Source organism: Azohydromonas lata (assembly GCF_034427735.1).
GTDB classification, from domain to species: domain Bacteria; phylum Pseudomonadota; class Gammaproteobacteria; order Burkholderiales; family Burkholderiaceae_C; genus Azohydromonas; species Azohydromonas lata.
Genome location: NZ_JAXOJX010000040.1, coordinates 1 through 55796, shown reverse-complemented (window position 1 = coordinate 55796; position 55796 = coordinate 1). Strand labels below are relative to the sequence as shown.

Annotated in this window: 51 protein-coding genes and 1 tRNA gene (1 of these 52 running past the window's edge); 9 read left to right on the top strand and 43 right to left on the bottom strand. The window is 68.5% G+C overall.

Annotation, left to right across the window (positions count from 1 at the left end):
* Positions 1–955, bottom strand: partial view of an LTA synthase family protein gene (locus SM757_RS21835; RefSeq protein WP_322467016.1) — the beginning only. 986 nt of this gene lie to the left of the window's left edge; 955 of the gene's 1941 nt are visible here — the first part of the coding sequence; it begins with the start codon at positions 953–955; its stop codon lies beyond the left edge, outside the window.
* A 173-nt stretch (positions 956–1128) separates the two neighbouring features.
* Here SM757_RS21835 and SM757_RS21830 point away from each other — a divergent pair, with 173 nt between their 5' ends.
* Complete coding sequence (locus SM757_RS21830; RefSeq protein WP_322467015.1) at positions 1129–2817, top strand: phosphoethanolamine transferase; 1689 nt, start codon at positions 1129–1131, stop codon at positions 2815–2817.
* A 115-nt stretch (positions 2818–2932) separates the two neighbouring features.
* Here the strand turns inward: SM757_RS21830 and SM757_RS21825 are convergent, their stop codons facing one another.
* The 7 genes from SM757_RS21825 to ppsA form a co-directional block, all read right to left on the bottom strand.
* Positions 2933–4138, bottom strand: a complete 1206-nt coding sequence (locus SM757_RS21825) for a PA0069 family radical SAM protein (protein ID WP_322467014.1) — start codon at positions 4136–4138, stop codon at positions 2933–2935.
* 99 nt (positions 4139–4237) lie between these two features.
* Positions 4238–5647, bottom strand: coding sequence for a replicative DNA helicase (gene dnaB, locus SM757_RS21820; protein ID WP_066335149.1), 1410 nt, complete (start codon positions 5645–5647; stop codon positions 4238–4240).
* Positions 5648–5867: 220 nt separating this feature from the next.
* On the bottom strand, positions 5868–6320 hold the full coding sequence (gene rplI / locus SM757_RS21815; RefSeq protein WP_066335152.1) for a 50S ribosomal protein L9: 453 nt from the start codon (positions 6318–6320) through the stop codon (positions 5868–5870).
* 15 nt (positions 6321–6335) lie between these two features.
* Positions 6336–6626, bottom strand: coding sequence for a 30S ribosomal protein S18 (rpsR, locus tag SM757_RS21810; protein ID WP_066335155.1), 291 nt, complete (start codon positions 6624–6626; stop codon positions 6336–6338).
* Between the two features lie 63 nt (positions 6627–6689).
* Positions 6690–7022: a primosomal replication protein N gene (gene priB, locus SM757_RS21805; RefSeq protein WP_238455744.1), complete on the bottom strand. Its 333-nt coding sequence runs from the start codon at positions 7020–7022 to the stop codon at positions 6690–6692.
* The gene (gene rpsF, locus SM757_RS21800) at positions 7022–7384 is read right to left on the bottom strand and encodes a 30S ribosomal protein S6 (RefSeq protein ID WP_066335157.1); all 363 of its coding nucleotides are present in this window, start codon (positions 7382–7384) and stop codon (positions 7022–7024) included. The genes priB and rpsF overlap by 1 nt, the downstream gene beginning before the upstream one ends.
* Positions 7385–7613: 229 nt before the next feature.
* Positions 7614–10010: a phosphoenolpyruvate synthase gene (gene ppsA / locus SM757_RS21795; protein WP_066335160.1), complete on the bottom strand. Its 2397-nt coding sequence runs from the start codon at positions 10008–10010 to the stop codon at positions 7614–7616.
* Positions 10011–10228: 218 nt separating this feature from the next.
* Here ppsA and ppsR point away from each other — a divergent pair, with 218 nt between their 5' ends.
* From ppsR to SM757_RS21770, 5 genes are all read left to right on the top strand, one after another.
* Positions 10229–11050, top strand: coding sequence for a posphoenolpyruvate synthetase regulatory kinase/phosphorylase PpsR (gene ppsR, locus SM757_RS21790; protein ID WP_066335162.1), 822 nt, complete (start codon positions 10229–10231; stop codon positions 11048–11050).
* A 455-nt stretch (positions 11051–11505) separates the two neighbouring features.
* On the top strand, positions 11506–12420 hold the full coding sequence (locus SM757_RS21785; protein WP_322467013.1) for a hypothetical protein: 915 nt from the start codon (positions 11506–11508) through the stop codon (positions 12418–12420).
* Between the two features lie 79 nt (positions 12421–12499).
* Positions 12500–13828, top strand: coding sequence for an NAD(P)/FAD-dependent oxidoreductase (locus tag SM757_RS21780; RefSeq protein WP_322467012.1), 1329 nt, complete (start codon positions 12500–12502; stop codon positions 13826–13828).
* A 31-nt stretch (positions 13829–13859) separates the two neighbouring features.
* The gene (locus tag SM757_RS21775; RefSeq protein ID WP_322467011.1) at positions 13860–14768 is read left to right on the top strand and encodes a GHMP family kinase ATP-binding protein; all 909 of its coding nucleotides are present in this window, start codon (positions 13860–13862) and stop codon (positions 14766–14768) included.
* Positions 14758–15858 carry a pyridoxal phosphate-dependent aminotransferase gene (locus SM757_RS21770; RefSeq protein ID WP_322467010.1) on the top strand — a complete coding sequence of 367 codons (1101 nt, stop codon included), beginning with the start codon at positions 14758–14760 and terminating at the stop codon, positions 15856–15858. The genes SM757_RS21775 and SM757_RS21770 overlap by 11 nt, the downstream gene beginning before the upstream one ends.
* Positions 15859–15878: 20 nt before the next feature.
* On the opposite strand, the gene SM757_RS21765 is transcribed toward SM757_RS21770, so the two are convergent.
* Entirely contained in the window at positions 15879–16538 is a 660-nt protein-coding gene (locus SM757_RS21765) for a TetR/AcrR family transcriptional regulator (protein WP_322467009.1), read from the bottom strand.
* Positions 16539–16658: 120 nt separating this feature from the next.
* On the opposite strand from SM757_RS21765, the gene SM757_RS21760 reads away from it, so the two are divergent.
* Entirely contained in the window at positions 16659–17408 is a 750-nt protein-coding gene (locus tag SM757_RS21760) for an SDR family oxidoreductase (protein ID WP_322467008.1), read from the top strand.
* Positions 17409–17462: 54 nt separating this feature from the next.
* On the opposite strand, the gene SM757_RS21755 is transcribed toward SM757_RS21760, so the two are convergent.
* The 16 genes from SM757_RS21755 to rpsB form a co-directional block, all read right to left on the bottom strand.
* Entirely contained in the window at positions 17463–18239 is a 777-nt protein-coding gene (locus SM757_RS21755) for a TrmH family RNA methyltransferase (protein ID WP_322467007.1), read from the bottom strand.
* Positions 18236–18880, bottom strand: coding sequence for a ribonuclease HII (gene rnhB / locus SM757_RS21750; RefSeq protein WP_322467006.1), 645 nt, complete (start codon positions 18878–18880; stop codon positions 18236–18238). The genes SM757_RS21755 and rnhB overlap by 4 nt, the downstream gene beginning before the upstream one ends.
* Positions 18849–20003, bottom strand: coding sequence for a lipid-A-disaccharide synthase (gene lpxB, locus SM757_RS21745; RefSeq protein ID WP_322467005.1), 1155 nt, complete (start codon positions 20001–20003; stop codon positions 18849–18851). The genes rnhB and lpxB overlap by 32 nt, the downstream gene beginning before the upstream one ends.
* A gap of 8 nt (positions 20004–20011) precedes the next feature.
* Entirely contained in the window at positions 20012–20803 is a 792-nt protein-coding gene (gene lpxA, locus SM757_RS21740) for an acyl-ACP--UDP-N-acetylglucosamine O-acyltransferase (RefSeq protein WP_322467004.1), read from the bottom strand.
* Positions 20804–20814: 11 nt separating this feature from the next.
* The gene (gene fabZ, locus SM757_RS21735; protein ID WP_066335185.1) at positions 20815–21255 is read right to left on the bottom strand and encodes a 3-hydroxyacyl-ACP dehydratase FabZ; all 441 of its coding nucleotides are present in this window, start codon (positions 21253–21255) and stop codon (positions 20815–20817) included.
* Positions 21252–22277: a UDP-3-O-(3-hydroxymyristoyl)glucosamine N-acyltransferase gene (lpxD, locus tag SM757_RS21730; RefSeq protein ID WP_322467003.1), complete on the bottom strand. Its 1026-nt coding sequence runs from the start codon at positions 22275–22277 to the stop codon at positions 21252–21254. Before lpxD ends, fabZ begins: the two co-directional genes overlap by 4 nt.
* Before the next feature lie 103 nt (positions 22278–22380).
* Positions 22381–22884, bottom strand: a complete 504-nt coding sequence (locus SM757_RS21725) for an OmpH family outer membrane protein (protein WP_084267388.1) — start codon at positions 22882–22884, stop codon at positions 22381–22383.
* Between the two features lie 5 nt (positions 22885–22889).
* Complete coding sequence (gene bamA, locus SM757_RS21720) at positions 22890–25193, bottom strand: outer membrane protein assembly factor BamA (protein WP_322467002.1); 2304 nt, start codon at positions 25191–25193, stop codon at positions 22890–22892.
* 15 nt (positions 25194–25208) lie between these two features.
* On the bottom strand, positions 25209–26567 hold the full coding sequence (gene rseP, locus SM757_RS21715) for an RIP metalloprotease RseP (protein ID WP_322467001.1): 1359 nt from the start codon (positions 26565–26567) through the stop codon (positions 25209–25211).
* A complete protein-coding gene (gene ispC / locus SM757_RS21710) occupies positions 26564–27757 on the bottom strand; it encodes a 1-deoxy-D-xylulose-5-phosphate reductoisomerase (RefSeq protein ID WP_322467000.1) in 1194 nt (397 codons plus the stop codon). The genes rseP and ispC overlap by 4 nt, the downstream gene beginning before the upstream one ends.
* 57 nt (positions 27758–27814) lie before the next feature.
* Complete coding sequence (locus tag SM757_RS21705; RefSeq protein WP_066335200.1) at positions 27815–28639, bottom strand: phosphatidate cytidylyltransferase; 825 nt, start codon at positions 28637–28639, stop codon at positions 27815–27817.
* Positions 28640–28649: 10 nt separating this feature from the next.
* A complete protein-coding gene (gene uppS / locus SM757_RS21700; protein ID WP_066335203.1) occupies positions 28650–29399 on the bottom strand; it encodes a polyprenyl diphosphate synthase in 750 nt (249 codons plus the stop codon).
* Between the two features lie 29 nt (positions 29400–29428).
* Positions 29429–29989 carry a ribosome recycling factor gene (gene frr, locus SM757_RS21695; RefSeq protein WP_066335205.1) on the bottom strand — a complete coding sequence of 187 codons (561 nt, stop codon included), beginning with the start codon at positions 29987–29989 and terminating at the stop codon, positions 29429–29431.
* Between the two features lie 12 nt (positions 29990–30001).
* Positions 30002–30712: a UMP kinase gene (gene pyrH / locus SM757_RS21690; RefSeq protein WP_066335208.1), complete on the bottom strand. Its 711-nt coding sequence runs from the start codon at positions 30710–30712 to the stop codon at positions 30002–30004.
* 109 nt (positions 30713–30821) lie between these two features.
* Complete coding sequence (gene tsf / locus SM757_RS21685) at positions 30822–31718, bottom strand: translation elongation factor Ts (RefSeq protein WP_322466999.1); 897 nt, start codon at positions 31716–31718, stop codon at positions 30822–30824.
* A 78-nt stretch (positions 31719–31796) separates the two neighbouring features.
* Positions 31797–32543 carry a 30S ribosomal protein S2 gene (gene rpsB / locus SM757_RS21680; protein WP_066335215.1) on the bottom strand — a complete coding sequence of 249 codons (747 nt, stop codon included), beginning with the start codon at positions 32541–32543 and terminating at the stop codon, positions 31797–31799.
* Positions 32544–32767: 224 nt separating this feature from the next.
* Between rpsB and SM757_RS21675 the strand changes: the two genes are divergently transcribed.
* Entirely contained in the window at positions 32768–34264 is a 1497-nt protein-coding gene (locus SM757_RS21675; RefSeq protein WP_322466998.1) for an NAD(P)H-hydrate dehydratase, read from the top strand.
* An 80-nt stretch (positions 34265–34344) separates the two neighbouring features.
* Here SM757_RS21675 and rnr read toward each other — a convergent pair whose 3' ends face one another.
* Positions 34345–36759 (bottom strand): ribonuclease R, encoded by a 2415-nt coding sequence (rnr, locus tag SM757_RS21670; protein ID WP_066335222.1) that lies wholly within the window; start codon positions 36757–36759, stop codon positions 34345–34347.
* Positions 36760–36842: 83 nt separating this feature from the next.
* On the opposite strand from rnr, the gene SM757_RS21665 reads away from it, so the two are divergent.
* A tRNA-Leu gene (locus SM757_RS21665) sits at positions 36843–36927 on the top strand.
* A gap of 205 nt (positions 36928–37132) precedes the next feature.
* On the opposite strand, the gene SM757_RS21660 is transcribed toward SM757_RS21665, so the two are convergent.
* The 17 genes from SM757_RS21660 to SM757_RS21580 form a co-directional block, all read right to left on the bottom strand.
* Entirely contained in the window at positions 37133–37654 is a 522-nt protein-coding gene (locus tag SM757_RS21660; protein ID WP_028999182.1) for a phosphoribosyltransferase, read from the bottom strand.
* A 19-nt stretch (positions 37655–37673) separates the two neighbouring features.
* A complete protein-coding gene (locus SM757_RS21655) occupies positions 37674–39008 on the bottom strand; it encodes an adenylosuccinate synthase (protein ID WP_238455745.1) in 1335 nt (444 codons plus the stop codon).
* Between the two features lie 43 nt (positions 39009–39051).
* Entirely contained in the window at positions 39052–40209 is a 1158-nt protein-coding gene (locus tag SM757_RS21650; protein WP_322466997.1) for an ATP phosphoribosyltransferase regulatory subunit, read from the bottom strand.
* A gap of 128 nt (positions 40210–40337) precedes the next feature.
* The gene (gene hflC, locus SM757_RS21645) at positions 40338–41249 is read right to left on the bottom strand and encodes a protease modulator HflC (RefSeq protein ID WP_066335235.1); all 912 of its coding nucleotides are present in this window, start codon (positions 41247–41249) and stop codon (positions 40338–40340) included.
* Positions 41250–41276: 27 nt separating this feature from the next.
* Positions 41277–42479, bottom strand: a complete 1203-nt coding sequence (gene hflK, locus SM757_RS21640; protein WP_322467024.1) for an FtsH protease activity modulator HflK — start codon at positions 42477–42479, stop codon at positions 41277–41279.
* A 95-nt stretch (positions 42480–42574) separates the two neighbouring features.
* Positions 42575–43840 carry a GTPase HflX gene (gene hflX / locus SM757_RS21635; RefSeq protein ID WP_084267385.1) on the bottom strand — a complete coding sequence of 422 codons (1266 nt, stop codon included), beginning with the start codon at positions 43838–43840 and terminating at the stop codon, positions 42575–42577.
* Between the two features lie 55 nt (positions 43841–43895).
* Entirely contained in the window at positions 43896–44138 is a 243-nt protein-coding gene (gene hfq / locus SM757_RS21630; protein WP_028999187.1) for an RNA chaperone Hfq, read from the bottom strand.
* Positions 44139–44229: 91 nt separating this feature from the next.
* Positions 44230–45573: a ribosome biogenesis GTPase Der gene (gene der, locus SM757_RS21625; protein WP_322466996.1), complete on the bottom strand. Its 1344-nt coding sequence runs from the start codon at positions 45571–45573 to the stop codon at positions 44230–44232.
* Between the two features lie 10 nt (positions 45574–45583).
* Entirely contained in the window at positions 45584–46702 is a 1119-nt protein-coding gene (bamB, locus tag SM757_RS21620; protein WP_322466995.1) for an outer membrane protein assembly factor BamB, read from the bottom strand.
* Positions 46699–47382 (bottom strand): YfgM family protein, encoded by a 684-nt coding sequence (locus SM757_RS21615; RefSeq protein WP_066335247.1) that lies wholly within the window; start codon positions 47380–47382, stop codon positions 46699–46701. Before SM757_RS21615 ends, bamB begins: the two co-directional genes overlap by 4 nt.
* Positions 47383–47396: 14 nt before the next feature.
* Positions 47397–48725, bottom strand: coding sequence for a histidine--tRNA ligase (gene hisS, locus SM757_RS21610; protein ID WP_322466994.1), 1329 nt, complete (start codon positions 48723–48725; stop codon positions 47397–47399).
* A gap of 81 nt (positions 48726–48806) precedes the next feature.
* Positions 48807–50084: a flavodoxin-dependent (E)-4-hydroxy-3-methylbut-2-enyl-diphosphate synthase gene (ispG, locus tag SM757_RS21605; RefSeq protein WP_322466993.1), complete on the bottom strand. Its 1278-nt coding sequence runs from the start codon at positions 50082–50084 to the stop codon at positions 48807–48809.
* 11 nt (positions 50085–50095) lie between these two features.
* Positions 50096–50941 carry a helix-turn-helix domain-containing protein gene (locus SM757_RS21600; RefSeq protein ID WP_322466992.1) on the bottom strand — a complete coding sequence of 282 codons (846 nt, stop codon included), beginning with the start codon at positions 50939–50941 and terminating at the stop codon, positions 50096–50098.
* Positions 50934–51713, bottom strand: coding sequence for a type IV pilus biogenesis/stability protein PilW (pilW, locus tag SM757_RS21595; RefSeq protein WP_322466991.1), 780 nt, complete (start codon positions 51711–51713; stop codon positions 50934–50936). The genes SM757_RS21600 and pilW overlap by 8 nt, the downstream gene beginning before the upstream one ends.
* A gap of 40 nt (positions 51714–51753) precedes the next feature.
* Positions 51754–52908, bottom strand: a complete 1155-nt coding sequence (gene rlmN, locus SM757_RS21590) for a 23S rRNA (adenine(2503)-C(2))-methyltransferase RlmN (RefSeq protein ID WP_322466990.1) — start codon at positions 52906–52908, stop codon at positions 51754–51756.
* A gap of 47 nt (positions 52909–52955) precedes the next feature.
* Positions 52956–53381, bottom strand: coding sequence for a nucleoside-diphosphate kinase (ndk, locus tag SM757_RS21585; protein WP_066335263.1), 426 nt, complete (start codon positions 53379–53381; stop codon positions 52956–52958).
* 170 nt (positions 53382–53551) lie between these two features.
* Positions 53552–55796: pseudouridine synthase (locus SM757_RS21580; protein WP_322466989.1), on the bottom strand; the 2245-nt coding region annotated here is incomplete at its 5' end.

Here is a 55796-nt window from a genome sequence, read left to right as displayed (position 1 = left end):
AGAGCAGCCCGTCCTTGGCCAGGCGGTCCAGGTGCGGCGTGAGGCCCTCCTGGTTGCCGAAGCTGCCCAGGAAGCTGGCCGAGAGGCTTTCCACCGACACCAGCACCACGTTGAGCCGCTTCTCCGGCCTCTGGTGTTCCACGTCACGGTCAAACGGGTTGGCGGCCGACGGGCTGCCCAACGTGCGCGACAGCGTGGCGGCGGCCTGCGCGTCCGGCACGGTGCTGTAGAAGCGCTCGTAGTCGATCTCGTTGTGCCAGAAGGCGTGCCAGAAGTCGAAGTAGCCGTTGCCCGCCAGCTCGTTGGCTTGGGCGTCTTCGCTGAACTCCTTGTAGCGTGCGTCCAGGCTGACGTAGGCCAGCACCGGAGCAGCAGCCAGCGCCAGGGCGGCCACGGCGCGGCGGCGCCAGGACAGGGCGAAGTCGCTCCACAGTTGCGGCCGGCTCAGCCGGCGCATCAGCAGCACCCACAGCGTCAGCGCCACCGCGCCCACGGCCGAGAGCAGCAGCGGCATGTTGTAGGACTCGCGGATGTTGCCCAGCACCTCGTTGGTGTAAACGAGGTAATCCACCGCGATGAAGTTGAAGCGCGAGGCGAACTCGTTCCAGAAGGTGAATTCCGACGCGGCGACGAACACCGCCAGCACGCACAGCGGCAGCAGCAACGCCAGCAGCGTCCAGCGCAGCCCGCGCGTGCGCCGTGCCGGCCAGGCCAGCAGCAGCCAGCCCAGCGGCGGCAAGAAGAAGGTGGCCACCCCCAGGTCGAACAAGGCGCCTATGCCCAGGATGGGCAGCAGCCGCCACGGCAGCACCAGCGACCACTGGCCGTTGAAAGCCAGCAGGCCCAGCCGCACCAGGGCGTTGAAGAGCATGAAGCCCAGCACCAGCGGCACCAGGGGTTTCAAGCGCTGAGGAAACCACCGAGTCAGGCCGGCGCCCGCGAAAGCATTGGACATGGGTACTGCAGGGCCCCGCGCTGGAGCCGGCTGGAAAAGAAAAACGGCCGGGCGACTGCCGGGCCGGGCGCAGTGTGGCGGCGGTGTCTGAAGAGCTTCTTAACACCCCGCGTACACGGTCTGGCGGAGCTTGCCGGCGGGTGGATTGAGCCGCTCGCCGACAATCACGGCCGATGAGAAAAGGATTGTCATTTCCAGGCGGCGCCGCGGCGCCCAACGGCGCGTGGACGCCGCAGGCTCTCGTGATCTTGTGCGCATTGTGGTGCGCGGGACCGGGCAACTGGCCATTGTGGCGGCAGCTCATGTCGCTGCCGGAACTGCAGGGCGGACGGCTGCCGCTGCTGGCTTTCAGCATGGCTTTTGGCATTGCCGGGGTGCTGGCCGCGCTGCTGGCGCCGCTGGCGTGGCCACGGCTGGTCAAGCCGCTGCTGAGCTTCGCACTGCTGTGCACCGCGGGAGCGGCGCACTTCATGGGCAGCTACGGCGTGGTGCTGGACACGACCATGATGGTCAACGTGCTGCAGACCGATGCACGCGAGGTGCGCGACCTGCTGGGCCTGCCGCTGCTCTTGAGTTTCACGTTCCTGGCGCTGCTGCCCATGCTGTGGCTGTGGCGGCGCCCGCTGGCCCGCCCGGGGCTGTGGCGCGGTTTAGCCCGCAACATGGCGATGTTCGTGGGTGGGCTGGCGTTGGCGGCGGGCCTGATCTACGCGACCTTCGCCGACTTCTCCTCGCTCATGCGCAACCACACCACGCTGCGCTACATGATCAGCCCCATCAACGGCTGGTACTCGTTCACGCGCGCCCTGGTGGACGAGCGCTCCACCCGCCGCGACGAACCGCCCGCCCCCGCCGGCCGCGATGCCGCGCTCGCCGCCCGCCGCGCCGGCACGCCGCCGCCGCTGCTGGTGCTGGTGGTGGGCGAAACGGCGCGCGCCGACCACTTCTCGCTCAACGGCTACGGCCGGCCGACCAACCCGGGCCTGTCCAAGCTGCCGGTGGTGAGCTTTACCGACGTGACGTCCTGCGGCACCAGCACGGCCGCTTCGCTGCCGTGCATGTTTTCGCTGCTGGGCCGCGAGGGCTTTCAATCGCTGAAGCAACCGCAGGAAAACCTGCTGGACGTGCTGCAGCACGCCGGGCTGGCCGTGCTGTGGCTGGACAACCAGTCCGGCTGCAAGGGCTTGTGCAATCGTGTGCACAACGCCATGGCCAGCGATCTGCCTGCCGGCGCGCCGCCCCTGCCGCCGCAACTTTGCAAGACCGACGGCGAGTGCCTGGACATGGCGCTGCTGCACGGCCTGGACGAGCGCCTGGCGCAATTGCCCGCCGACCAGCGTGAGCGCGGCGTCGTGCTGGTGCTGCACCAGATGGGCAGCCACGGCCCGGCCTACTTCCTGCGCTCGCCGCCAAATGCGAAACCCTTCCAGCCGGAGTGCACCAACACCGCGCTGCAGCACTGCGACCCGCAGGCGCTGGTGAACGCCTACGACAACTCCATCGCCTACACCGACCAGGTGCTCACGGCGCTGACGGGCTGGCTGCAGCAGCGCACCCAGGCCTGGACGCCGGGGCTGCTGTACGTGTCCGACCACGGCGAGTCCTTGGGCGAGAACAACCTGTACCTGCACGGTCTGCCCTACGGCATGGCGCCGCGCGCCCAAAAGCACGTGCCCATGGTCGCCTGGTGGCCACGGGCCACCGAAGCCGCCACGGGCCTGAGCCTGGATTGCCTGCGCCAGCGGCGCGACGAGGCGCTGTCGCACGACCACCTCTCCCACAGCGTGCTGGGCTGGATGCAGGTGCAAACCAGCGCCTACCGCCCCGAGCTGGACATTTTCAAAAGCTGCCGCAAGCCCTGAACGTTGCGGCGGAGCGGGCTTTGCAAGGCCCGCTCCGGATCGGGTGAATCCCTGCCGCACCCTGGCTGGGCCAGCGCTGAAAAGCGCCGCCCTCGCCGCCGCCGGCGGTGTCCGGTCAGAACAGCTCGCCCTGCACGCCCGCCGCCGGCTCCGACACGCCAGCGGCCTGGACCGCCGGCCGGGGTGCAGCAGGCGCCGCAGCGCCGCAAGCGACGGGCACGGGCCGCTGGAACTGCGACAAATCCAGCGCCAGCGGCTGCAGGTTGAGGCCCAGGCGGGCGCAGGCCTTGTGCAGGCGCTGCGACAGCAGCTCGCCCCAGACGCCCTGCCCGCGCATGCGGTGGCCGAAGCGCGAGTCGTTCTCGCGCCCGCCGCGCAGCTCGCGCATGCGCGCCATCACGTGCGCCGCGCGCTGCGGGAAATGCTGGTGCAACCATTGCTGGAACAGCGGGTTCACCTCCCAGGGCAGGCGCAGCGCGATGCTGAAGGCACGGCTGGCGCCGGCGTCGCGCGCGGCCTCCAGGATGCGCTCCAGTTCCGGCTCGTTGAGCAGCGGGATCAGCGGCGAGACGCTCACGCCCACCGGCACGCCCGCGCGCGCCAGCGTTTCCATCGTCCGCAGCCGGCGTGCCGGCGCCGTGGCGCGGGGCTCCATCAGCCGCGCCAGCTTCGCGTCCAGCGTGGTGATGGAGACGTAGACGGCAGCCAGCCGCTGCGCGGCCATGGGGGCGATGAGATCCAGGTCACGCTCTATGCCGGAGGACTTGGTGACGATGCTGAAGGCGTGCCGGTGCTCGGCCAGCACTTCGATCAGGCCGCGCGTGATGCGCAACTGGCGCTCGGCCGGCTGGTAGGCGTCGGTGGCCGAGCCCAGGCTCAGGAGCGACGGTTCGTAGCTTGGGCTGGCGAAGGCCTCGCGCAGCTTTTGCGCCGCGTTGGTCTTGGCGACGATGCGCGTTTCGAAGTCCAACCCCGGCGAGAGGTCCAGATAGCTGTGCGTGGGCCGCGCGAAGCAGTAGATGCAGCCGTGCTCGCAGCCCCGGTAAGGGTTGATGGACAGGTCGAAGGGGATGTCCGGCGAGTCGTTGCCCGCCAGGATGCTGCGCGCCGATTGCTCGATGATTTGCGTGCGCGGCGCGGCGCGCTCCTGCAGCGCGGCCTGCGCCAGCGTCCCCCAGCCATCGTCGAAACCCTCGCGGTCCACCGCCTCGAAGCGCGAGGCGATGTTGCGCGACGCGCCTCTGCCCTTGAAGGGCACGAAGTGCACGGGAGCGACGCCAGGGGCGTGCGCGGCGGCGTCAGGGGGTTGAGCGGTACGCATACTGTATATTTATACAGTTGCCTGCCGCTGCGCAAGCCCCTTGTGGGGGCGGTGGCCGCCCTGCCACGCGAAGTGGCGCCGGGCTGGAGAAGGTTGGCGTTAGCCGTCGTAGGCGCTACCAGGCGCCAGGTTGTCGAACTTGGTCAGCGGCTTCAGGAAGGTCAGCTTCACCGTGCCCACGGGGCCGTTACGCTGCTTGCCGATGATGACCTCGGCCACGCCCGGCTCCTTGGACTCCTTGTTGTAGTACTCGTCGCGGTAGATGAACATGATCACGTCCGCGTCCTGCTCGATGGCGCCGGACTCGCGCAGGTCGCTCATCATGGGCCGCTTGTCGGGGCGCGTTTCCACCGAGCGATTGAGCTGCGACAGCGCGATCACCGGGCAGTGCAGCTCCTTGGCCAGGGCCTTCAGGCCGCGGGAAATCTCGCCGATGACGGTGGCGCGGTTTTCCTCGTTGGCGCCGGAGCCGCTCATGAGTTGCAGGTAGTCGATGACGATGAGGCCCAGCCGCCCGCATTGGCGCGCCTGGCGCCGGGCGCGGGCGCGCAGCTCGGCGGGATTGAGGGCAGGCGTCTCGTCGATGAAGACGCTGGCCTTGCTCAGGCGGTCCACGGTCTCGGTGAGGCGGCTCCACTCGTCGTCGCGCAGTGCGCCGGTGCGCAGGTGCTGCTGGTCGATGCGGCCGAGCGAGCCCACCATGCGCAGCGCCAGTTGCGCGGCGCCCATTTCCATGGAGAACACCACCACGGGCAGGCCTTCGTGCACGGCCACGTGCTCGGCGATGTTCAGGGCGAAGGCCGTCTTGCCCATGGACGGCCGCGCGGCCAGCACGATCAGGTCGCCCGGCTGCAGCCCGGCGGTCATGCGGTCCATGTCGTAGAAGCCGGTGCGCACGCCGGTGACTTCCTCGGCGCCGTTCTCGGCCAGCTCCGTCACGCGGTCGATGAGCTGCATGACCAGGTGGTCCATGCTCTGGAAGCCCGCCTTCTGGCGCGAGCCCTCCTCGCCGATCTTGAAGATCTTGCCCTCGGCCTCGTCCAGGATCTGCGACACGGCGCGGCCCTGGGGATTGAAGGCGTTGGTGGCGATCTCGTCGCTGGCCTCGATGAGCTTGCGCAGGATGGCGCGCTCGCGAACGATTTCGGCGTAGCGGCGCAGGTTGGCGGCGCTGGGCACGCTTTGCGCCAGCGCGTTGAGGTAGGCCAGGCCGCCGCACTCCTCGGCCTTGCCCAGGCTTTGGAGCTGCTCGAAGACGGTGATGACGTCGGCGGGCTTGCTGCCGCTGATGAGGTTGCCGACGGCCGCGTAGATCAGCCGGTGCTCGTAGCGGTAGAAATCGCCCTCGGAGAGCGTGTCGCCGGCGCGGTCCCAGGCGGCGTTGTCCAGCAGCAGGCCGCCGAGCACGCTTTGCTCGGCTTCGATCGAATGGGGCGGGACGCGCAGGCGCGCCACCTCGTCGTCGCGCGGGGCGGAGGAGGCGTCACGGGGGGGGAATACGGCAGGCATCGCGGGATGATACGGCGCGGCCGGGACCGCTTTGGCCGGCGGGGCGGGCGGCGCTGGATACCTGCCAAGCCCTGAAGGATTCGCTTGGCAAGCCCGGCCGGCACCCCACCGGGCGCGGTGCACGGCACATCGGGAAACCCAAAGAAAAAGGCCGGCATGGCCGGCCCTTCGTGGTCCGCGCGGGCATGAAGCCCGCGGCGGCTCGTGCGCTTGAAGGCGCTTATTCCGCTTCGGCGACGACCTTGATGGTCAGCTCGACCACCACGTCGGTGTGGGCGGCCACGTTCACCGGGAACTCGCCGACGGCCTTGAGCGGGCCGTTGGGCAGGCGCACTTGCGACTTGACGATCTCGAAGCCCTTGGCCTTGAGCGCGTCGGCGATGTCGGCGTTGGTCACCGAGCCGAACAAGCGGCCGTCCACGCCCGCCTTCTGGGCGATCTGGACGGTCTGGCCGGCCATGCGCTCGCCCAGGGCTTGGGCGGCGGTCAGCTTCTCGGCGGCGGCCTTTTCGAGCTCGGCGCGGCGGGTGGCGAATTCCTGCAGCGCGGCCTCGGTGGCGCGGCGCGCCTGCTTGGTCGGGATCAGGAAGTTGCGGGCGTAGCCGTCCTTGACTTTGACGACGTCACCCAGGTTGCCCAGGTTGGCGATCTTTTCGAGCAGGATCACTTGCATGGTGCTGCTTCCCTATCAGAGCTTGTGCTGGTCGCTGTACGGCAGCATCGCCAGGAAGCGCGCGCGCTTGATGGCGGTGGTCAGCTGACGCTGGTAGAAGGCGCGCGTGCCGGTCAGGCGGGCCGGCGTGATCTTGCCGTTCTCGCCGACGAAGTCGCGCAGCGTGTCGATGTCCTTGTAGTCGATCTGCTCGACACCGGCGACGGTGAAGCGGCAGAAGCGCTTGCGGCGGAACAGCAGCGATTGCTGGTTGCGCTTGGGCTTGCGGTCCTTGTTCAGGCGACCTTTTCCACGGGGCGGGGCCATAGTGACTCCTTGAATCCAGATTCGAAATTGCGAACAGTTCGGCGCGGCTTGACGGTTGAGGTGTCAGTCCAGCGCCGTGACATGGAAGAGCAGACCGCGTCCACTGCGCCCTGCACTGAGGAAACCGGCGAACTCGCCGCCGTCTCCCAGCGCCAGAGCGCCCACGCGCCGCGTGATCTCCCCTATCGCCACCGCGCGGATCTCCAGCGAGACCCGGCGCGGCTGGCCGTCTTCCAGGACTTGCGACTCGTGCTTGAGTCCCAGGTCCAGGGCCGGCAGCCCGGCGGGGGTGTAGCGCAGGGCACCGCGTTCGACGAGCTGGGCACTGAGCACCAGCCGGTTGACGCCTGCGGCGGCCTGCATCGGCGGCGGCGCGGACGACGCGCCAGCGCTCATCAGGCGGCGCTCTCCTGAGCGGCCTTGCGAGCTTCTTCCTTCTCAACGGCCTTCATCATCACCGACGGGCTCGTTTCAGCCTTGTCCTTGGCGACGGTCAGGTGGCGCAGCACGGCGTCGTTGAAGCGGAAGCCGGTTTCCAGCTCGCCCAGCGTTTCCTTGCTGCACTCGATGTTCAGGCACAGGTAATGCGCCTTGGCCAGCTTCTGGATCAGGTAGGCCAGTTGACGGCGGCCCCAGTCCTCGACGCGGTGCACCTTGCCACCACCGTTGGTGACCAGGGTTTTGTAGCGTTCCAGCATGGCCGGAACCTGTTCGCTCTGATCCGGGTGGATCAGCAGGATGATTTCGTAATGACGCATGAAGACTCCTTGTGGGTTTCCAAAAACGGAAAGCCGCTCCTCTGCGTCTTGAAGAGGAACGGCAAGGCAAGCCCGCGATTATAGCAGTGGAGTGGGGAAAGCCCCAAACCGGGGGTCTCGCGCCTGCAACGGCATGCGTGAAAAAGCCCAAGCAGGCTTGGGCTTTCGAAGGGGATTCACCCGCGGCGGCGCTGCGCGCGCAACCGCCGGGTGAAAGCTCAGCGCCGGATCAGCGCTTGGCCAGGCGCTGCCAGGTCTCGACCACACTGTCGGGGTTGAGCGAGATGGAGACGATGCCCTCGGAGGCCAGCCAGTCGGCGAAGTCCGGGTGGTCGCTGGGGCCCTGGCCGCAGATGCCCACGTACTTGCCGGTGGCGCGGCAGGCAGCGATGGCGCGCGAGATCAGCGCCTTGACGGCGGGGTCGCGCTCGTCGAAGTCGTTGGCCAGCAGCTCCAGGCCGGAGTCGCGGTCCAGGCCCAGCGTGAGCTGCGTCAGGTCGTTGGAGCCGATGGACATGCCGTCGAAGTGCTCCAGGAACTGCTCGGCCAGGATGGCGTTGCTGGGCACCTCGCACATCATGATGAGCTTCAGGCCGTCCTGGCCGCGCTTCAAGCCGCGGTTGGCCAGCATCTCGCCCACCTTCTGCGCCTGCGCCACGGTGCGCACGAACGGCACCATGATCTCGACGTTGGTCAGGCCCATGTCGTTGCGCACGCGCTTGAGCGCCTCGCACTCCATGCCGAAGGCGTCGCTGAAGTCGCCGCTGATGTAGCGGGAGGCGCCGCGGAAGCCCAGCATGGGGTTCTCTTCGTCCGGCTCGTAGCGGGTGCCGCCGATGAGCTTGCGGTACTCGTTGGACTTGAAGTCCGACAGGCGCACGATCACGGGCTTGGGCCAGAAGGCCGCGGCGATGGTGGCCACGCCTTCGGCGAGCTTGTCCACGTAGAAGGCGCGCGGCGAGGCGTGGCCGCGGGCCACGGACTCCACGGCCTTCTTCAGGTCGTCGTCGATGTTGGGATAGTCGAGGATGGCCTTGGGGTGGACGCCGATGTTGTTGTTGATGATGAATTCCAGCCGCGCCAGGCCCACGCCCGCGCTGGGCATCTGGGCGAAGTCGAAGGCGAGCTGCGGGTTGCCCACGTTCATCATGATCTTGATGGGGCAGTACGGCATTTCGCCGCGCTGCACCTCGCTGATCTCGGTTTCCAGCAGGCCGTCGTAGATGAAGCCCGTGTCGCCCTCGGCGCAGGAGACGGTCACCAGGGCGCCGTCGGCCAGCGTCTCGGTGGCGTCGCCGCAGCCCACCACGGCCGGGATGCCCAGCTCGCGCGCGATGATGGCCGCGTGGCAGGTGCGGCCGCCGCGGTTGGTGACGATGGCCGAGGCGCGCTTCATCACCGGCTCCCAGTTGGGGTCGGTCATGTCGGCCACCAGCACGTCGCCGGGCTGCACGCGCTCCATCTCGGCGATGCTGCGCACCAGGCGCACGGGGCCGGTGCCGATCTTCTGGCCGATGGCGCGGCCTTCGGCCAGCACGGTGCCCTTGCCCTTGAGCTTGTAGCGGTGCTCGACCTTGCCTTCGGCCTGGCTCTTCACCGTCTCGGGGCGGGCCTGCAGGATGTAGAGCTGGCCGTCCTCGCCGTCCTTGCCCCACTCGATGTCCATCGGACGGCCGTAGTGCTGCTCGATGATGAGGGCGAACTTGGCCAGCTCCACCACGTCGGCATCGTTCAGCGCGTAGCGGTTGCGCTGCTCAGGCGGCGTGTCCACGGTGCGCACCAGGCGGCCGGTGGCGGCCTTTTCCTCGGGGCTGGCGAACTCCATGCGGATGAGCTTGGAGCCCAGGTTGCGGCGGATGACGGAGAACTTGCCCGCCTTGAGCGCCGGCTTGTGCACGTAGAACTCGTCGGGGTTGACGGCGCCCTGCACCACCGTCTCGCCCAGGCCATAGCTAGCGGTGATGAAGACCACGTCCTTGAAGCCGCTCTCGGTGTCGATGGTGAACATCACGCCGGCGGCACCCAGGTCGGAGCGCACCATGCGCTGCACGCCCGCGGACAAGGCCACGTCGCTGTGGGCGAAGCCCTTGTGCACGCGGTAGCTGATGGCGCGGTCGTTGTAGAGCGAGGCGAACACTTCCTTCATCTTGTGAAGGATGTCGTCGATGCCGCTGACGTTGAGGAAGGTCTCCTGCTGGCCGGCGAAGGAGGCGTCAGGCAGGTCTTCGGCGGTGGCGGAGGAACGCACGGCGAAGCTGGCGCCGGGGTGGCCGGCGGTCAGCCGGGCGAAGTCCTCGCGCACGGCGGCTTCAAAGGCGGGTGGGAACGGGGCGTCCGTCACCCAGCCGCGGATCTCGGCGCCGGCCTCGGTGAGGGCACGCACGTCGTCCACATCCAGGCTGGACAGCCGGGCGTTGATCTTCTCGGTGAGGTCGTTGAACTTCAGGAACTCGCGGAAGGCATGCGCCGTGGTGGCGAAGCCCGTGGGCACGCGCACGCCGGTGGCGGCGAGCTGGCTGATCATTTCGCCCAGCGAGGCGTTCTTGCCGCCGACCGACTCGACGTCGGTCATGCGCAGCTGCTCGAAAGGCAGGACCAGTGCGGTCGCGGCTTGAAGGTTGGACATGGAAAAGCTCCGTGATGATGGGAAACCTGGAGCCCTGCGCGCAGCCGCTGACACGTCACGCGTGTGACAAGTCACGCGTGCCTGATGTGCACTTGTTCTTGGTGTTCTTGAATGGACAGGCCCGGGACGCTGGTGCCGACGGGGCCGCAAGGCGAATGCGCAGGATTCTACGCAAGCGCCACCTATGATCGTGACAACTCCTGCACTTGCTGTAAGTCATGCCCAACAGAACCGTGTTCTTTGTCTCCGATGGCACCGGCATCACCGCCGAGACTTTCGGCAACTCCATCCTGGCGCAGTTCCCGGCCAAGCACCGGCATGTGCGGCGTCCCTTCATAGACAGCGTCGAGAAGGCCACCCACGTGGCCGCGGAGATCGAGGCCACGGCGCAACGCGAAGGCAAGCGGCCCATCATCTTCCTCACGCTGGTCAACGAGGACGTGCGCCGCATCCTCAAGGAGTCGCCGCACGGGCTGGTGCTGGACATGTTCAACACCTTCGTCGAGCCGCTGGAGGCGGAGTTCGGCGTGAAGTCCAACCACCGCGTGGGCCGCTTCTCCGACGTGGCCAAGAGCGAGGAGTACAACGAGCGCATCGAGGCCATCAACTTCTCGCTGGCGCATGACGACGGCCAGTCCGCCCGCAACCTGGAGAGCGCCGACGTGATCCTGGTGGGCGTGAGCCGCAGCGGCAAGACGCCCACCTCGCTCTACCTGGCCATGCAGCACGGCATCAAGGCCGCCAACTACCCGCTCATCCCCGACGACTTCGAGCGCCACCAGATCCCCTCGTCGCTGGCGCCGCACAAGCGCAAGTGCTTCGGCCTGAGCATCGACCCCGAGCGCCTGGCGCAAATCCGCAACGAGCGCCGCCCGGACAGCAAGTACGCCTCGCTGGAGAACTGCCGCTGGGAGGTGCGCCAGGCCGAGCAGATGATGCGCCGCGAAGGCATCAGCTGGCTGAGCTCCACGCACAAGTCCATCGAGGAGATCGCCACCACCATCCTGCGCGACATCCGGCCCGACCGATTGATTTACTGAGGCCAAACCCCTTCCCATACAAAACGGCAGCTCAGGCTGCCGTTTTTATTTTTGTACCGCCCTTCCCCACCGGCGTGCATTTGGCGCAAGGCCAAAAGTCACATTTCCAAAGCCATGACATTCTCCCCGCGACTCGAACGGGGATAAGCCCCATATCGTTCACCGCCGGCATTTTCAAATGAGCGCAGTGATTTACAGGGAGTTCCCTCTCCCCCTTGGCCTTCACCCCTCAGGGGGGTGCATTTAAATTACTCCGCACCTAAAGTGCACATATCGAAGCGCCGGATATAAACCACAGCCCGCCGACAAGGCTGCTCGACGGCGCCGACATAAAACCTTTTTCCCCAACCCCACGGACCGAATATCCAACATTCGGGAAAGGACGCCGTGCACGCAAAATCTTTATTCAGCCCTCATTGCCGAACACATTCTCATAGCCACCCCGGAGTACAAGCATGACCCACACGACGCTTCAATATACCCTGGCCTCGGCCGCCTTCGCCCTGGGCCTGTCGCTGCAAACGCTGCCCGTCCAAGCCCAGGACAACAAGGCCGACCTGGACGACGCCCCCACGGCATCGGCCAGCGGCTCGCCCCTTGGGCCGGCCGTTTATGGCGACAAAATATCGCTGGGCGCCGGCCATATCCGCACCTTCACGCGGCATTACCAGGACGGAACGCCCTATGCCATCGGCGTGCGCTTCCCCGGCGCCACCCTCAAGCAATTGCCCACGGAACCCAACGACGGCCTCAATTGCTGGGACCTCAACGCCGACAACCGGATCGACCTGCACGACGAATGCTCAGGCGGCCACAACCGCAGCCTGTTTTTCGGCAAGAACAACACGCCCTTCCAATGGATTTCCGTGGATTGGGAGCCTCATGGCCATGTACCTGAGGATATTTATGGCGCTCGCCATTTTGATTTCCACTTCTACATGACCGGCTTCGTGGAGCGCAACCAGATTGCGGTCGGCCCCTGCATGCCGGGCACCATCAACTGCGCGCAACACGAGGTCGCGGTTCGCCCCGTGGCACCGCAATACCTGCACCCGGACTTCTTCAACACCAACCTGGCCTTCTCCCGCATGGGCAACCATTGGGCCGACCGCACCAGCCCGGAATTCCACGGCCAGCCCTTCACCCAGACTTTCATATTGGGCTCCTACGATTCGAAAATCACCTTTTACGAGCCCATGGTGAGCCTGGATTACCTGCTGAGCAAGCCCAACCAGTGCCACCCCGTCAAGCAGCCGGCCAAGTTTCAATCGGCGGGTTATTACCCCACCGAATACTGCATACGGCACAACAGCGCCACGGACGTTTATACGGTGTCGCTGCAGAAATTCGTGCGCCGGACCGCCAATTGAGCGCATGCCCTCAACAATAAAAAGCCGACAAAGCGTCAACCATTCCCTCTGACTCATTTTCTACCCCAGGAGCATTATCATGGAACAATTCGATGCCATCGTGATCGGCGCCAGCGTGGCCGGCTCTCCCACCGCCACCTGGCTGGCCCGCAAGGGTTATAAAGTGCTGATGGTGGACAAGGCCACCTTTCCCCGCGACACGAATTCCACGCATTTCGTCTGGCCGCGCGGCGTGTCTTATTTGAACCGCCTAGGCGTGGCCGACAAGATCACGGCCACTACGCCGCACTTCACCAACGTCGAGGTGAATATCGAGGGCATACGCCTGCGCGGCCACGTGCCGCTGGCCGACCTCAAAAAGCGCTTCATGGCCCTGCACGGCAATGACCACGGCGTGGTCGGCTATTACAGCGGCCCGCGCCGTTTCCACCTGGACCAATTGCTGCTCGACAACGCCCAGGAAAATGGCGTGGACGTGCGGCTGCGCACCCACCTGCGCGGCCTGCTCATGGAAAACGGCCGCGTGGTGGGTATTCGCGCCGAAACGGCCGACGGCCAGGAATTGCTGGCCCGTGCCCGCGTGGTGATTGGCGCCGACGGCCGGGTTTCATCGTTCGCTTCCATGGTGGGCGCCCAAACCACTCATGTGCGCGAGAAGTCCACGTTTGCCTACTATGGTTATTTCTCCGGCATCGAGAAACCCGAATTGGTTATCCACAAAAGGGGCCGTTTCGGCACCGCCATATTCCCGACCAATGAAAATAAACACTTGGTCCTGGTTTATGGCCCGACCGCGTGGTGGAGCGATTTCAGTGCCCATCCCGGCGAGAATTTCCAGCGCATCTACCGCTACGTCGCGCCGGAGGTGGCCGAGCTCGTGGCGCGCGCGCAGCGCACGGAGCCCTTCAAGGCCATGGGCCGCATGGTGGCCTACCACCGGGAGAACTGGGGCAACGGCTGGGCGCTGGTGGGCGACGCCGGCAGCTTCAAGGACCAGTGGACGGCCATGGGCATCACCCACGCGCTGCGCGACGCGGAATTGATTTCCCAATATCTCGATGGGTATTTGCAGGGGGAAGTTTCCTGGTCCGACGCCTTGTCCGCCTATGCCGGCGTGCGCATGCAGGACTATGAAAGCTACTGGAATTTCGTCTGCGACGGCGCCGAAATGCAGCCCTATACCGCCGAACAATTGTCCTACTTCAAGGCCGTGTCGGAAAACCAGGACTCGGTGAACAAACTCATAGGCCAGATTGGCGACACGGTGAAATTCGAGGACTCCATTGCCCTCGACGCATCGCAGCTCGAAAACCACGGCACGCACTTCCGCAGCTTTGAAGCGGCCGGACGCCAGAACTTCGACAACCCCTTCAAGCGCGAGCCCAAGGCCGAACCAGCCCTGGCGTGAAATTGCCTGAACCCTCATCAAGGAGCCCACCATGCCTACCGAAGCAGTGCAGCTGGACAGCAAAGTCAAATTTTCCAAATTCCGCGCGCCGGGCACTTGCGGCGAATTCGTTCAGGGACATATCCAGGGACGGGATTTTCTGGTCAATTGCCCCATCGACCTGTACTCCTATGCCGAAGTAGGCACGGCCGACAACGACGGCCTGCACATCGAGCGGGAAAGCGATTATTTCAAGATTCGCGACACGCTCACGCTGGCGGCTTACGAGCTGTTTTTGCCGCTGCGCCATGACATCCAGGTTAACAGCCCTATTCCGCGCGGCAAGGGCATGGCCTCCAGCTCGGCCGACATTGGCGCGGCGCTGAGCGCGTATCTGCACGCATGCGGCCAGCAAGTGTCGCCCCAGATATTCGCCCGGCTGCTGACCGAAGTGGAACCTTCGGACTGCGTGCATTTCGCCGGTATCGCCCATTTGAATCACCTCACGGGCGATTTGCTGGAGAGTTTGCCGCCCCCTTCCGGCATGCGCGCCCTCATCGTGGATTGCGGCGGCGAAATCGACACGCTGTGCTATGACCGGCAACGCGCCCGCGCGGTGTACCGCAATCACGAAGATTGCATCACCGAGGCGCTGAGCCTGTTGAAACAGGGTTTGCATGCCAACGACCCGGCCGTCATCGCCGTGGCCGCCACCATGAGCGCGACGCTGAGCCAGCAAATTCACCGCAAACCCCAACTCGAGGATTTATTGGCTTGCACCACGGAAAAAGGTGCACTGGGGGTCAATTGCGCGCACAGCGGCTCGGTGCTGGGCATTCTTTACCGCGAAGACAGCCGGCTCACGCACGAATTGCTGGACACGGTGCGCCGGGAATTCGGCGATTCACTGTCCATCGTGGGCGACTACAGAATCATTGGCGGAGGCTGCGATGTCTTCTGATGCCGGCATGGCCATTTTCGACACGCGGTTTCACAACCCGTCCATCTTCAGCGTCCGCGCCACGGCGAACGCCAGGGACGTGCTGGATTTCTGCGTACCGGCCAATCCCTATTTTCCGCCACCCGCGCTGGTGGATCGCATCCAGGCCGGCTTGGCCGACACCTTGAAGTACTACCCGGACTACGCTCCGGTGCACCAGGAAAACATCAGCCGCCTGATCGGCCTGCCGGTCGAAAACATCGTCGTGGCCAACGGGGTGACGGAAATCATCACCCAGCTCTGCCTGGCCGCCGAGGCGCCATTGCTCACCGACGTGCCCACCTTCGGCCGCTGGACGGATTTGCCGCTGCAATACGGCATGCCCATTCATTTCCTGGAGCGGCGCAAGGAAAACGGGTTTCGCCTGACGGTGGAAGAGATCGTCGCCAAGGTGAAATCCACCCAGGCCCGCACTTTCATCCTTTGCAATCCCAGCAACCCGACCGGGGCCTGTTCCAGCGAGGCGGATATCGCCCGCCTGCTGGACGAATTGAGCCATCTGGCGCTGGTCGTCATCGATGAATCCTTCATCGATTTCGCCGCCACGCCCTCGGCCGAGCGGCTGGTGCTGCGCCACGACAACGCCATGGTGGTGAAAAGCATGGGCAAGTCCCTGGGCTGGCACGGCATGCGCCTGGGTTATGGCGTGGCCCACACGGCGCTGGCCGAGCGGGTGCGTGCACGCCTGCCTTACTGGAATATCAACGGCTTGGCGGGCCAGGTGCTCAGGGACTTGCAGGACTTCCACGAGGAATACCGCGCGAGCTTCCCCAAGGTCGCCGCGGACAGGCGCTACATGCAGGAGCGCTTGGGAGAAATCAGCACTCTGGTGGTTTATCCCTCGGAGGCGAATTTCATCCTCGTCGAATTGCCGGCCGGGGTTTCCGGCAAGGCGCTGCGCAACGATTTACTGCAGCGCCACGCCATCTTCGTGCGCGAGTGCAGCAACAAGGTGGGCGGCAGCGAAGCCCTGCTGCGCCTGGTGGTGCGCAAGCGGCCGGACGTGGACCGGCTGGTCGCGGCCCTCAAGGACGTGCTCGCCACGGCCTGAGCCCGCCCGCTTCAAGCCACTCAGGTCACGGCAGCCTCGGCAGCGCCGGGGCCGCCGTGCTGTTCGCTGTGAAGCGGCACCGGCGGCCACACCGCCATCGCCGCTTCCACCACCTGCTCCAGCTTGGGCAGGCCCGCGCCGTTGCGCGCTATCACGCTCATGCCCGCCACCGTGGCGATGAAGAAGGCGGCCAGCGCGGCGGCATCCGCCGCGGCGGGCAACTGAGCGTCCGCCTGCGCCTGCGCCAGCCGCTGGCGCAACAAGCCCTCGTTGCCCTGCAGCGCCTGCCGCAAGGCCTGCTCCACCCCCGGCGACATGGCGCTGGTGCCGCAATCGGCCGCGCCGCTGACGATGAAGCAGCCGCCGGGCAGCTGCGGATCGGCAAACAGCGCGGCCAGCGCGCGCAGGAACTCCCACACCGCCTCGCGCCCGTCCGGGTTGGCCAGCATGCGCGCCGCCAGGCCGCTCAGGCGCCGCTCGGCATAGCGGCTCAGCGCCGCCAGGTACAGCCGCTCCTTGTCGCCGAAGGCGGCGTACAGGCTGGGCTTGTTGATGCCCATCTCGGCCGTCAGCTCCGACAGCGAGGCCTTCATGAAGCCCTGGCGCCAGAACACGCGCAGCGCGGCGTCCAGCGCCTGGTCAGCGTCAAAGGAGCGGGGGCGTCCGCGTTCCGTCGCCATGGCGGGTCTCCAAAAGGTTCTTGAAAATTATATTCCGATCGGTACAGTATACCTGTCGGTACAGAAATCCGGCTTCACTGAACGGTTCCGCCCCGCAGGGGCATTCATTTGGAGATCGCCATGGCAAGACTGACGGGCAAGAACGTGCTGATCACCGGCGGCACCAGTGGTATCGGCTTGGCCACGGCCAGGCTGTTCATCCAGGAAGAGGCGCGCGTGGTCATCACCGGGCAGGACGCGCAGCGCGTGGCCGAGGCGGCGCGGCGGCTGGGCCCGCAGGCCATGGGCCTTCGTGCGGACGTGACCTCGCTGTCGGACATGGCCGCCGCCGCGCAGCAGATCAAGGCGGCGCTGGGCGGTCTGGACGTGGTGTTCGCCAACGCCGGCATCGCGTTGCCCAAGACGATCGCCGAGGTGGACGAAGCGCACATCGACAGCCAGCTCGCCGTGAATTTCAAGGGCGTGCTCTACACCATCCAGAAGATGCTGCCGCTGCTGCGCCGGCCAGCCAGCATCGTCATGACCTCCACGGCCATGACGGAGCGCGGCATCGCGGGCATGAGCGTCTACGCCGCGACCAAGGCGGCGGTGCGCTCGCTGGCGCGCTCGCTCTCGGCCGAGCTGCTGGACAAGGGGATTCGCGTGAACGTCGTGAGCCCGGGCCTGACCGAGACGCCCATCTACGGCAAGCTGGGCCTGCCCCAGGCCGCCGTGCAGGAGTGGGCCGGCGCGCTGCTCAAGCAGGTGCCGGCGCACCGGCTGGCGCAGGCCGAGGAGATCGCGCAGGCCGTGCTGTACCTGGCGGGCAACGAGTCGTCCTACGTGACGGGGGCGAATCTGCAGGTGGACGGGGGGATGGCGACGGTGTGAGCGGCGGGGGGCGGCATGGAAAAACGGCGGCTGGGAGCCGCCGTCCGTGACGCATCAGCCCGCCCGCCGCCGCGCCGACTCGTGCAGGCAGATGGCTGCCGCCGCGGCCACGTTGAGCGACTCCTCGCCGCCCGGCTGTGCGATGCGCACGGTCAGCCCGCAGCGCTGCAGCAGCTCTTCGCGCACGCCCTGCCCCTCGTGGCCCATGACCCAGGCGCAGGGCCAGGGCAGCGCCGCCTCGTGCACCGCCTGCGCGGCGTGCGAGCTGGTGGCCACCAGCGGCAATTGCAGGGCGTCCAGGGCGTCCACGTCCACGCCCTCGACCAGCCGCAGGTTGAAATGCGCGCCCATGCCGGCACGCACCACCTTGGGCGACCACAGCGCCACGCTGCCCTTGAGGGCGATCACTTGCGCAAAGCCCAGCGCGGAGGCGCTGCGCAGGATGCTCCCGAGGTTGCCCGCGTCCTGCACGCGGTCCAGCACCACGGCGGCTTGGCCCGCGGCGATGTCCGTCATCGCGGGCGGCACCCACGTGAAGCCGATGCGTGCCGGGGACTCCAGCGCGCTGATGCCGGCGAACAGCGCATCCGGCACCACCACGGCCTTGTCGGCGGCGGCGGCCAGCTCGCGCAGCGCCGGCTGCAGCCAGCCGGACTCGCTCACCACGGCCTGCGCCGGCCGTTGCCCGCGCGCCAGCAGCGCGCGGCAGAGATGGTCGCCTTCCAGCCAGACCAGGCCCAGCTTGCGGTAGGCGGCCGGGTCCTGCGTGAGCTTGCGCAGCTTGACCAGCAGCGGGTTGTCGCGCGAGGTGACGCGTTGCGGCTCGTTCATGCCTCGCCTCCCGCCAGGCGGGCCGCCAGCGCCTCGCGCACGGGGCGGAAGCTGCGGCGGTGCGCGGCGCTGGCGCCATGCTCGCGCAGCGCGGCCAGGTGCGCGGGCGTCGGGTAGCCCTTGTGCACGTCGAAGCCGTAATGCGGCAGCTCGGCATGCATCTCCAGGCACAGCCGGTCGCGGTGCACCTTGGCCAGGATGGAGGCGGCGGAGATGGAGGCCACCAGCGCGTCGCCGCGCACGATGGCCTCGGCCGGGATGCGCAGCGGCGGCAGCCGGTTGCCGTCCACCAGCGCCTTGGCCGGCTTCAGCCTCAAACCCTCCACGGCGCGCTTCATGGCCAGCATGGTGGCGTGCAGGATGTTGAGGCGGTCGATCTCCTCGACGCTGGCCTCGGCGATGCAGAAGCTCAGGGCGTTGGCGCGCACCTCGTCGAAGAGCTGTTCGCGCCGGCGCGCCGTCAGCACCTTGGAGTCGGCCAGGCCCTCGATGGGGTTGGCGTCGTCCAGGATGACGGCGGCGGCGACCACGGGGCCGGCCAGCGGGCCGCGGCCGGCCTCGTCCACGCCGGCCACCAGTCCGGGGACGTCGAAGCACAGCGCCATTTGCTCAGGCCCCAGCCAGCAGTCGTGCGATGACATCGGTGGCGGTGCGCGCCGTGTCGCGGCGCAGCAGGTGATGAAGTTCCATGAATCTTTGTTCCAGCGCTTGCGCGCGCTGCGGGGCGTCGAGCCACTGCAGCACCGCGTCGGCCAGCGCGTTGGGCGTGGCGTCGTGCTGCAGCAGCTCCGGCACCACGAAGTCGCGGCAAAGGATGTTGGGCAGCCCAACCCAGGGCTGGTAGCGCATGCGCTTCATGAGCTGCCAGCTCAGCGGGTGCAGCCGGTAGGCGATGACCATTGGGCGCTTGAACAGCGCGGCCTCCAGCGTGGCGGTGCCGCTGGCGATGAGCGTGGCGTCGCAGGCGGCCAGGGCCTCGTGCGAGCGGCCGTCCAGCAGCTCGACGGGCAGCCCGGCGCCGTGGGCGGCGATGTGCTGGTCCACCAGCGGACGCAGCCCCGGCGCCACCGGCAGGACGAAGCGCAGCGCGGGGCGCGCCGCGTGCAGCCGCCGCACCGCGCCCAGGAAGGCGGGCAGCAGGTTGTTGATCTCGCCGCGGCGGCTGCCGGGCATGACGGCCAGCACGGGCTCGTCGGCCGTGAAGCCCAGCGCCTGGCGCGCGGCGGCGCGCGGCACGTCCAGCGGGATGGCGTCGGCCAGCGGGTGGCCCACGTAGCTGGCCTCAATGCCGTGGCCCTGCAGCAGCTCGGGCTCGAAGGGGAACAGGCACAGCACGTGGTCCGCGCTGCGCCAGAGCTTTTTCACCCGCCCGCCGCGCCAGGCCCAAATGGAGGGGCAGACGAAGTGCACCGTGCGCACGCCGGCCGCCTTGAGCCGCGCTTCCAGGCCCAAGTTGAAGTCCGGCGCGTCCACGCCGATGAAGAGCTGGGGCCGCTCGCGCAGCAGCCGTTCGGCCAGCGCCTCGCGGATGCCGGAGATTTCGCGGTAGTGGCGCAGCGCCTCGGCGTAGCCGTGCACCGCCAGCTTGTCCGAGGGCCACCAGGGCGTGAAACCCTGGGTGGCCATCTTCGGCCCGCCTATGCCCGTGGCCGAGAGCTGCGGCCAGCGCCGGCGCATGCCGCCCAACAGCAGCGATGCGAGGAGGTCACCGGACGCTTCGCCGGCGACCATCGAGAAGCGAGGATCGCCTGCGATGGGTGCCATGGTCGGCTTCAGCGAACGATGCCGCGCTTGGCGCGCTCCAGGAAGTCCAGCATCAGCGCGATGTCGGCGTCTCCCTCGGCGTCCGTGCCGCCGCGCAGCGCCGCGATCTGCGCCTTGGCGGCGTCCATCGTCAGGCCCTCGCGGAAGATGAGCTTGTGCATCTGCTTGACCTGCGCGATGCGCTCGCGGCTGAAGCCGCGGCGGCGCAGGCCCTCGATGTTGAAGCCGCGCGTGGAAGCGGGGTTGCCGTCCACCATCATGAACGGCGGCACGTCCTGCGCCAGCGCGGTGGCGAAGCCGATCATGGCGTGCGCGCCGATCTTGACGAACTGGTGCACGCCGGTGAGGCCGCCGACGATGACCCAGTCGCCCACGTGCACGTGGCCGGCCAGCGTGGCGTTGTTGGCCAGGATGGTCTTGCTGCCCAACTGCACGTCGTGCGCGATGTGCACGTAGGCCATGACCCAGTTGTCGTCGCCCACGCGGGTGATGCCCGTGTCCTGCGCCGTACCGCGGTTGAAGGTGCAGAACTCGCGGATGGTGTTGCCGTCGCCGATGTGCAGCTCGGTGGGCTCGCCGGCGTACTTCTTGTCCTGCGGGGCCGCGCCCAACGAGGCGAACTGGAAAATCTCGTTGTTGCGGCCGATGGTGGTGCGGCCCTCGATCACGCAGTGCGGGCCGACGCGCGTGCCCGCGCCGATGACGACCTCGGGGCCGATGAGCGTGTAGGCGCCGACGCTGACGTCGTCCGCCAGCTCGGCGGCCGGGTCCACCAGCGCGGTGGGGTGGATGAGGGCCATGCGCGGGACGCTCAGGCGACCTTGCGGGTCGTGCACATGATCTGCGCCTCGGCAGCCAGCTCCTCGCCTACCAGGGCGCGCGCGCTGAACTTGGCGATGCCGGCCTTCATGCGCTCCAGCGTCACTTCCAGGCGCAGCTGGTCGCCCGGCTCCACCGGGCGCTTGAAGCGCGCACCGTCGATGCCGACGAAGTAATACACCGTGTTCTCGTCGGGCCCGCTCTCCTCCGAGGAAAAGGCCAGCAGCGCCGAGGCCTGGGCCAGCGCTTCGAGAATGAGTACGCCCGGCATCACGGGGCGGTTCGGGAAATGGCCCGTGAAGTGCGGCTCGTTGATGGTGACGTTCTTGAGCGCCACGATGCGCTTGCCCTTTTCCACCTCCAGCACCCGGTCCACGAGCAGGATGGGGTAGCGGTGGGGCAGCTTCTTGAGAATCTGGTGAATGTCCATCATGAGGTCTTTTTCTCTAGCGCTTTGACGCGCTCGCGCAGGGCGTGCAACTGACGCAACGTGGCTGCGTTTTTCTCCCAGCTCGCATTGTCGTCGAAGGGGAAGGAGCCGCTGTAGCGGCCCGGCTGGCGCACCGAGCGCGTGACCAGCGTGCAGGCCGAGATGTGGACGTGGTCCGCAAGCTCGATGTGGCCCACGAGGCTGGAGGCGCCGGCGATGGTGCAGTGGCGTCCGATGCGCGTGCTGCCGGCGATGGCGACACAGCCGGCGATGGCCGTGTGCGCGCCGATGTGCACGTTGTGAGCGACCTGGATCAGGTTGTCCAGCTTCACGCCGTCCTCGATGACGGTGTCGCCCAGCGCGCCGCGGTCCACGCAGGTGTTGGCGCCGATCTCGACGTCGTCGCCCATGGTGACGGCACCCAATTGTTCGATCTTTTCCCAACGGCCCTGGTTGGGCGCGAAGCCGAAGCCGTCGGCCCCCACCACCACGCCGCTGTGCAGGATGCAGCGCTGCCCCACCGTGCAGCGCTCGCCCAGCACCACGCGCGGCGCCAGCCGCGAGCCCGCGCCCACGCGCGCGCCGCGGCCGACGTGGCTTTGCGTGCCCACCACGGCGTCCGCTTCCACGATGGCGCCGGCGCCCACGAAGGCCAGCGCCTCGATGCGCGCGGACGGGTCCACCACCGCGCCCTCCTCCACCACGGCCGACGGGTGCACGCCCGCGGGCAACGCCGCGCGCGTGCGCGCCGCCCACCATTGCGTCAGGCGCGCGAAGTAGAGGTAGGGGTCGGCCGTGACCAGCGCCGCGCCGCGGGCGGCGGCCTCGTCGCGCAGCGCCGGGGCCACGATCACGCAGCCGGAGCGCGTGCTGGCGAGCTGGCTGCGGTAGCGCGGGTTGGCCAGGAAGCTGATGTGCGTGGGCTCGGCCGACTCCAGCGGCGCGATGCCGTCCATGGCCAGGGCCGGGTCGCCCAGCAGCTCGCCGCCGAGCGCGGCCACGATGTCGGAAAGCGCGACGCTCATGCTTGCAGGCTCATTCAGTGGGACAAAGGCTGCGGCCGCCCAAAAGGCGGCCGCGGGGGAAAAGCTGCCCCGGGACGCCGTGCGGCGTCCCGGGCCTCAGGCGTCACTTGCCGGCGTTGAGCGCGTCTATCACCTTCTTGGTGATGTCCACGCGCCCGCTGGCGAACACGACCTCCTGCAGGATCAGGTCGTACTTTTCCTGGTCGAAGATCTGCTTGATGACCTTGTTGGCGCGCTCGACGACGGAGGCCAGCTCCTCGTTCTTGCGCTGGTTCAGGTCTTCCTGGAACTCGCGGCGGCGGCGCTGGAAGTCGCGGTCCTGCTCGACGAGGTCGCGCTGGCGGCGGGTGCGCTCGGCCTCGCTGAGCGTGGGCGCGTCCTTGTCCAGCTTGTCCGAGGCGGCCTTCAGGCGCGTGGCCATGTCGGCCAGTTCCTTCTCGCGCTTGCCGAACTCGGCCTCCAGCTTGCTTTGCGCGGCCTTGGCCGGCGTGGCCTCGCGCAGCACGCGCTCGCTGTTGACGTAGCCGATCTTCAATTCCTGGGCCTGCGCGCTCGCGCCGGCAGCCGCCAGCGCCGCGGCAAAGACCAGCGACTTCAATCCACCCATGTTCTTCAAAACGCGGTCCCGATCTGGAATTGGAAACGTTGAATTCTATCTGCCGACTGCTTGCGCACCGGCGTGCCTACGCTGAGCTTGAGCGGACCCACCGGCGAGAGCCAGCTCAGGCCCAGGCCCGCGGAGGCGCGCAGGTCCGACAGCGTCATCTTCTCGTCCTCGGCCCACACGTTGCCGGCGTCCATGAAGCCGAAGATGCGCAGCGTCTTGTCGTTGCCCGACCCCGGCACGGGCACGTAGAGCTCCGCGTTGAGGTTGAGCTTGCGGTTGCCGCCCAAGTAGGCGCCGGTGGGGTCCACGCGGCCCAGCGAGCCCTGGTCGAAGCCGCGCACCGAGCCCAGGCCGCCGCCGTAGAAGTTCTTGAACACCGGGTACGGACGGCCGCCGATGCCCTTGCCATAGCCCAGCTCGCCGTTGAGGCCCAGCGTGAAGCGCGGGCCCAGCGCGATGTACTGCTGGATCTGGAAGTTGGTGCGCAGGTAACGCGCGTCGCCCGCGCCGGAGAACTCGGCGTTGACGCGCTGGTAGCGGCCGCGCGTGGGCACCAGGGCGCTGTCTCGCTGGTCGCGGGCCCAGCCCAGCGTCAGCGGCATCGAGACCGCCGTGTCGCCGAAGCTCTCGCGGTACTTGGCGTAGGCCACGGGCAGCGCGCTGCCGCGGATCTCGGTGCGCTCGGCACCGATGCCGAAGAACACCGTGTCGTACTCGGAGAACGGCACGCCAAAGCGTATGGCCGCGCCCGGGGTGATGAGCTGGTAGTCCTCGCCCTGGCTGTTGATTGGGCGGCTGGTGCGGTAGTAGAGGTCTATCGCGCGCGAGATGCCGTCGATGGTGAAGTACGGGTCCACCGTGGAGAGCACCAGTTGCCGGTTGTAGCGGCTGGTGTTGACTTCCACACCCAGGTAGTTGCCGCTGCCGAAGACGTTCTCCTGGCGGATGGAGCCCGACAGCGTGAGCTTTTCGGCGCTGGAGAAGCCCGCGCCCAGCATGAGGTTGCCGGTGGGCTTTTCGGTGACGTTGACGGTGAGGTCCACCTGGTCCAGCGCGCCGGGCACCTCGTCGGTATCGACGGCAACGTTGCTGAAGTAACCCAGGCGGTCCACGCGGTCGCGCGAGAGCTTGATGCGCTGACCGTCGTACCACGACGACTCGAACTGCCGGAACTCGCGGCGCACCACCTCGTCGCGCGTGCGCGTGTTGCCCGCCACGTTGATGCGGCGCACGTAGACGCGGCGCTGCGGGTCGGCCGCCAGCACCAGCGCCACCTGGCCGTTGGCGCGGTCGATCTCGGGGCGCGACTCCACGCGGGCGAAGGCATAGCCGTAGAAGCCGAAGCGCTCGGTGAACTGGCGCACGGTCTCGGCCACGTCCTCGCTGCGGTAGGGCTCGCCGGGCTTGACCTTGACCAGGGCGCGGAACTCGTCTTCCTTGCCCAGCAGGTCACCTTCAAGCCGCACGCCGGTGACGGTGTAGGGCTGGCCCTCGCGCACGTTGATGGTGATGGAGATGTCCTGCTTGTCCGGCGAGATCGTGACCTGCGTGGACTCGACGTTGAACTCCAGGTAGCCGCGGTTGGTGTAGTAGGCGCGCAGCGTCTCCAGATCGGCGTTGAGCTTGGCGCGGGAGTAGCGGTCGGTCTTGGTGTACCAGGTCAGCCAGCCGCCGGTGGTCTGCTCCAGCAGGCCCAGCAGCGTGCTCTCGGAGAAGGCCTTGGCGCCGACGATGCGGATGTCCTTGATGCGCGCCGTGTCGCCTTCGACGATGGTGAAGGTGACGTTGACGCGGTTGCGCTCCTGCGGCGTGATGGTCGTGACCACCTCGGCGCCGTAGAGGCTGCGCGAGAGGTACTGGCGCTTGATCTCCTGCTCGGCGCGGTCCACCGTGGCGCGGTCGAAGGGCAGGCCCTCGCCGATGCCGGCGGACTTCAGCGACTTCAGCAGCGTGTCCTTGTCGAACTCCTTGAGGCCCACGAAGTTGACGTCGGCAATGATGGAGCGCTCATCGACCACCACCACGACCACGTCGCCGTCCACTTCCAGCCGCACGTCGCGGAACAGGCCGGTGGCAAAAAGCGCGCGCAGCGCGGCGGCGCCCTTCTCGTCGGAGTAGGTGTCGCCGATGCGAAAAGGCAGCGCGGCGAACACGGTGCCCGGGTCGGTGCGCTGCAGGCCCTCGATGCGGATGTCCTTCAGCACGAAAGGCTCAGCCGCGTGCGCGGCGGGCAAGGCACAGGCGGCGGCCGCCACCGCCACGCAGGCCGCCACGGGGCGCAGCGGGCTCACAGAAAAGGGAAACAGCATCGAATGCGCGCGTGATTACTGGCCCAGGTAGCGGGCCAGGTCGTTGGACAGGGCAAGGGACATCAGCAGCAGCAGAATGAGCGCGCCGCCGCGCTGCAGCCACTTGAGCCACAGCTCCGAGACCGGGCGTCCGGTCAATCCCTCGAAAAGATAATACATGAGGTGCCCACCATCGAGCATGGGCAGCGGCAGGAGGTTGAGCACCCCCAGGCTCACGCTCACCAGCGCCAGGAAGCCCAGGTAATAGCTCAGGCCCTGGTTGGCGGACTGGCCGGCGTAGTCGGCAATGGTCAGCGGGCCGGAGATGTTCTTGAGCGAGGCCTCGCCGATAAGCATCTTGCCCATCATCTGCAGCGTCAGTGCCGACACCTCCCAGGTGCGCTGCACGCCCTGCACCAGGCCATCCACCGGGCCGCGGCGCACCACCACGGTCTCGGCCGGGTGGCCGATGTAGGCGTCCACGCGCCCCACGGCACGGGGGCCCTCGCCGTGCAGGCGAGGCTGCACGGCCAGCTCCAGCGTCTGGCCGCGGCGCTCGACCTGCCAGCGCATGGGCTGCGGCACGCCGTCGTGCACGCTGGCCATGATGCGCTCGCGCAGGCTCGCGGCGTCCATCACCGGCACGCCGTCCACGCGCAGCACCCGGTCGCCGCTCTGCAAACCGGCGCGCGCGGCGGGGCCGCCGGCCTTGACGTCGCCCATCACGGGCTCGCTGTAGGGCGCCCCCAGGCCGATGCGCTGCACCAGCTCGGCATCGACCTCCTGCCCCGCCAGGCTCTGCAGGTCCAGCACCAGGTTGCGCGAGGCGTGGCCTTGGGCGTCGCTGGCCATGAGCTGCAGCCGCTCGCCGCCCATGGCGGCCTGCGTCACCTGCCAGCGCAGGTCGGCGACGGATTCGACGTCCACCCAGTCGGTGCCGTCGCGCGAAACCGCGCGTATCCAGTCGCCCGCGCGCAGCCCGGCACGCTCGGCCAGGCTGCCGGCCACGGGCGCGCCCAACACGGGCTTGATCTCCTGCGTGCCCATCCAGCTCGCCACGGCGTACAGCAGCACGGCCAGGATGAGGTTGGCCGCCGGTCCCGCGGCCACGATGGCCGCGCGCTGCCACAGGGGCTTGAGGTTGAAGGCCTGGTGGCGCTCGTGCGCAGCCACCGGGGTTTCGCGCTCATCGAGCATGCGCACGTAGCCGCCCAAGGGCAGCAGCGACACGGCGAACTCCGTGTCGCCCTTCTGGCGCCGCCACAGCACCTTGCCGAAGCCCACCGAGAAGCGCAGCACCTTGACGCCGCAGGCACGCGCCACGCGATAGTGCCCGTACTCGTGTATCCACACGAGCACGCCCAACGTCACGATGAAGGCCAGCAAGGTGCTCATGTCGCCATTCCTTTGACGAAGTGCCGCGCCTGCGCGCGGGCCCGTTCATCCAGCGCCAGCAGGTCTTGCAGCGCCGGCTGCGCGGGCAGGCTGGGCAGCACGCGCTCTATGGTGGCCGCGTTGACGCGGTGGATGTCGGTGAAGCCTATGGTGCCGTCCAGGAAGGCGGCCACCGCCTCCTCGTTGGCCGCATTGAGCACGGCCGTGCTGCCTTCGGGCCCTTGCAGCGCATCAAACGCCAGTTGCAGCCCCGGGAAGCGCTGGGGGTCGGGCTCCTCGAAAGTGAGCGCCGACAGCCGCGTGAAGTCCAGCAGCTCGGCGCCGGACTCGATGCGCTGCGGATGCGCCAGCCCCACCGCGATGGGCACGCGCATGTCCGGCGTGCCCAGTTGCGCCAGCACCGAACGGTCGCGGCACACCACCATGGAGTGGATGATGCTCTGCGGGTGGATGACCACGCGGATCTGCTGCGGCTGCAGCTCGAACAGCCAGCGCGCCTCTATGACCTCCAGCGCCTTGTTCATCATGGTCGCGGAGTCCACCGAGATCTTGCGGCCCATGACCCAGTTGGGATGGGCGCAGGCCTCCTGCGGCGTCACGGCGGCCAGCGTGGCCGGGTCGCGCTGGCGGAAGGGGCCGCCCGACGCGGTGAGGATGATGTGGTCGATGCGCGCGGGCCAGGCGGCGCGGTCGTCGGGCAGGCACTGGAAGATGGCCGAGTGCTCGCTGTCAATGGGCAGCAGCGTGGCGCCGCCGGCATGCACCGCGTCCATGAACAGCGCGCCGCCCACGACCAGCGCCTCCTTGTTGGCCAGCAGCAGCCGCTTGCCCGCGCGCGCGGCGGCCAGGCAGGGCGCCAGGCCCGCGGCGCCGACGATGGCGGCCATCACCGCGTCCACGTCCGGATGCGCGGCCAGCTCGCACAGCGCCTGCGGCCCGCTCATCACCTCGGTGGCGCAGCCGGCATCGGCCAGCAGCGCGCGCAGCCGCCGCGCGCCGGCCTCGTCGGCCACGGCGGCAAAGCGGGGGCGCCATTGCAGGCACTGCGCGGCCAGCGCCTCGATGCGCTGGTGCGCGCTCAGGGCGAACACCTCGTACTGCTCGGGGTGGCGGGCCACCACGTCCAGCGTGTTGGTGCCTATGGAGCCGGTGGCGCCCAGGATGGTGAGGCGCTGCTTGGTGCAAGTCATGACGTTGGATCTCGTGAGGGCCCGGCGCGCGCGTGAAGGCAGCAGCGGCAGAGCGGGTCAGAGCGCGGCCAGCGCCAGCGCGATCGGGAACACCGGCAGCAGCGCGTCCACACGGTCGAGCACGCCGCCATGGCCGGGCAGCAGCGCGCTGCTGTCCTTGGCGCCCGCGGCGCGCTTGACCAGCGACTCGAACAGGTCGCCCACCACGCTCATGGCCACCAGCAGCAGCACGCCGGCCACCAGCAGCGCCGGCCCGTGCGAGGCCATCAGGCGGCCGTAGAGGCTGCTGCGCTCGCCGTCGAGCGCAAGCCACAGCACGGCCATGACCAGCACGCCCAACAGGCCGCTGACGGCGCCCTCGCGGCTCTTGCCGGGGCTGATGGTGGGCGCGAGCTTGTGGCGGCCAAAGCGGCGGCCGCCGAAGTAGGCCGCGCTGTCGGCCATCCACACCAGGCAGAACACGGAAAAGATGAAGTTCAGGCCCAGCGCGCGCGCCTGCGACAACGCCAGCCAGGCCAGCCACAGCAGCACCAGGCCCAGCACACCGCGCAGCGCCCTGGGCACGTTGGGCCAGCCCGCCACGCCCGCGCGCAGCGACAGCGCGCCGCCCACCACCCAGGCCACGGCCGGAACCAGCCACCACGCCGAGGGTGGCTGCTGCGTCCAGCCCGCGGCCAGCGCGCCGGCACAGGCCGCAGCCAGCACGGCGCCTGAAGCCACCGCCAGGCCAGAGGCGGCCCCGTTGAGCCGCATCCACTCCCAGCCGGCCGCGCCTATGAAGGCCAGCGTCAGGGCGGCAAACCAGCGCGTGTCAGGCGCCAGCAGAGCCGGGATCAGCAGGCCCAGCAGGACCAGCGCCGTGATCACGCGCTGCTTGAGCATGGTTGGCCTTTCAGGCGCTCAGGGCCTGCGACTGCCCGTCAGGCACGCCGCCATAGCGCCGCTCGCGTCCGGCGTACTCCTGCAGCGCGGCGTCGAGCTCGGCTTCGCCGAACTCCGGCCACAGGCAGTTGCTGAAGACCAGCTCGGAGTAGGCGACCTGCCAGAGCAGGAAGTTGCTGATGCGCAGCTCGCCGCCGGTGCGGATGAAGAGATCGGGGTCGGGCGCATGGCTCATGGCCATGAGCTGCCCAAGCCGGCGCTCGTCCAGCTCTTCCGGGCTCAAGCCCAGGGCCAGCGCGCGGCGGCAGGCCTGGACGACGTCCCAGCGCCCGCCGTAGTTGAAGGCCACCGACAGCGTGATGCGGCGGTTGTGCGCGGTGGCCGTTTCCACCTGCTGCCAGGCCGAGCGCACGCGCTCGGAAACGGCGGCGCGGTCCCCCACGATGTGGATGCGCACGCCTTCCTTCTGCAGCTTGCCCAGGTACTTGGACACGGCCACCAGCACCAGGTTCATCAGGCCGGAGACCTCGTCGCTTGGGCGGCGCCAGTTCTCCGAGGAGAAAGCGAAAACGGTGAGGTATTCGATGCCGCGGTCGGCACAGGCCTGCACCGTGCGCACCAGCGCATCCACGCCATGCTTGTGGCCGAAGATGCGCGGCATGAAGCGCCGCTTGGCCCAACGGCCATTGCCGTCCATCACGATGGCCACGTGGCGCGGGATGCGCGCCGCGTGGTGCCCAGGCGCTTGCTGCTTCTGCATCAAAAACGCTCGCCGTGCCGTTGCCGCGGTCAGACCGCCAGGATTTCGGCTTCCTTGGAAGCGACGAGCTTGTCGAGCTCGGCGATGGTGCGGTCGGTGAGCTTTTGCATCTCGTCGAGGCTGCGGCGCTCGTCGTCCTCGGTGATGGCCTTGTCCTTGAGCAGCTTCTTGGCGTGCTCGTTGGCGTCGCGGCGCAGATTGCGCACGGCCACCTTGGCATCCTCGCCGGCGTGGCGCACGACCTTGGTGAGCTCCTTGCGGCGCTCCTCGGTGAGCGCGGGCATGGGCACGCGCAGCAAGTCCCCCTGGGAGGACGGGTTCAGGCCCAGGTCCGACTCGCGGATGGCCTTCTCGATCTTGGCGCCCATGCCCTTTTCCCAGGGCTGCACGCTGATCGTGCGCGCGTCGAGCAGGCTCACGTTGGCGACCTGGCTCAGGGGCAGCATGGAGCCGTAGTACTCCACGTGGATCTGGTCCAGCAGGCCCGGGTGCGCACGGCCGGTGCGCACCTTCTGCAGTTCGTTCTTGAAGGCTTCGATGGTCTTGGCCATCTTCTGTTCAGCCGTCTTGCGGATGTCGGCAATGGTCATCGATCGCTCCTCTTACACATGCACCAGCGTGCCCTCGTCTTCGCCCATGACCACGCGCTTGAGCGCGCCGGGCTTGAATATGGAGAACACCTTGATCGGCAGCTTCTGATCGCGGCACAGCGCGAAGGCGGTGGCATCGAGCACCTGCAGGTTGCGGGCGATGGCCTCGTCGAAGCTGATGCGCGTATAGCGCGTGGCGTTGGGGTCCTTCTTGGGGTCGGCCGTGTAGACGCCGTCCACCTTGGTGGCCTTGAGCATCATCTCGGCGCCGATCTCGGCGCCACGCAGCGCCGCGGCCGTGTCGGTGGTGAAGAAGGGGTTGCCCGTGCCGGCGGCAAACACCACCACCTTGCCCTCTTCCAGGTACTGCAGCGCCTTGGGCCGCACGTAGGGCTCGACCACCTGCTCGATGTTGATGGCCGACATGACGCGCGCGGTCATGCCCTCCTGGCGCATCGTGTCGGCCAGGGCCAGCGAGTTCATCACCGTGGCGAGCATGCCCATGTAGTCGGCCGTGGCACGGTCCATGCCCACGGAGCCGCCGGCCACGCCGCGGAAGATGTTGCCTCCGCCTATGACCACCGCCACCTCGCAGCCCAGCTGCGTCACCTCCTGGATCTCGCGCACCATCCGCACGATGGTGGCGCGGTTGATGCCGTAGGCGTCGTCGCCCATCAGGGCTTCGCCGGAAAGTTTCAGCAGGATGCGCTTGTAAGCCGGCATGCGGCGGTTCTCCCTGAGGAAGTAAGACGAAGGTATGCAAGTCTAAGGGCCGCCCATTGGGCGGCCCGGGGCCTGCCGTCACAACGCGCGGCAGGCGCAGTGGGCCGACTTACTGGCCCTTGGCGGCGGCGACCTGCGCGGCCACTTCGGCGGCGAAGTCGTCGACCTTCTTCTCGATGCCCTCGCCCACGACGTACAGCGTGAAGCCCTTCACCGTGGTCTGCTTTTCCTTGAGCATCGCGCCCACGGTCTGCTTGCCGTCGGCGGCCTTCACGAAAACCTGGTCCAGCAGCGAGACTTCCTTGAGGAACTTCTGCACCGAGCCTTCGACCATCTTGGCCACGATCTCGGCGGGCTTGCCGCTCTCGGCAGCCTTCTCGGCGGCGATCTTGCGCTCCTTCTCGACCAGCTCAGGCGCCACTTCGGCACCGGAGAGGGCCGCGGGCTTCATGGCCGCCACGTGCATGGCCACGTCCTTGGCCGCCACTTCGTCGCCTTCGAATTCCACGATCACACCGATGCGCGTGCCGTGCAGGTACGAGGCCAGCTTGCCGCCGTCCGCGTAGCGCTTGAAGCGGCGGATGGACATGTTCTCGCCGATCTTGCCGATCAGGCCCTTGCGCACGTCTTCCACGGTGGGGCCGAAGCCGTCCTGGTCCAGCGGCAGCGCGCCGATGGCTTCCACGTCGGCCGGGTTGTGCTCGGCGATCAGGCCGGCAATGCTCTTGGCCAGGGCCAGGAAGGAATCGTTCTTGGTGACGAAGTCGGTTTCGCAGTTGACTTCGACCAGCGCGCCGACGTTGCCGTTGACGGCAGCGGCCACGACGCCTTCGGCGGTCACGCGCGAGGCGGCCTTGCCGGCCTTGTTGCCGAGCTTGACGCGCAGGATCTCTTCAGCGCGGTCCATGTCGCCGTCAGCTTCGGTCAGCGCCTTCTTGCACTCCATCATCGGCGCGTCGGTCTTGGCACGCAGCGCGGCGACCATGCTTGCGGTAATTGCGGGCATATGAATCTCCAGTGATTGTGAAAAGGGGGCTGAAAGCAGCCCCCTTCGTCAGGCCGGTCGCATCCGGCGCGTGATCGATCAGGCCTCGGCCTGGACCTCGACGAATTCGTCGCCGCCGCTGGACACGGCCTGCACCAGCTCGTTGGTGGCGTTGGCCTTGCCTTCCAGCACCGCGTCAGCCACGGCGCGGGCGTACAGCGCCACGGCCTTGGCCGAGTCGTCGTTGCCCGGGATCACGTAGTCGATGCCGTCCGGCGAGTGGTTGGTGTCCACCACGCCCACCACCGGAATGCCCAGCTTCTTGGCTTCGGCCACGGCGATCTTGTGGTAGCCCACGTCGATCACGAACAGGGCGTCCGGCAGCGCGGCCAGATCACCGATGCCGCCGATGTCCTTTTCCAGCTTGGCGATCTCGCGCTGGAACATCAGGGCTTCCTTCTTGATCGAAGGCTGCGTGCCGGCTTCGACTTGAGCCTGCATGTCCTTGAGCTTCTTCAGCGAGCCCTTGACCGTCTTGAAGTTGGTCAGCATGCCGCCCAGCCAACGCTGGTCAACAAAGGGCATGCCGCAGCGCTGGGCTTCCAGGGCGACGATGTCGCGAGCCTGGCGCTTGGTGCCGACCATCAGGACGGTGCCGCGCTTGGACGACAGATTGCGCACGAACTTCATCGCTTCCTCGAACAGCGGCTGCGTCTTTTCGAGGTTGATGATGTGAATCTTGTTGCGATGGCCGTAGATGTACGGAGCCATCTTGGGGTTCCAGAAGCGGGTCTGGTGGCCGAAATGCACACCGGCTTCCAGCATTTCACGCATGCTGACGGACATGGAAGTTCTCCAAAAGGTTGGGTCTTGAAGCCGGCGCGAACCCCTGCACGGGGGCATCAAACACCCCTGAGGAGCACCTTGGATCGCCGGCATCGCGAGTCGTTTTCCGCCACGCAACCGGCCACCATGGCCGGCTGGGGAAAAACCCGAAGATTGTAGCACCTGCGCACAGCGCTCGCCGACCGTTGCCCCCCTGCACCGCTTGGGCTAGCCTGCGCCGCGCCATGCAAGCCATCACCGTCCCGGACCACGATTTCCCTTTGCACGACCTGAGCGCCACGCGGCGCCTGGAGCAACGCGCGCTGGCCGCCGTACCGCCGGGCACGCTGGTGGCGCGCGCGGGCCTGTCCACGGCGCGACTGGCTCTGGCACTGGCGCCGCACGCGCGCCACTGCTGGGTGCTGGCCGGCCCGGGACACAACGGCGCCGACGCGCTGGAAGCCGCTTTCCACCTGGCACGCAGCGGCCGCTGCGTGACGGCCAGCGTGTTTGCGCGCGACGGGCAAACCATCGTGCCCGCGGCGGCGCAGTCGCTGCAGCGAGCCCGCGATGCCGGCGCGAACATCCTGCTCAACGACCCGGCCGCGCCGCACGGCTGCGCACTCGCGCTGGACGGACTGCTGGGCATAGGCAGCGCCCGCCCCATCGAAGGTGCCATGGCGCAGGCCGTGCACGGCTTCAACGCCATTGAGGGCACGCGGCTGGCGGTGGACGTGCCGTCAGGGCTGGACGCCGGCACCGGCGCCACGGCCGGCGCCGCCGTGGCCCAGGCCACGGACACGCTGACCATGCTCAACCTCAAGGCGGGCCTGTTCACCGGCGTCGGGCGCGCCCACTGCGGCCGCATCTGGCTCGCACCCCTGGACGTGCAGGACGACGAGCCGCCCCAGGCCTGGCTGGCCGGCCGCGCCCTGCACATGGCCATGCGCACGCCGCGCGGCCATGCGCAGCACAAGGGCAGTTACGGCGATGCCTTCATCGTCGCCGGTGCGCTGGGCATGCACGGCGCGGCGCTGCTGGCGGCGCGCGCGGCACTGTCCGCGGGCGCCGGCCGCGTCTACCTCAGCCTGCTGGAAGGCTCCATGCCGCTGGACCCGACCCGGCCGGAGCTGATGCAGCGCGACGCGCTCTGGAATGCCGGTGCCGAACGCCTGGGTACCGCGACCGTGCTGTGCGGTTGCGGCGGCGGCAAGGCCGCAGCCGCCACCTTGCCGCCGCTGCTGGAGCAGGCTGCGCGGCTGGTGATCGACGCCGACGGCCTCAATGCCCTGGCTGCGGACGGGTCACTGGCCACGGCCCTGCGCGAGCGCGACGGCCGCGGCCAGGCCACGGTGCTGACGCCACACCCCTTGGAAGCCGCCCGCCTGCTGGACTGCACCGCGGCGCAGGTACAGGCCGACCGCTTGTCTGCCGCCCAACGGCTCGCTGACGATTTGAAGGCCGTGGTCGTCCTCAAAGGGTCGGGCTCCGTGGTGGCTGCTCCTGGTGCGCTGCCTTACGTCAACGCCACGGGCAACGCGGCGCTGGCGAGCCCGGGCACGGGGGACGTGCTGGCGGGCTGGATCACCGGGCAATGGAGCACGCATGCCGGCGGCGGCACATCGCTGCAGGCGCTGGTGGCAGCCACCGTGCAGCTTCACGGCGCGGCCGCCGACGCCCATGCGCAGCACGGCCCGCTGCTGGCACTGGATTTGATTGGTGCCATGCAACGCCTGGCGTGAAGCCCGCCAGGCAGGTTCTCGGCATCAACGTCCAGCCAAGGCGGCGAACGCCGGCGACGCACCGCGCCGCCGGGCATTCATCAACTCCGCGCCTTGCTCTTGCGGGCGGCGGACTTGGCAGCCGATTTGGCGGCGGCCGTCTTGCGGGCCGCACTCTTGCGCGCCCCGCTCTTGCGCGCCGTGCGCGCGGCGGCCTTGTGGGCGCGGCTTTCCTCCTTGAGCGCTTCCAACTGTTCGACAGCGGAAAGCGGCTGATCGGCACCGGGCTCATCGCCATCGGCACCAAAGCCTTGCCCCATGGGCGTCGTGGCATGCGGGCGGTCCAGCGGCGGCGTATCCGCGGAAGGCATGTCCGCCAACTCGGCACCAGCGACATCCTGCGCCGCAGAACGCGGCGTCTCGCCGCCCTTGCGGTTGCGGCGTCCGCGTCCGCCACGCGTCTCACCCTCCACCGCCTTACCCTGCACGCCTCGCCGACCGGTCACGCGAGCCTCGGCGCCTTCGTGCACAAGACGGAAATCAATGCGGCGGCCGTCCAGGTCCACGCGGCTGACCTGCACCCGCACCCGTGAGCCCACGACATAGCGCACGCCGGTGCGCTCGCCGCGCAGTTCCTGGCGCGCCTCGTCATAGCGGAAGTACTCGCCGCCCAACTCAGTGATGTGCACCAGGCCTTCGACGTAGAGCGCGTCCAGCGTGACGAACAAGCCGAAGCTGGTGACGGCAGTCACCGTGCCGCTGAACTCCTCGCCCAAGCGGTCGCGCATGTAGCGGCACTTGAGCCAGGCTTCGACGTCGCGGGAGGCCTCGTCGGCACGGCGCTCGTTAGCGCTGCAGTGCGCACCGGCGCCTTCCCACATCTCCATTTCCTGCGAATGTCCCTTGGCCTGCTTGCCGGCCGCACGGGCCTTGGGAGCCTCCTCCAGCGCGCCGCTGGCGATGCGGTAGCGCTTGCCCGCCAGCAGCGCCTTGATGACGCGATGCACCAGCAGGTCGGGGTAGCGGCGTATGGGGCTGGTGAAGTGGGTATAGGCCTCGTAGGCCAGGCCGAAGTGGCCGGAGTTGGTGGCCGTGTAGATGGCCTGCTGCATGGAGCGCAGCAGCATGGTGTGGATCTGCTGCGCATCCGGGCGGTCCTTGGTCGCCGCGGCAATCGCGGCGAACTCGCCGGGCGTGGGCTCGTCGCTGACGCTCAAACCCAACCCCAGCGCGCGCAGGTAGTTCTGCAGCGTCACGCGCTTTTCAGGCGTGGGCCCTTCGTGCACGCGGTACAGCGCCGGATGTTTGTGGTGGCCGATGAAGTCGGCGGCGCAGACGTTGGCCGCCAGCATGGCCTCCTCGATCAGCCGGTGCGCCTCGGTGCGCACGCGCGGCACGATTTTCTCGATGCGGCCATTGGCATCGCACACGATCTGCGTCTCGGTGGTGTCGAAGTCCACTGCGCCACGGCTGCCGCGGCGCTTGAGCAGCGCGCGGTACACCTCGTGCAGGTGAAGCAGGTGCGGCACCAGGTCCGCGCGGCGCCCGGCTTCAGGACCGCGCGTGTTGCTCAGGATGGCAGCAACCTCGGTATAGGTCAGCCGCGCATGCGAACAGATCACCGCGGGAAAGAACTGGTAGGCATGCAGCTCGCCGTCCTCGCGCACGAGCATGTCGCACACCATGGACAGCCGTTCCTGCAGCGGGTTGAGCGAGCACAGCCCGTTGGAGAGCTTCTCCGGCAGCATGGGAATGACCCGGCGCGGGAAGTAGACGGACGTCGCCCGCTCGTAAGCATCCTCGTCCAGCGCCTCGCCGGGCTTGACGTAGTGGCTCACGTCGGCAATGGCCACGATCAAGCGCCAGCCTTTGAAGGCGCTCTTGCCGCGTCCCGCGGCATGCGGCTCGCAGTAGACGGCATCGTCGAAGTCGCGCGCATCCTCGCCGTCTATGGTGACCAGCGGCACGTCGGTGAGGTCGATGCGGTGGCGACGATCCGCAGGCCTGAGCTTCTCCGGCAAGGCCGCCGCCTGCGCCAGCGTCTCAGGCGAGAAGCGGTGCGGCACCTCGTACTTGCGCACCGCGATCTCGATCTCCATGCCCGGATCGTCGATCTCGCCGAGCACCTCGGTGACGCGGCCCACCGGCTGCGAGTACATCGAAGGTTCCTCGGTGAGCTCTATGGCCACCACCTGCCCCGCCGTGGCGCTGCCCGTGGCGTTCTTGGGAATGAGGATGTCCTGCCCGTAGCGCTTGTCCTCAGGCGCCACCAGCCAGACCCCGTTCTCATGCAGAAGGCGGCCGATGATGGGCGTGCGCCTGCGCTCCAGTATCTCCAGTACCCGGCCTTCCGGCCGGCCCTTGCGGTCGTAGCGCACGATGCGCACGCGCACGCGGTCGCGATGCAGCACCGAGCGCATCTCCTGCGGCGAGAGATAGACGTCGCCTTCTCCCTGGCGCAACAAGAAGCCGTGGCCATCGCGATGGCCTTGCACTACACCCTCGACTTCGCTCATGAGCGCCGCGCCGAGGCCCGGATTTGCGTTCTGTTTTGTTTTGATGATAGAATCTCTGCTGTTTTCGAAACGACGGAAACAAAGCCCAGGTGGCGGAATTGGTAGACGCACTAGTTTCAGGTACTAGCGGGTAACTCCGTGGAGGTTCGAGTCCTCTCCTGGGCACCAAATCATCATAAAGGCCGGCGCAATGCGCCGGCCTTTTTTGTTGGACTTTTCGTTGCCGGCACTTGTGTTTTCTGCAGTTGCCAGCGCAACCAGGGCAATTGGCGTGCCTCACCGGCAACCAACACAGTCATTGCTTCTTGCCACCCAACATGAAAAAACGGCCTGCAATTGCAGGCCGTTTTACCAATGAGCGTTGCCGTAGGCGTCAAACCGCGAACTTGCGGGCCAGGCCGTCGGGGCGCAGGTTGTCGTATTCCTCGAAGGGCTGGTGGATCCACGGGCTCGTGGGCAGCAGCTCGACGTAGTAGTCCGGCGTGTAGCAGGACACGCCCTTGGTCCAGATCACAGCCGAGCGCAGTTCCTTGATGGCCGGGATGCCGCGCAGCCGCTCCACCACCGCCTGCAGCGTGACGCCGGAGTCCGCCAGATCGTCCACAAGCAGTACGCGGCCGGCGAGCTCACCCTTGGGCATGGTGATGTACTTGGCCATGTCCAGGCGGCCCTGCAGCGTGCCGCCTTCGTCACGGTAGGAACTCGTGGACATGATGGCCAGGGGCTTGTCGAACACGCGCGAGAGCACGTCGCCCGGGCGCAGGCCACCGCGGGCCAGGCACAGAATCTGGTCGAATTCCCAACCGGAAGCCGCCACCTTCAGCGCCAGGCGCTCGGTGAGCAGGTGGTATTCGTCCCAGGAAACGTAGAGATGCTTGCCGTCGTCAGTGAGCATGGTGGTCCTTGCTGGCTGTTCAGCGCTGGTAGGGGTGGCGCAGCACGATGGTGTGCTCACGGTCCGGGCCGGTGGAGACCATGTCGATGGGCGCGCCGATGAGCGCTTGCACGCGCTGCAGATAAGCGCGGGCGTTCTCGGGCAGCTTGTCCCATTCGGTCACGCCGAAGGTGGATTCGGTCCAGCCGGGGAAGCTGTCGTACACGGGCACGCAGTCGGCGATGTCGTCGGCATCCAGAGGCAGGATGTCCACACGCTGGCCGTGCAGCTCGTAGCCCGTGCACACCTTGATCTCTTCGAGGCCGTCGAGCACGTCGAGCTTGGTGATGCAAAGGCCGGAGATGCCGTTGATGATGACCGAGCGCTTGAGCGCTGCCGCATCCAGCCAGCCGCAGCGACGGGCGCGGCCGGTAACGGTACCGCGCTCCTGGCCCACGGTGGAGAGGTGGTGGCCCACACTGCCCTCGTCGTCGATGGACAGCTCCGTCGGGAACGGACCCGAGCCCACGCGCGTGGTGTAGGCCTTGGTGATGCCCAGGATGTAGTGCAGTTGGTCCGGACCCACGCCGGCACCCGCAGCGGCATTGCCGGCCACGCAGTTGCTGGAGGTCACGAAGGGATAGGTGCCGTGATCGATGTCCAGCAGCGTGCCCTGCGCGCCCTCGAACAGAATGTTGGCGCCCGCGCCGTTGGCGGCATGCACGCGGTAGCCCACGTCGGCCATCATGGGCTTGAGCACCTCGGCCAGCTTCATGGCTTGGTCGAAAATGGGCTGGAACTCCAGCGGCTGGCCCTTGAGGTGACCCGCCAGCGCCTCGTTGTGCAGCGTCAACAGATCGCGCAGCTTTTTCTCGAAGCGCTGCGGATGCTTCAGGTCCTGCACGCGCAGCGCGCGGCGGGCCACCTTGTCTTCATAGGCCGGGCCGATGCCCTTGCCGGTGGTGCCGATCTTGCCGCTGCCGCTGCTTTCGCGCAGCGCCTCGCGGGCGCGGTCCACTTCCACATGGAAAGGCAGGATCAGCGGGCAGGACTCGCTGATGAACAGGCGTGAGCGCACGTCCAGCCCCGCCTTTTCCAGCCGCTCGATTTCCGACAGCAGGTGCGCCGGATCGACCACCACGCCATTGCCGATGTAGCAGGCCACGCCGTCGCGCATGATGCCCGACGGGATGAGCTGCAGCGCCGTCTTGACGCCCTTGATCACCAGCGTGTGGCCGGCGTTGTGGCCGCCCTGGAAGCGCACCACGCCCTGGGCGTGATCGGTGAGCCAGTCCACGACCTTGCCCTTGCCTTCGTCGCCCCACTGGGTGCCGACCACGACCACGTTGCGCCCGCGCACGGCGGAAGGATTCACTTGTGCCATCTTGACTTGCGTTGAACGGTGAGCACGCTGACCCTTAGAGGGCGCGCAACACCCATTGACCATTGACCTCGACCAGCTCGCGGTCGCAGTCGAACTCCTGCCCTTCGTGCTCGTGCCCCGGCAGCACGCACAGCACGGTTTCACCCTGGCGGCGCAGGCCGCGCACGGCCTCGCGCAACGCCTGCGCCTCGCCCCAGGGCGCACGCACGGCTGAGCGTGCGGGTGCCGGCGCGGTGCGTTCAGCCAGGGCCTTGAGGTCCAGGCTGAAACCCACGGCGGGACGGTTGCGGCCGAACACCGCGCCCACCTCGTCGTAGCGGCCGCCACGCGCAAGCGCGTCACTGGCGCCGTTGCCATAGATGGCAAAGCGCGAACCGCTGTAGTAGGCATGCGCGCCGGTATCGCCCAAATCAAAACCCAGGCGCACCTGTTCATGCGTGCGCTGCACGTGCGTGGACAACCAGGCGAGGTCGTCCAGCGCGGCGCGTATGGCGGGCACGTCAGGCAGCAGCGTGCGCGCCGTTTCAAGCACTTCGGCACCGCCGTAGAGCTGGGCCAGCGCGCGCAACGCGCGTGCGGTAGCGGCGGGCAGGCCGTCAGTGAGCGCATGCAGCGCGGCGGCGTCCTTGCGGGCCAGCGCGGCGGCGAGCTCATCCTGGTGCGAACGCTCCACGTCCTGCAGCAGGGCGCGCACGATGCGTGCGTCGCCCAAGTCCAGCACGGGTGCCTCGACGCCGGCGGCACGCAGGCCGTCCAGCGCCAGCTCCACGATCTCCAGATCGGCTTCCAGGCCGGCGTGGCCATAGATCTCGGCACCGAACTGCAGCGGCTCGCGCGTGGCGCGCGGACTCGCGGGACGCGTGTGCAGCACCGGACCACAGTAGCAAAGGCGGGTCACGCCAGCGCGATTGAGCAGGTGCGCATCGATGCGCGCCACCTGCGGCGTGGTGTCGGCGCGCACGCCCAGCGTGCGACCGCTGAGCTGATCGATGAGCTTGAAGGTCTGCAGGTCCAGCGCATGGCCGGTGCCCGAGAGCAGCGACTCCAGGTGCTCCAGCAGCGGTGGCATCACCAGCTCGAAGCCGTAGCTGCGCGCCATGTCCAGCAGACCCCGACGCAGCTCCTCGATACGCCGCGCCTCGGAAGGCAGCACATCGGCGATGTGCTCAGGCAGCAGCCAGGCAGAGGACATGGAAAAACAGGCGGGGATTAAAAACGGGATTGTACTCAGCCCCGCAACCGCGGCCGGGTATGCCCCGGTTCCAGCGCAAAAACGCAACCGCCGGCGCGAAGGCCGGCGGCGAAGTCATGGAGGCGTCTTCAACGGCGCGAAGGCGCTGCCGCGGGCGCCGCGGCGCCACCGCCTCCACCGGAACCTCGCAAGGCCCGGAAGAAGTCGCTGGAGGGATCCAGCACCATCACGTCGCTTTTCTGACGGAAGCTGGCGCGGTAGGCCTCCAGGCTCCGATAGAACTGGGCGAACTGCGGGTCGCGGCCAAAGGCGTCGGCGTACAGCGCCGACGCCTGGCCATCGCCTTCGCCCTTGATCTTCTGGGCATCACGGTAGGCCTCGGCCACGATCACCTCGCGCTGGCGGTCGGCATCGGCGCGGATGCGCTCGGCCTCGGCCGCGCCCGTGGAACGCAACTCGTTGGCCACCTGCTTGCGCTCGGATTCCATGCGGCGATAGACCGCATCCGTGATGTCGGCCACGAAATCCACGCGCTTGACGCGCACGTCCACGATCTCGATGCCGAAGGCCTTGGCGTCGTCCGTCAGCCGCGAGCGCACGTCCTGCATCACGCGCTCGCGCTCGGTGGCCAGCACGCCGCTGACGCTGCGCTTGGTCACTTCCTCGTTGAAGGCCGCCTGCACCACGGGCGCGAGCCGGTTCTCCAGGTTGCGGATGTCGGTGCCGTTGTTGCGGATGAACTGGCGCGGCTCGGCGATGCGCCACTTCACCAGCCAATCGATCACCAGGCTTTTCTTCTCGGCGGTGAAGATGGGGCGGCTTTCCGGGCTGTCCAGCGTCTGGATGCGCCGGTCGAGGAACACCACGTTCTGGAACGGCGGCGGCAGCTTGACCTTGAGCCCCGGCGTGGTGATGACTTCCTTGATTTCACCCAGCGCGTACACCACCGCCAACTGGCGTTGATCGACGATGAACAGGGTCGAGGCTGCCAGCATCAGCGCGATAAGCGCGCTGGCCACGATGAGTCCGATGCGGTTCATTGTGTTGTTGTCTCATTCCTGCCGCGATCAGCGGCTTTCACGCTCGCGGCCGCGGGCGTTGTCGCGAGAGCGCACGTCGGCCACGTTGCCGGCTGCCGTGCTGGCGCTGCTGGCATCGGGTGAAGGCACATTGGAGCCGGGCGGCGGCGTCACGGCCGTTGGAGCGCTGGCCTGCTGCATCAGCTTGTCCAGCGGCAGGTACAGCAGGTTGGAGCCGCTGCGGCTGTCCACCAGCACCTTGCTGACGTTGTTGAGCACCTGCTGCATGGTGTCGATGTAGAGGCGGTCACGCGTCACGCCCGGCGCCTTCTGGTACTCGGTGAGCACCGAGCGGAAGCGCTGCGCATCGCCCTCAGCCTGTGCCACCACGCGGGAACGATAACCCTCTGCTTCCTGGCGCAGCCGCGCGGCCGTGCCCTGGGCCTTGGGAATGACGTCGCTGGCGTAGGCCTGGCCTTCGTTCTTGAAGCGGTCGCGGTCGGCGCCGGCCTTGACGGCGTCGTTGAACGCGGCCTGCACCTGCTCAGGCACCTGGACGCTGCCCATGTTGACGTTGGCCACCACGATGCCGGCGTTGAGCCGGTCGAGCTGGCTCTGGATGGACTTCACCAGATCCTGCGCCACCGCGTCGCGCTGCTCGTACAGCACGGAGTCCACCTTGCTGCGGCCCACGATCTCGCGCACCGCCGACTCCGCGGCCTGCACCACGGCCTCGTCGGCGTTGCGGTTCTCGAACAGGTAGGCGCGCGCATCCTTGAGCCGGTACTGCACGGTAAAGCGGATATCGACGATGTTCTCGTCCTGCGTGAGCATGGATGAGTCACGCAGCCCCGTGGCCTGCACCACGGTGTTGCGGCCTACTTCCACCGAGCGCAGCTGCGTCACGGGCACCGTCTCGTGCGCCTGGAAGGGATACGGAAAGCGCCATTGAATACCGGCGTCGGAGGTGTAGGCGTAGCGGCCGAAGGAGGTCACCACGGCCTGGTGGCCTTCCTGGACGATGAAAACGCCGCTGCCCAGCCAGATCAGTAGCACCACGCCGGCAATCAGGCCGGCACCGATGCCCGCGCTCTTCATGTCGGGCTGGAACGACGGCCCGCCGTCGTTGCCACCGCCGTTGCCCGGGCCTGGCCTTCCCGATTTGCCGCCGAACAGGTTGGAGAGCTTGCGGTTGAAGTCGCGCCAGAGCTCGTCGAGGTCAGGCGGTCCGTCATTGCGGCCGTTGCTCATCAAAAGAGGCCGCGCCAGGCGTCGCAGCAAGACCTGTGCGGCACCGGCCACGGCTCGCAGCGGCGACGACGGCAAGGAAGTGTCAGGGTGGATGCTCATGCTTGCATCGATCGAGGAGGGTGATCGTCGTCGCGGGCCTGGGGCTCGGACGGCGAAAGCAGGTCGGCCGCGGCATCGGGGTCACCGCCGTCGTCCTGCATCGTCTGGTCGGCCGCTGCATCGGCGCCGGTGGCCGCCTGCGCGATCAGGTCACGCAGGGCATCCAGTCCCTGCCCCTGCAACGCGCTGACGAATACACGCGGCGTGCGCACGCCGGGCGTGCGCTCCAATGCGTCAACGACCTGACGCGGCTGCTGCGAGGGCGGCAGCGCATCGACCTTGTTGTAGACCAACACCTGAGGAATGTCCGAAGCGCCGATTTCGGCCAGCACGCGGTCCACTTCTTCCATCTGCTCCTGCAGCACGGGGCTGGAGGCATCGACGACATGCAGCAGCAAGTCGGCGTCGGCGGCCTCCTGCAGCGTGGCTTCGAAAGCCTCGACCAGCTTGTGCGGCAGGTCGCGGATGAAGCCCACGGTGTCGGAGAGCGACACCGCACGCCCGGCCTGCTCCAGGAACAGCGAGCGCGTGGTGGTGTCCAGCGTCGCGAAGAGCTGGTTGGCCGCGTAAGCCCGCGCCTTGACCAGCGCGTTGAACAGCGTGGATTTGCCCGCGTTGGTGTAGCCCACCAGCGACACGCGGAAGGTGCCGCTGCGTGCCCGCGCGCGGCGCTGCGTGCCGCGCTGGCGCTTGACCTTGTCCAGCCGAACCTTGAGCGCCTTGATGCGCTCGCCGATCATGCGGCGGTCCAGCTCGATCTGGGCTTCACCCGGGCCGCCGCGGGTGCCAATGCCGCCGCGCTGGCGCTCCAGGTGGCTCCAGCGCCTCACCAGCCGCGTGGAGAGGTACTGCAGCCGGGCAAGCTCCACCTGCAGCTTGCCCTCGTGGCTTTGTGCGCGCTGGCCAAAGATTTCCAGGATCAGCGCCGTGCGGTCGGCCACCGGCACGCCGATGTGGCGTTCCAGGTTGCGTTGCTGTGCGGGGCTGAGCGCCTGGTCGAAGATCACGCCCTGGGCTTGGTGCATGTCCACCAGCAGCTTGATCTCGTCGGCCTTGCCCGAGCCTACAAAAAGTGCGGCGTCGGGAGCCTTGCGGCGGGCAATCACGCGCGCAACGACCTCGTCACCGGCCGATTCGGCCAGCAGGGCAAGTTCGTCGAGCGTGGGATCGAATGAGGAGGCGGGGCCGAGATCGACCCCGACCAGAACCGCCCGCGCCGGCTGCAAGGCAGCTTGCGCGGCGGCGGTGTTGTCGGAACTCAAGGTGTTAGTAATGGTGAACGCAGCTTTGAAGGGCCGCCGTCGGGATGACGACGGGTCAGGAAGCTTCGTTCTGTTCCTGGGCGTGGAAGTTCACTGCACGCCCTGGCACGACGGTAGAAATCGCGTGCTTGTAGACCATCTGCGTCACGGTGTTACGCAGCAGGACCACATATTGGTCGAAGGACTCGATGTGGCCCTGCAGCTTGATGCCGTTGACGAGGTAGATCGACACCGGCACGTGCTCTTTACGCAGCAGGTTCAGGAACGGGTCTTGTAGGAGTTGCCCTTTGTTGCTCACGTGTTCTCCGTGATGAAAGTCCAGAAAGTTTGCACGTTAACACAGGGGAGCGTGGCCCTGCCCGGCACGGTTGATGCAGAGAAGCGCCTGCTCACTCCTTGTCGACAAACGGGTTGTGCGAAGACTTCATCTCCACGCGCAGCGGCGTGCCCACCAGCTTGAAATGCTCGCGTATGCGGCCTTCCAGATAGCGCTTGTAGCTGTCGGTGACGTGCTCCAGCGAGTTGCCGTGCACCACCACCACCGGCGGATTCATGCCGCCCTGGTGCGCGTAACGCAGCTTGGGCCGGAAGTGCCCGGCGCGCTTGGGCGCCTGGTGCTCGACCGCTTCGAGCAGCAGCCGCGTGAGCACGGGCGTGGGCATCTTGCGCGTGGCCGAGGCATGGGCATCGGCAATGGCCTTCCACAGCGGGCCCAGGCCCTGCCGCTTGAGCGCGGAGATGTGCAGGATGGGCGCGAACTTCAGGAAGGCCAGCCGCTGCGAGATGGAGCGCTCCACCATCTCGCGCTGGTAGGCGTCCACGGCGTCCCACTTGTTGATGGCGATAACCACCGCGCGGCCGGAGTCCAGCACGTAGCCGGCGATGTGCGCGTCCTGCTCGCTCACGCCCTGCATGGCGTCCACCAGCAGCAACACCACGTTGGCGTCGGCAATGGCCTGCAGCGTCTTGACGACCGAGAACTTCTCTATCGCCTCGAACACCTTGCCCTTGCGGCGCAAGCCAGCCGTATCGATCAGCTCGAACTTCTGGCCCAGGCGCTCGAAGGGCACGCTGATGGCGTCGCGCGTCGTGCCCGGCATGTCGAAGGCGACCAGCCGCTCCTCGCCCAGCCAGGTGTTGATCAGCGTGCTCTTGCCCACGTTGGGCCGCCCGGCCACGGCCAGGCGGATGGGCCGGTTGGCCACGTCCTCCTCGCTGAGCTCTTCGTCCTCGTCGCCGAAGTCGAAGCTCTCCAGCACCGCGTCCAGCAGGCTGCGGATGCCCTGCCCGTGCGCCGACGAAATGGGATGCGGCTCGCCCATGCCCAGTTCGTGGAATTCGGCCAGCAGCGGCGACTCCGACATGCCCTCGGCCTTGTTCACCGCCAGGAACACGCGCTTGTTGCACTGGCGCAGGTAGCGGGCGATGTCGTGGTCCTGCCCGGACACGCCGTTGCGCAGGTCCACCACGAAGACCACGGCGTCGGCCTCGGCCACCGCCTGCTTGGTTTGCTTGGCCATCTCGGCCACCACGCCGGAGGGCTTCTCCGGCTCGAAGCCGCCGGTGTCGATGACGATGAACTCGCGCGAACCCAGCCGCGCGTCGCCATAGTGGCGGTCGCGCGTGAGCCCGGCGAAGTCCGCCACGATCGCGTCGCGGCTCTTGGTAATGCGATTGAACAGCGTCGACTTGCCGACGTTGGGTCGGCCCACCAGGGCCACCACGGGTTTCATCAACGTTTCCTCATTCAGGTCGGAAGGCGTAGACGCCTCCCTTACGCGTAAGCACAACCACTGCGTCGCCGACGCGAAGCGGCGATCCCACCACAGCCGAACTATCGGTGGACAGGCGCTGCAGCGTCTGCCCCGAGTCGCGCGACAGGAAGTGCACGTAGCCCTGCGCGTCGCCGAACACGACGGCCCGCTCCAGCACCAGCGCGCCACTCAGGTCGCGGTTCAACAACTTGTCGCTGGTCCAGGCCAGCTCGCCGCTCTTGGCGTTCCAGGCGCTGATGCGGTCGCTGGCGTCAGCGCCAAACACCTGCCGCGCGTCGCCGCCCACGGCCGAGACGCCGCCGACGCTCTTGGCCCACAGCAGCGCGGCGCGCTGCGCGTCCACGCAACCCACGGCCGACTGGAAGGCGCGCGCACACACCACGTCGCCCGCGCGCTGCACGGGCCCAACCAGGTCCGCCAGGCGCTCGACCTCGTTGGTGCCGCGCGGCACGGCAATGGCCACTTCCCAGCGCAGCGTACCCTTGAGCGGATCCACGCCCGCCAGGCGCGGGCCCTGGCCCACGAGCAGCGTGTCCTTGAAGGGCGACAGCACGCCGGGCTGCAGCAGCGTCAGCGGCTCGCCGGGGCGCTGCAGCTTCCACAACTGCTGCCCGTCGATGGCGTCAAAGGCCTGCACGCCGCGGTCAACGCCCAAAACGAACACCCGCTCGCCCGCCACCAGCGGCGCCGTGACGACGCGCGTGTTCAGGCGCTGGCGCCACAGCAGCTTGCCGCTTTCGAAGGTCAGCAGCTCGTTGTCGCGGGTCACGACGCTGGCGAAGCGCCCGTCGCTGCCCACGCCGGCCGACAGCGGCGTGCCGGCATTCAGGCGCCAGAGCTCGCGCCCGTTGTCGGCCTGCAGCGCCAGCACCTGGCCTGCGCTGCCCGCCAGCACCAGCGTGTTGCCGCGCACGGCCGGCGTGAGCGCGAAGTCGAGCGAGCCGACGCTGGTGTTCCACAGCGGCTTGGCCGCCAGTTGCGCGTTGAAGCTTTCCAGCGGCGCGGGCTTGGGCCGGCTGCTCGACGCGCAGCCCGCGGCCAGCACCGCCGCGGCCAGCGCGGCGCCCATCAGCAGGCGGCGGCTCATTGCGCCACCCCGCTGGCGGCGGAAGCCGAGGCGGCCGGCGCGGGCGCGGCGCCCAGCGCCGTGAGCTTGGCGTCCACCACCTGGCGGTACTCCACCGCGGCGTCCAGCCCGGCCCAAGCCGTCTGGTAGGCCGCCTTGGCCTCGGCCGGCTTGCCCTGCAGTTGCAGCACGTCGCCGCGGCGGTCGGCCGCCAGCGGCTTGAACTCGTCGCCCTTGACGCCGTCCAGCGCCTTGATCGCCTCGTCGTACTGCTTCTGGTCCATCAGCACCGCCGCCAGGCGCAGCCGGGCGATGTCGCGGTAGGCGTCGCCGTCGGCCTTGTCCGCGGCCCAGGTGAGCGTGGCGCGGGCCGCGTCGGCCTGGCCCTTCTCGGCCTGCACCTTGGCTGCCAGCAGCGCGCCCTGGGCGGCGTAGGTCGTGCCGCCGTGACGCTCGCGCAGGTCATTGAAAGCCTGCGCGACCTTGTCGGCCTCGCCGGCCTGCGCCGCGCGCTCGACCTCGCCGTACAGCGCGCCGGCCTTGAAGCCCTGCTCGCGCTGCCACCAGTTCCAGCCGTTCCAGGCCGCATATGCGCCCAGCACCGCAATCAGGATCCAGGTGATGAGGTTGCCGTACTGCTTCCAGAACGCCTTGAGCTGGTCGATCTGTTCCTGTTCCTGCAGGTCGAGTGAGGTGGCCATGAAGCTTGGGGCTGTCAAAACGCGGGATTATCGTGCAGCAGGTGCGGCCCCCAGGCCGCCACGTCCGCCAGCGCCAGGCTGCGCTGGGGCAGCTGCGAGCCGTCAGGCAGCGCGCGCAGCGCCTTGAGCGCCACCTCGCCGCGGGAGACTTCCTCGTCGCCGAAGATCAGCGCCCACTGCGCGCCGGACGCATCCGCGCGCTTGAACTGCGACTTCATGCTGCCCTGCCCCGGGTGCATCAGGGCCGCCACACCGGCGGCGCGCAGCGCCTCCAGCGCCACGAAAGCTTTGGGCAGCACCGCGGCCGACGGAATGACCGCATACACGCGCGGCGGCGGCGGCGGCGGCAGCACGCCCACCTCTTCCAGCAGCAGCAGCAGCCGCTCCATGCCCAGCGCCCAACCCACGGCCGGTGCCGGCTTGCCGCCGAGTTGCGCGATCAGCGGGTCGTAGCGCCCGCCGCCGCACACCGTGCCCTGCGAGCCCAGCCGCGTGGTCACCCACTCGAAGACGGTCAGGTTGTAGTAGTCCATGCCGCGCACCAGGCGCGGGTTGACGCGGTAGGCCAGGCCCGCGGCGTCCAGGATGGCGCACACCCCGTCGAAGTGCGCGCGCGACTCGGCACCCAGGTAGTCGATGAGCTTGGGAGCCGCCTCCACCACCGGCTGCATCGCCGGGTTCTTGGTGTCGAGAATGCGCAGCGGGTTGCTGTGCAGGCGGCGCTTGGCATCTTCATCCAGCAGCTCGGCATGGGCCTCGAAGTGCGCGATCAGCGCCGCGCGGTGCGCGTTGCGCTCCTCCGGCTGGCCCAGGCTGTTGAGCTCCAGCGTGACGTCGCGCCCTTCCTCCAGGCCCAGCTCGCGCCACAGCGCGCGGCACATGAGGATGAGCTCCGCGTCCACGTCCGGCCCGGCGTAGCCCAGCGCCTCGGCGCCGGCCTGGTGGAACTGGCGGTAGCGCCCCTTTTGCGGCCGCTCGTGGCGGAACATGGGGCCGATGTAGAAGAGGCGCTTGCCGCCGTCGTGCAGCAGCGCGTGCTCATTGACGGCGCGCACCATGCCGGCGGTGTTCTCCGGGCGCAGCGTCAGCCGGTCGCCGTTCATGGAGTCCTCGAAGGAGTACATCTCCTTCTCCACGATGTCGGTGACCTCGCCCAACCCGCGCACGAACAGCGCCGTGGGCTCGACGATGGGCGTGCGCGCGTTGAGGTAGCCGTAGCGGCGCATGAGCGAACGCAGCTTGTCCTCCAACCACTCCCAGTGCGCGGAAGTGGGCGGCAGGATGTCGTTCATGCCCTTGACCGCGCGCAGCGGCTCGACTTTGTTCTTCGGTTGTTCAGCCATGTCGGATCGTGCCGCTGCGTTGACAGCGGCTGAGGTGGCGCCGCGGCCCACACGGGCTGCGGCGCAGGAGTTCAAGCAGCCTCAGGCAGCGGCGGTCGCGGCCACCGCGCCGAAGCGCTTCTCGATGTAGTCCTGGACGATTTTCTGGAAGTCCGCGGCGATGCCCTCGCCGCGCAGCGTCAGCGCCTTCTCGCCGTCGATGAACACCGGCGCCGCCGGCGCCTCGCCCGTGCCGGGCAGGCTGATGCCGATGTCGGCGTGCTTGCTCTCGCCGGGGCCGTTGACGATGCATCCCATCACCGCCACCTTGAGGTTTTCCACGCCGGGGTACTGGGCCTTCCACACGGGCATCTGCGCGCGCAGGAAGTCGTCGATCTGCTTGGCCAGCTCCTGGAACGTGGTGCTGGTGGTGCGTCCGCAACCCGGGCAGGCCGTGACGCTGGGGTTGAAGGCGCGCAGGCCCAGTGCCTGCAGGATCTCCAGCGCCACCACCACTTCCTGCGTGCGCGGCTCGCCGGGCTGCGGCGTGAGGCTCACGCGTATGGTGTCGCCAATGCCTTCCTGCAGCAGCAGCGACAGCGCCGCGGCCGAGGCCACCGTGCCCTTGGTGCCCATGCCGGCCTCGGTCAGGCCCAGGTGCAGCGGGTGGCTGCAGCGGGCGGCCAGGGCCCGATACACGCTCACCAGGTCCTGAACGCCGGAGACCTTGCAGCTCAGGATGACCTGCGCCGGGTCCATGCCCATCTCCACGGCAAAGGCCGCCGAGGACAGCGCCGACTGCACCAGCGCCTGGTACATCACCTGCTTGCCATCCCACGGTTTGCTGCGCTGCGCGTTCTCGTCCATGAGCGCGGCCAGCAGCTCCTGGTCCAGGCTGCCCCAGTTGACGCCGATGCGCACCGGGCGGTCGTGCCTGAGGGCCGCTTCGATCATTTGGGCGAACTGGCGGTCGCGCTTGTCGCCCTTGCCCACGTTGCCCGGGTTGATGCGGTACTTGGACAGGGCCGCGGCCATGTCCGGGAACTCGCTCAGGAGGCGGTGGCCGTTGTAGTGGAAGTCGCCCACCAGCGGCACGCTGATGCCCATGCGGTCCAACTGCTCGCGGATGTGCGGCACGGCCTGCGCCGCTTCCGGCGTGTTCACCGTGATGCGCACCAGCTCCGAGCCGGCCAAGGCCAGCTCCTTGACCTGTATGGCCGTGCCGATCACGTCCACCGTGTCGGTGTTGGTCATGGACTGCACGCGCACCGGCGCGTCGCTGCCCAGCGTCAGCACCTGGCCGCCCCACGCCACGCGCGCCTGCAGCGAGCGGCGGGCGGCGGGTTGGGCCACGTTGATGGGTTCAAAAGGCGTTTGCATGGCTGGGAGGCTCACTTGAGTTCGAGACGCGCCACGTTGTCACGCGTCTGTGACCGCGTATCCAGCACCTGCCCGCGGAAGCTCACCGAGGTGGCCGAGGCATTGCCAATGGTGGCGCGCAGCGGCAGCGTGCCGTCGAGGTTGACCGTCTCGCCCGCGTGCAGCGCGCGCGACAGCAGCAGTTGATTGGTGCCGTCGCGCACCTCCACCCAGCTTTCGCCCGTGGCGCGCAGCACCAGCAAACCGGCCGACTCGGTGGCCGCCGCCGGTGCGGCGCCTGACGCCGCAGCATCAACCGCGGCCGGCGCCGTGGGCGAGGCGAACACCGTTTCCACCACGGCCGAGGCCGTCCCCGACGCGGCCGGCGCCGCCGCCGAAGTCGCCACCTCGGCGCTGCCGCCACTGCCGGAGTCGAAACTGCCCAACTTGAGCCAGCTCGCCGGCAGCAGGACGATGGCCGCCGCTCCCACCAGCAGCAGCGCCACGACCCACAGCACCGGCCGCTTGAGCGGCCCCAGGTCGCGCGCCTCGCGGCGGCCCGGCCGGTCGCGGAAAGGCGTGTTCAGGCCCGTGGCCACCTGCTCCAGCCGCGAGCCGTCCAGGCTGGCGGGCAGGCCGGCGAGCACCGGCGCGGCGTCGATCTTGAGCGTGCGGCACAGCGTCTTGGCCAGCGCGCGCGTGAACGCCATATCGGGCAACTGCTCGTAGTGGTCGGCTTCCAGCGCGGCGAGCTTGTCGGCCCGCACCTTGATCGCGGCGGCCAGGGCATCCAGCTCCAGCCCTTGCTGCTGGCGCGCGTTGCGCAGCATGGTTCCGGGGGAGTCACCGCGCGGGGTCGTTGCGCTCGGCTCAGTCATCAAAACGTCCTTGGTCCAGGGCAAGCGTCTGCGGCGCTTGCGGAAAGCGTTGGCGCAACTCGCGCCCAAGGGCCTCCACGGCAGCGTGGCGGCCCAGCCGGTGTTCTATGCGCGTGGCCAGCCACAGCGTGGCGGCATCGGCTTGCGCGCTGGTGATGCTCACGCGTTGCAACTGCACCCGCGCCCGCTCGGCCTGGCCCTGGCGCAGCAGCACCTCGGCCAGGTTCAGCGCCGCGACGGCCTGCGCCGGATCGCGCTCCAGGGCCAGCGTCAGGCTGCGCTCGGCCGCCTCCCAGCGCTGCGCGCGCGCCTGGCACACGCCCAAGGCCAGCAGGCTGCGCGCGCCGCCCTCGTAGCCGGGCTGCGCCAGGGCGCGCTCCAGCCAGGCTTGGGCCTCGTCCCAGCGCTGCTGCTGGCAGAGGAACCAGCCGAAGTTGTGCATGGCGCCGGCGTCGCGCGCGTCCAGCTGCAGCGCGCGCTCGAAGCTGGCCTGCGCCTCGCCCGCGCGCCCCAGGCTGGCCAGCGCCAGACCGCGCAGGTCGTGGGCCGGGGCGGATTGGGCGTCAGCCGCCAGCGCCTTGTCCACCTCTTCCAGCGCCGTGCGCGCCTGGCCGTTTTCCAGGTAGGCCGAGGCCAGCTCCAGGCGAGCCTGCGCGCGGCGCTGTGCCGCTTCCGTCTGCTGCCCCTGCGGCGCTGTCGTGGCGCAGCCGGCCAGCAGCACGGCGCCGGCCAGCAGGCCGGTGAGCAGCAGGCGCGGAAAGGCGGCGGACATGGCGGCGGGCACTGCGTCGTCGAAAGGCGACCGCGCGGCCTCAGGAGCGCGCGGTCGGGGCGGCGGCGTGGATGCGGATGGGCGCGCGCGTCATGCGCTCGGCCGCGCGCGTGCGGTCCTGCACCTCGCCGGCGAGCTGGCCGCAGGCGGCGTCGATGTCGTCACCGCGCGTCTTGCGCACCGTGGTGACGATGCCGGCATCGGCCAGCACGCGCGCAAACGCCATCACCCGCTCGCGCGGCGAGCGCTTGAGCCCCGAAGCCGGGAAGGGGTTGAAGGGAATGAGGTTGAACTTGCAGCTGATGCCGCGCGAGCCGTCGCTGCGCGGGCTGCGGCGCGCCAGCTCTATGAGCTGGCGGGCGTGCTCGTCGGTGTCGTTGACGCCGTCGAGCATGCAGTATTCGAAGGTGACGAAGTCCCGCGGCGCGGCGCTGAGGTACTGGTGGCAGGCGTCCAGCAGCTCGGCGATCGGGTACTTGCGGTTGAGCGGCACCAGCTCGTCGCGCAACGGGTCGTTGGGCGCGTGCAGCGACACGGCCAGCGCCACCGGACAATCCTCGCGCAGCCGCTCGATCATGGGCACGACGCCGGAGGTGCTCACCGTCACGCGGCGGCGCGACAGGCCGTAGCCGTGGTCGTCGAGCATGGTGCGCAGCGCGGGCACCAGCGCCGCGTAGTTCTGCAGCGGCTCGCCCATGCCCATCATCACGACGTTGTCGATGGCGCGCTCCGTGGGCGCCAGCTTCAGGCGTTCGCGCAGATGGTGCTCGGCATACCAGAGCTGGGCCAGGATCTCGCCCGTGCTCAGGTTGCGGCTGAAGCCTTGATGGCCGGTGGAGCAGAAGCGGCAGCCCACGGCGCAGCCGGCCTGGGAAGAGACGCACAGCGTGCCGCGGTCCTCCTCGGGGATGAACACGGTTTCCACCGCGTTGCCGCCGCCCACGTCGAACAGCCACTTCACCGTGCCGTCGCTGGAGGCCTGCTCGCTGATGACGGCCAGCGGCCGGACTTCGGCGCGGGTGGCGAGCTTGGCGCGCAGCGACTTGGCGAGGTCGCTCATCTGCTCAAAGTCGGCAGCTCCCTTCTGGTGAATCCAGCGAAAGAGCTGCACGGCCCTGAAACGCTTTTCGCCCAGGCCCTCGCAGAAGGCGGTGAGGCCTTCGAGGTCGAAATCCAGCAGGTTGACGAGGCTCATGGCTGCGGGGCCTGTAGAGGCGTTAAGCGCGGGGTATCCAGCCTGGATCAGCGGCCGAAGACCTGCATGCCGGGGAAGAAGAAGGCCACTTCCACGGCAGCGGTTTCGGGAGCGTCGGAGCCGTGCACGGCGTTGGCGTCGATGCTGTCGGCGAAGTCGGCGCGGATGGTGCCCTTCTCGGCCTTCTTGGGGTCGGTGGCGCCCATGAGCTCACGGTTCTTGGCGATGGCGCCTTCGCCTTCGAGCACCTGGATCATCACGGGGCCGGAGACCATGAAGTCCACCAGGTCCTTGAAGAACGGGCGCGCGGCGTGCACGGCGTAGAACTGCTCGGCCTCGCGGCGCGACAGGTGAGCCATCTTGGAGGCGACGATCTTCAGGCCGGCGCCTTCGAAGCGGGCGTAGATCTGGCCGATCACGTTCTTCGCCACGGCGTCGGGCTTGATGATGGACAGGGTGCGTTCGATGGCCATTTGAATTTCTCCTTGAAGTGAAGCGGGCAAAGCCCGTAATTGTACCGGCGCGCCCTTGGGCGCCCGTGACACAGGGATGTCGGCGCCGGCACACGCCAGGCCGGTGCCAAAGGCACCGGGCCGGCGCGCTGGGCAGCCGGGCCGATGGAAGTCAGGGACGGCGGACGGGCTCAGCGCCCGCCACGGCCGCCGCGGCCGCCACCGCCACGGCCCTTGCCGCGCAGGAAGGCATCGGCGCCGATGTAGCCCACCGAGGTCTGCATCGGGTCGGGCTGGCGCTCGCCGCCGCCGCCGCCACCGCCCTTGCCGCCCCGGTTGCCGCCCTTGCCGCCGCCGCGCGGGCCGTTGCCCGGGCCGCCGCCAAAGCCGCCACCACCGCCGGGACCGCGGTTGCGGCCGAAGCCGCCACCACCGCCACCACCGCCCGGGCCCTTCTGGACGAAGCGCTTGTCGTAGGTCTGTTGCAGCGGGTTGGGAATCGGACCGTCCTCGCTGCGCTCGCGGCGCTGGCGCTCGGCCTGCAGCGCGCGCTTGTCGTAGGTCTGCTGCAGCGGGTTGGGGATGGGACGGTTGTCGTCGTCTTCCCAGTCCGCGCTGCGGCTGCGGGCGCGCTCGCTCTGGATGGCGCGCTTGTCGTAGGTCTGCTGCAGCGGGTTGGGAATGGCGCCGCCCTCGCGTGCGCCACCTTCGCGCGGCCCGCCCTCGCGCGGGCCGCCCTCGCCGCCGCGCCCGCGCTTGCCGCGGCGGTTGCGGTCATTGCGCTCACCGCCCCGCTCGCCACCACGGTCGGCGCGCTGCTGCTCGCCCTCGCGGCGCGGACCACGCCCTTCCTGCGGCTGCTGCGGCTGGTCGCCCTCGCGGCGCGGCGCGCGGCCCTCCTGCGGCAGCGGCGCGCCATCGCGCTTGTCGCCACGGCGCTTGCCGCGGCGGTTGCGGTCGTTGTTGCGGTCGTTGTTGCGGTCCCCGCCACGCTCGCCGCCCTCGGCGCGGCGCTGCTCGCTGCCGGGGCCCTGGGCCAGGCGGCGGATGATGCGCACGTCGTCCTCGGACAGGTCCACCCAGGTGCCACGCTTCAAGCCGCGCGGCAGCACCACGGTGCCGTAGCGGATGCGGATGAGCCGGCTCACGGCCAGGCCCACGGTGTCGAAGAGCTTGCGCACCTCGCGGTTGCGGCCCTCGGTGATGACGACGCGGTACCAGTGGTTCACGCCCTCGCCGCCGCCGTCCTCGATGGACTTGAAGCAGGCCGGCTGGCCCTCGATCTCCACGCCGTCGAGCAGCTTGGCGCGCGCTTCCGGCTCCAGCGTGCCCAGCACGCGCACGGCGTACTCGCGCTCCACGCCAAAGCGGGGGTGCATGAGCTGGTTGGCCAGCTCGCCGGAGTTGGTGAACAGCAGCAGGCCTTCGGTGTTGATGTCCAGCCGGCCCACCGACTGCCACTTGCCCTGCTGCAGCCTGGGCAGGCGGCGGAACACGGTGGGGCGCTGCTGCGGGTCGTCGTGCGTGACCACTTCGCCCACGGGCTTGTGGTAGGCGATCACGCGTGCCGGCGGCGGCGCGATGCGCACGCGGATGGGTTTGCCGTTCACCTGGATGCGGTCACCCCAGGAGATGCGCTGCCCGGTGTGCGCTGGCTCGCCGTTGACGGTGATGCGGCCCTCGACGATGAGCTGCTCCATGTCGCGGCGCGAGCCCACACCGGCCTGCGCCAGCACCTTGTGCAGCTTGGGCGCATCCGGCTCGGCGGCCAGCACGCGCTTTTGCGGGCCGGCGTCGGCCTCTTCCTCCTCGGCGGGCTCCACGTCGAAGGCGCCGGAGAGCACCTGCGCGAACAGCTCCTGCGTGTCCGGCACGGGCAGGGCCACGGGTGCGGCCTCGGCGGCCGGCGCCTGGGGCGCGGCGCCTTCGGCGTCGCCACCCTCGGCCGGCGCAGCGGCGGCAGCCTGCTCGGCATTGCGGCGCTCGTTGCGCTTGCGGCGGTTGCGGCCCTCGCGGCGCGGCTCTTTCACCTGTTCGTCCGGCTCAGCCGCCACGGCGCCCTCGTCGGCCACAGCCACGGCAGGCTCGGCTGCAGCGGCTTCAGCCGCCTGCGGCGCCACGTCGGCAGCGGCACTCTCCTGCACAACCTCGGCAGACGCTTCGGCAGCAGCCTCCGCAGCCGGCTTGTCGCGGCGCGTGCGGCGGCGGCGCGGACGTGCAGCCGCCTCGCTTTCGCCCTCGCCTTCGGCAGCGGCCGGCGCGGTGGCCTCGCCACCTTCGGCCGGCGCAGCTTCGGCGGGCGCGGCAGCCGCCACCGCCGGAGCCACCACCTCCAGCGTGGCCGCCGACACCTCGGCCGCCACCACGGGCAGCTCCGCCACCGCAGCCACGGGTTGGGCAACGTCTGCCGCCGGCTCGGCGGCCTTCTTGCGGGGC

Excerpts from the sequence above, each read along its gene's own strand:
- rseP (WP_322467001.1), bottom strand. The coding sequence starts at position 26,567 with ATGAGCACCTTGCTGGCCTTCATCGTGACGTTGGGCGTGCTCGTGTGG.
- SM757_RS21830 (WP_322467015.1), top strand. The coding sequence starts at position 1,129 with ATGAGAAAAGGATTGTCATTTCCAGGCGGCGCCGCGGCGCCCAACGGC.
- pilW (WP_322466991.1), bottom strand. The coding sequence starts at position 51,713 with ATGTCCGCCGCCTTTCCGCGCCTGCTGCTCACCGGCCTGCTGGCCGGC.
- SM757_RS21775 (WP_322467011.1), top strand. The coding sequence starts at position 13,860 with ATGCCTACCGAAGCAGTGCAGCTGGACAGCAAAGTCAAATTTTCCAAA.
- ndk (WP_066335263.1), bottom strand. The coding sequence starts at position 53,381 with ATGGCCATCGAACGCACCCTGTCCATCATCAAGCCCGACGCCGTGGCG.
- rlmN (WP_322466990.1), bottom strand. The coding sequence starts at position 52,908 with ATGAGCCTCGTCAACCTGCTGGATTTCGACCTCGAAGGCCTCACCGCC.
- SM757_RS21755 (WP_322467007.1), bottom strand. The coding sequence starts at position 18,239 with ATGAACGAGCCGCAACGCGTCACCTCGCGCGACAACCCGCTGCTGGTC.
- SM757_RS21760 (WP_322467008.1), top strand. The coding sequence starts at position 16,659 with ATGGCAAGACTGACGGGCAAGAACGTGCTGATCACCGGCGGCACCAGT.
- hflK (WP_322467024.1), bottom strand. The coding sequence starts at position 42,479 with ATGAGCAACGGCCGCAATGACGGACCGCCTGACCTCGACGAGCTCTGG.
- SM757_RS21765 (WP_322467009.1), bottom strand. The coding sequence starts at position 16,538 with ATGGCGACGGAACGCGGACGCCCCCGCTCCTTTGACGCTGACCAGGCG.
- SM757_RS21785 (WP_322467013.1), top strand. The coding sequence starts at position 11,506 with ATGACCCACACGACGCTTCAATATACCCTGGCCTCGGCCGCCTTCGCC.
- lpxD (WP_322467003.1), bottom strand. The coding sequence starts at position 22,277 with ATGAGCGTCGCGCTTTCCGACATCGTGGCCGCGCTCGGCGGCGAGCTG.
- rpsB (WP_066335215.1), bottom strand. The coding sequence starts at position 32,543 with ATGTCCGTCAGCATGCGTGAAATGCTGGAAGCCGGTGTGCATTTCGGC.
- bamA (WP_322467002.1), bottom strand. The coding sequence starts at position 25,193 with ATGCTGTTTCCCTTTTCTGTGAGCCCGCTGCGCCCCGTGGCGGCCTGC.
- der (WP_322466996.1), bottom strand. The coding sequence starts at position 45,573 with ATGAAACCCGTGGTGGCCCTGGTGGGCCGACCCAACGTCGGCAAGTCG.
- SM757_RS21825 (WP_322467014.1), bottom strand. The coding sequence starts at position 4,138 with ATGCGTACCGCTCAACCCCCTGACGCCGCCGCGCACGCCCCTGGCGTC.
- SM757_RS21725 (WP_084267388.1), bottom strand. The coding sequence starts at position 22,884 with ATGGGTGGATTGAAGTCGCTGGTCTTTGCCGCGGCGCTGGCGGCTGCC.
- frr (WP_066335205.1), bottom strand. The coding sequence starts at position 29,989 with ATGACCATTGCCGACATCCGCAAGACGGCTGAACAGAAGATGGCCAAG.
- rpsR (WP_066335155.1), bottom strand. The coding sequence starts at position 6,626 with ATGGCCCCGCCCCGTGGAAAAGGTCGCCTGAACAAGGACCGCAAGCCC.
- pyrH (WP_066335208.1), bottom strand. The coding sequence starts at position 30,712 with ATGCCGGCTTACAAGCGCATCCTGCTGAAACTTTCCGGCGAAGCCCTG.
- SM757_RS21650 (WP_322466997.1), bottom strand. The coding sequence starts at position 40,209 with ATGTCCTCTGCCTGGCTGCTGCCTGAGCACATCGCCGATGTGCTGCCT.
- tsf (WP_322466999.1), bottom strand. The coding sequence starts at position 31,718 with ATGCCCGCAATTACCGCAAGCATGGTCGCCGCGCTGCGTGCCAAGACC.
- dnaB (WP_066335149.1), bottom strand. The coding sequence starts at position 5,647 with ATGCCTGCCGTATTCCCCCCCCGTGACGCCTCCTCCGCCCCGCGCGAC.
- SM757_RS21675 (WP_322466998.1), top strand. The coding sequence starts at position 32,768 with ATGCAAGCCATCACCGTCCCGGACCACGATTTCCCTTTGCACGACCTG.
- priB (WP_238455744.1), bottom strand. The coding sequence starts at position 7,022 with ATGAGCGCTGGCGCGTCGTCCGCGCCGCCGCCGATGCAGGCCGCCGCA.
- fabZ (WP_066335185.1), bottom strand. The coding sequence starts at position 21,255 with ATGATGGACATTCACCAGATTCTCAAGAAGCTGCCCCACCGCTACCCC.
- uppS (WP_066335203.1), bottom strand. The coding sequence starts at position 29,399 with ATGCAGAAGCAGCAAGCGCCTGGGCACCACGCGGCGCGCATCCCGCGC.
- ispC (WP_322467000.1), bottom strand. The coding sequence starts at position 27,757 with ATGACTTGCACCAAGCAGCGCCTCACCATCCTGGGCGCCACCGGCTCC.
- lpxA (WP_322467004.1), bottom strand. The coding sequence starts at position 20,803 with ATGGCCCTCATCCACCCCACCGCGCTGGTGGACCCGGCCGCCGAGCTG.
- hflC (WP_066335235.1), bottom strand. The coding sequence starts at position 41,249 with ATGAACCGCATCGGACTCATCGTGGCCAGCGCGCTTATCGCGCTGATG.
- SM757_RS21600 (WP_322466992.1), bottom strand. The coding sequence starts at position 50,941 with ATGACTGAGCCGAGCGCAACGACCCCGCGCGGTGACTCCCCCGGAACC.
- rnhB (WP_322467006.1), bottom strand. The coding sequence starts at position 18,880 with ATGTCATCGCACGACTGCTGGCTGGGGCCTGAGCAAATGGCGCTGTGC.
- rplI (WP_066335152.1), bottom strand. The coding sequence starts at position 6,320 with ATGCAAGTGATCCTGCTCGAAAAGATCGCCAACCTGGGCAACCTGGGT.
- ppsA (WP_066335160.1), bottom strand. The coding sequence starts at position 10,010 with ATGTCCAACCTTCAAGCCGCGACCGCACTGGTCCTGCCTTTCGAGCAG.
- ispG (WP_322466993.1), bottom strand. The coding sequence starts at position 50,084 with ATGCAAACGCCTTTTGAACCCATCAACGTGGCCCAACCCGCCGCCCGC.
- lpxB (WP_322467005.1), bottom strand. The coding sequence starts at position 20,003 with ATGGCACCCATCGCAGGCGATCCTCGCTTCTCGATGGTCGCCGGCGAA.
- ppsR (WP_066335162.1), top strand. The coding sequence starts at position 10,229 with ATGCCCAACAGAACCGTGTTCTTTGTCTCCGATGGCACCGGCATCACC.
- bamB (WP_322466995.1), bottom strand. The coding sequence starts at position 46,702 with ATGAGCCGCCGCCTGCTGATGGGCGCCGCGCTGGCCGCGGCGGTGCTG.
- SM757_RS21660 (WP_028999182.1), bottom strand. The coding sequence starts at position 37,654 with ATGCTCACTGACGACGGCAAGCATCTCTACGTTTCCTGGGACGAATAC.
- SM757_RS21770 (WP_322467010.1), top strand. The coding sequence starts at position 14,758 with ATGTCTTCTGATGCCGGCATGGCCATTTTCGACACGCGGTTTCACAAC.
- SM757_RS21780 (WP_322467012.1), top strand. The coding sequence starts at position 12,500 with ATGGAACAATTCGATGCCATCGTGATCGGCGCCAGCGTGGCCGGCTCT.
- rpsF (WP_066335157.1), bottom strand. The coding sequence starts at position 7,384 with ATGCGTCATTACGAAATCATCCTGCTGATCCACCCGGATCAGAGCGAA.
- hisS (WP_322466994.1), bottom strand. The coding sequence starts at position 48,725 with ATGGCTGAACAACCGAAGAACAAAGTCGAGCCGCTGCGCGCGGTCAAG.
- SM757_RS21615 (WP_066335247.1), bottom strand. The coding sequence starts at position 47,382 with ATGGCCACCTCACTCGACCTGCAGGAACAGGAACAGATCGACCAGCTC.
- SM757_RS21705 (WP_066335200.1), bottom strand. The coding sequence starts at position 28,639 with ATGCTCAAGCAGCGCGTGATCACGGCGCTGGTCCTGCTGGGCCTGCTG.
- rnr (WP_066335222.1), bottom strand. The coding sequence starts at position 36,759 with ATGAGCGAAGTCGAGGGTGTAGTGCAAGGCCATCGCGATGGCCACGGC.